This is a genomic window from Bifidobacterium stellenboschense, assembly GCF_000741785.1.
Lineage (GTDB): Bacteria > Actinomycetota > Actinomycetes > Actinomycetales > Bifidobacteriaceae > Bifidobacterium > Bifidobacterium stellenboschense.
This window is the reverse complement of sequence record NZ_JGZP01000009.1, coordinates 1-46,613: the sequence shown is the minus strand read 5'-3', so window position 1 is coordinate 46,613 and position 46,613 is coordinate 1. Positions and strand designations below refer to the sequence as shown.

Annotated in this window: 32 protein-coding genes, 4 tRNA genes, 1 rRNA gene and 1 pseudogene; 7 read left to right on the top strand and 31 right to left on the bottom strand. The window is 66.6% G+C overall.

The features are described from left to right. From BSTEL_RS03525 to BSTEL_RS03510, 4 genes are all read right to left on the bottom strand, one after another. Positions 1-866 (bottom strand): 16S ribosomal RNA (locus tag BSTEL_RS03525); the annotation flags it as partial. Positions 867-1,557: 691 nt separating this feature from the next. Then, positions 1,558-1,959 carry a VOC family protein gene (locus tag BSTEL_RS03520; RefSeq protein WP_034527195.1) on the bottom strand — a complete coding sequence of 134 codons (402 nt, stop codon included), beginning with the start codon at positions 1,957-1,959 and terminating at the stop codon, positions 1,558-1,560. Positions 1,960-2,086: 127 nt separating this feature from the next. After that, the gene (locus BSTEL_RS03515; RefSeq protein WP_034527192.1) at positions 2,087-3,394 is read right to left on the bottom strand and encodes an MFS transporter; all 1,308 of its coding nucleotides are present in this window, start codon (positions 3,392-3,394) and stop codon (positions 2,087-2,089) included. A gap of 182 nt (positions 3,395-3,576) precedes the next feature. Next, on the bottom strand, positions 3,577-4,581 hold the full coding sequence (locus tag BSTEL_RS03510; protein WP_034527189.1) for a zinc-dependent alcohol dehydrogenase family protein: 1,005 nt from the start codon (positions 4,579-4,581) through the stop codon (positions 3,577-3,579). Between the two features lie 338 nt (positions 4,582-4,919). Between BSTEL_RS03510 and glgX the strand changes: the two genes are divergently transcribed. Next, positions 4,920-7,637: a glycogen debranching protein GlgX gene (gene glgX / locus BSTEL_RS03505; RefSeq protein ID WP_051922820.1), complete on the top strand. Its 2,718-nt coding sequence runs from the start codon at positions 4,920-4,922 to the stop codon at positions 7,635-7,637. A 128-nt stretch (positions 7,638-7,765) separates the two neighbouring features. Here glgX and rpsI read toward each other — a convergent pair whose 3' ends face one another. The 7 genes from rpsI to BSTEL_RS03470 form a co-directional block, all read right to left on the bottom strand. Continuing rightward, on the bottom strand, positions 7,766-8,257 hold the full coding sequence (rpsI, locus tag BSTEL_RS03500) for a 30S ribosomal protein S9 (RefSeq protein ID WP_034527187.1): 492 nt from the start codon (positions 8,255-8,257) through the stop codon (positions 7,766-7,768). 20 nt (positions 8,258-8,277) lie between these two features. Further along, on the bottom strand, positions 8,278-8,727 hold the full coding sequence (gene rplM, locus BSTEL_RS03495; RefSeq protein ID WP_034527184.1) for a 50S ribosomal protein L13: 450 nt from the start codon (positions 8,725-8,727) through the stop codon (positions 8,278-8,280). A 280-nt stretch (positions 8,728-9,007) separates the two neighbouring features. After that, positions 9,008-11,173, bottom strand: coding sequence for a 4-alpha-glucanotransferase (gene malQ, locus BSTEL_RS03490; protein ID WP_034527181.1), 2,166 nt, complete (start codon positions 11,171-11,173; stop codon positions 9,008-9,010). 68 nt (positions 11,174-11,241) lie between these two features. After that, on the bottom strand, positions 11,242-11,856 hold the full coding sequence (locus BSTEL_RS03485; RefSeq protein ID WP_051922819.1) for an AbrB family transcriptional regulator: 615 nt from the start codon (positions 11,854-11,856) through the stop codon (positions 11,242-11,244). Positions 11,857-11,869: 13 nt separating this feature from the next. Beyond that, complete coding sequence (locus BSTEL_RS03480; RefSeq protein WP_034527177.1) at positions 11,870-12,511, bottom strand: IMPACT family protein; 642 nt, start codon at positions 12,509-12,511, stop codon at positions 11,870-11,872. Further along, complete coding sequence (locus BSTEL_RS03475; protein WP_051922822.1) at positions 12,511-13,488, bottom strand: NAD(P)-dependent oxidoreductase; 978 nt, start codon at positions 13,486-13,488, stop codon at positions 12,511-12,513. Before BSTEL_RS03475 ends, BSTEL_RS03480 begins: the two co-directional genes overlap by 1 nt. A 156-nt stretch (positions 13,489-13,644) precedes the next feature. Beyond that, a complete protein-coding gene (locus BSTEL_RS03470; RefSeq protein ID WP_034527175.1) occupies positions 13,645-15,033 on the bottom strand; it encodes a CapA family protein in 1,389 nt (462 codons plus the stop codon). Positions 15,034-15,445: 412 nt separating this feature from the next. On the opposite strand from BSTEL_RS03470, the gene BSTEL_RS03465 reads away from it, so the two are divergent. Both BSTEL_RS03465 and dinB read left to right on the top strand, forming a co-directional pair. Further along, a tRNA-Ser gene (locus BSTEL_RS03465) sits at positions 15,446-15,533 on the top strand. Positions 15,534-16,924: 1,391 nt separating this feature from the next. Next, positions 16,925-18,217 carry a DNA polymerase IV gene (gene dinB / locus BSTEL_RS03460; RefSeq protein WP_034527173.1) on the top strand — a complete coding sequence of 431 codons (1,293 nt, stop codon included), beginning with the start codon at positions 16,925-16,927 and terminating at the stop codon, positions 18,215-18,217. 23 nt (positions 18,218-18,240) lie between these two features. Here the strand turns inward: dinB and dapC are convergent, their stop codons facing one another. The 13 genes and pseudogenes from dapC to BSTEL_RS03395 form a co-directional block, all read right to left on the bottom strand. Next, entirely contained in the window at positions 18,241-19,413 is a 1,173-nt protein-coding gene (dapC, locus tag BSTEL_RS03455; protein WP_034527171.1) for a succinyldiaminopimelate transaminase, read from the bottom strand. Positions 19,414-19,421: 8 nt separating this feature from the next. Further along, positions 19,422-19,745 carry a ferredoxin gene (gene fdxA, locus BSTEL_RS03450; RefSeq protein WP_034527169.1) on the bottom strand — a complete coding sequence of 108 codons (324 nt, stop codon included), beginning with the start codon at positions 19,743-19,745 and terminating at the stop codon, positions 19,422-19,424. A gap of 158 nt (positions 19,746-19,903) precedes the next feature. After that, on the bottom strand, positions 19,904-21,433 hold the full coding sequence (locus tag BSTEL_RS03445; RefSeq protein WP_034527166.1) for an amino acid permease: 1,530 nt from the start codon (positions 21,431-21,433) through the stop codon (positions 19,904-19,906). Between the two features lie 105 nt (positions 21,434-21,538). After that, the gene (locus BSTEL_RS03440) at positions 21,539-22,828 is read right to left on the bottom strand and encodes an FAD-binding protein (protein WP_034527164.1); all 1,290 of its coding nucleotides are present in this window, start codon (positions 22,826-22,828) and stop codon (positions 21,539-21,541) included. Between the two features lie 125 nt (positions 22,829-22,953). Then, the gene (gene rpmG / locus BSTEL_RS03435) at positions 22,954-23,121 is read right to left on the bottom strand and encodes a 50S ribosomal protein L33 (protein WP_007053013.1); all 168 of its coding nucleotides are present in this window, start codon (positions 23,119-23,121) and stop codon (positions 22,954-22,956) included. A 62-nt stretch (positions 23,122-23,183) separates the two neighbouring features. After that, positions 23,184-23,257: transfer RNA gene (locus tag BSTEL_RS03430), tRNA-Met, on the bottom strand. A 4-nt stretch (positions 23,258-23,261) separates the two neighbouring features. Next, positions 23,262-23,333: transfer RNA gene (locus tag BSTEL_RS03425), tRNA-Thr, on the bottom strand. Between the two features lies 1 nt (position 23,334). Further along, positions 23,335-23,416, bottom strand: a tRNA-Tyr gene (locus BSTEL_RS03420). 255 nt (positions 23,417-23,671) lie between these two features. Continuing rightward, complete coding sequence (locus BSTEL_RS03415; RefSeq protein WP_034527160.1) at positions 23,672-28,303, bottom strand: transglutaminaseTgpA domain-containing protein; 4,632 nt, start codon at positions 28,301-28,303, stop codon at positions 23,672-23,674. A gap of 2 nt (positions 28,304-28,305) precedes the next feature. Continuing rightward, positions 28,306-29,265 (bottom strand): AAA family ATPase, encoded by a 960-nt coding sequence (locus tag BSTEL_RS03410; protein WP_051922818.1) that lies wholly within the window; start codon positions 29,263-29,265, stop codon positions 28,306-28,308. A gap of 292 nt (positions 29,266-29,557) precedes the next feature. Then, on the bottom strand, positions 29,558-29,851 hold the full coding sequence (gene groES / locus BSTEL_RS03405; protein WP_034527158.1) for a co-chaperone GroES: 294 nt from the start codon (positions 29,849-29,851) through the stop codon (positions 29,558-29,560). A 229-nt stretch (positions 29,852-30,080) separates the two neighbouring features. Next, positions 30,081-31,571 carry a hypothetical protein gene (locus BSTEL_RS03400; RefSeq protein WP_034527157.1) on the bottom strand — a complete coding sequence of 497 codons (1,491 nt, stop codon included), beginning with the start codon at positions 31,569-31,571 and terminating at the stop codon, positions 30,081-30,083. 131 nt (positions 31,572-31,702) lie between these two features. Beyond that, positions 31,703-32,365: pseudogene (locus tag BSTEL_RS03395) on the bottom strand (GNAT family N-acetyltransferase); the annotation flags it as partial. Positions 32,366-32,444: 79 nt separating this feature from the next. Here BSTEL_RS03395 and BSTEL_RS03390 point away from each other — a divergent pair. The 3 genes from BSTEL_RS03390 (at position 32,445) to BSTEL_RS03380 (ending at position 34,476) form a co-directional block, all read left to right on the top strand. Beyond that, the gene (locus tag BSTEL_RS03390) at positions 32,445-33,167 is read left to right on the top strand and encodes a 5-formyltetrahydrofolate cyclo-ligase (RefSeq protein WP_084686085.1); all 723 of its coding nucleotides are present in this window, start codon (positions 32,445-32,447) and stop codon (positions 33,165-33,167) included. A gap of 172 nt (positions 33,168-33,339) precedes the next feature. Continuing rightward, positions 33,340-33,525: an FmdB family zinc ribbon protein gene (locus BSTEL_RS03385; protein ID WP_034527156.1), complete on the top strand. Its 186-nt coding sequence runs from the start codon at positions 33,340-33,342 to the stop codon at positions 33,523-33,525. Positions 33,526-33,786: 261 nt separating this feature from the next. Then, positions 33,787-34,476, top strand: coding sequence for an SAF domain-containing protein (locus BSTEL_RS03380; protein ID WP_162178974.1), 690 nt, complete (start codon positions 33,787-33,789; stop codon positions 34,474-34,476). Between the two features lie 74 nt (positions 34,477-34,550). On the opposite strand, the gene BSTEL_RS03375 is transcribed toward BSTEL_RS03380, so the two are convergent. From BSTEL_RS03375 to BSTEL_RS03350, 6 genes are all read right to left on the bottom strand, one after another. Next, positions 34,551-34,751, bottom strand: coding sequence for a hypothetical protein (locus tag BSTEL_RS03375; RefSeq protein ID WP_034527155.1), 201 nt, complete (start codon positions 34,749-34,751; stop codon positions 34,551-34,553). Further along, positions 34,748-38,356: a helicase gene (locus tag BSTEL_RS03370; RefSeq protein WP_034527153.1), complete on the bottom strand. Its 3,609-nt coding sequence runs from the start codon at positions 38,354-38,356 to the stop codon at positions 34,748-34,750. The genes BSTEL_RS03375 and BSTEL_RS03370 overlap by 4 nt, the downstream gene beginning before the upstream one ends. A 14-nt stretch (positions 38,357-38,370) precedes the next feature. Further along, the gene (locus tag BSTEL_RS03365; protein WP_034527152.1) at positions 38,371-39,867 is read right to left on the bottom strand and encodes an FHA domain-containing protein; all 1,497 of its coding nucleotides are present in this window, start codon (positions 39,865-39,867) and stop codon (positions 38,371-38,373) included. A gap of 215 nt (positions 39,868-40,082) precedes the next feature. Continuing rightward, a complete protein-coding gene (rplL, locus tag BSTEL_RS03360) occupies positions 40,083-40,463 on the bottom strand; it encodes a 50S ribosomal protein L7/L12 (protein ID WP_034527151.1) in 381 nt (126 codons plus the stop codon). 130 nt (positions 40,464-40,593) lie between these two features. Continuing rightward, positions 40,594-41,115 (bottom strand): 50S ribosomal protein L10, encoded by a 522-nt coding sequence (gene rplJ / locus BSTEL_RS03355; protein WP_034527148.1) that lies wholly within the window; start codon positions 41,113-41,115, stop codon positions 40,594-40,596. 507 nt (positions 41,116-41,622) lie between these two features. Next, positions 41,623-42,435 carry a hypothetical protein gene (locus tag BSTEL_RS03350; RefSeq protein ID WP_034527145.1) on the bottom strand — a complete coding sequence of 271 codons (813 nt, stop codon included), beginning with the start codon at positions 42,433-42,435 and terminating at the stop codon, positions 41,623-41,625. Positions 42,436-42,696: 261 nt separating this feature from the next. Between BSTEL_RS03350 and BSTEL_RS03345 the strand changes: the two genes are divergently transcribed. Further along, positions 42,697-44,091: an NCS2 family permease gene (locus BSTEL_RS03345; RefSeq protein ID WP_034527143.1), complete on the top strand. Its 1,395-nt coding sequence runs from the start codon at positions 42,697-42,699 to the stop codon at positions 44,089-44,091. A 470-nt stretch (positions 44,092-44,561) separates the two neighbouring features. Here the strand turns inward: BSTEL_RS03345 and BSTEL_RS03340 are convergent, their stop codons facing one another. Then, positions 44,562-46,442 carry a SpaA isopeptide-forming pilin-related protein gene (locus BSTEL_RS03340; RefSeq protein WP_034527141.1) on the bottom strand — a complete coding sequence of 627 codons (1,881 nt, stop codon included), beginning with the start codon at positions 46,440-46,442 and terminating at the stop codon, positions 44,562-44,564. Positions 46,443-46,613 lie beyond the last annotated feature (171 nt).

Genomic DNA, 46,613 nt, shown 5'->3' with positions numbered 1-46,613 from the left:
ATGCTTAACGCGTTGGCTCCGACACGGGACCCGTGGAAAGGGCCCCACATCCAGCATCCACCGTTTACGGCGTGGACTACCAGGGTATCTAATCCTGTTCGCTCCCCACGCTTTCGCTCCTCAGCGTCAGTAACGGCCCAGAGACCTGCCTTCGCCATTGGTGTTCCTCCCGATATCTACACATTCCACCGTTACACCGGGAATTCCAGTCTCCCCTACCGCACTCCAGCCCGCCCGTACCCGGCGCAGACCCACCGTTAAGCGATGGGCTTTCACACCGGACGCGACGAACCGCCTACGAGCCCTTTACGCCCAATAATTCCGGATAACGCTTGCACCCTACGTATTACCGCGGCTGCTGGCACGTAGTTAGCCGGTGCTTATTCCACAGGTACACTCAACGCCAAAAAACGCCTTGCTCCCTGCCAAAAGCGGTTTACAACCCGAAGGCCGTCATCCCGCACGCGGCGTCGCTGCATCAGGCTTGCGCCCATTGTGCAATATTCCCCACTGCTGCCTCCCGTAGGAGTCTGGGCCGTATCTCAGTCCCAATGTGGCCGGTCGCCCTCTCAGGCCGGCTACCCGTCGAAGCCACGGTAGGCCATCACCCCACCGTCAAGCTGATAGGACGCGACCCCATCCCATACCAGTAAAACCCTTTCCCAGAAGACCATGCGATCAACTGGAGCATCCGGCATTACCACCCGTTTCCAGGAGCTATTCCGAAGTACGGGGCAGGTCGGTCACGCATTACTCACCCGTTCGCCACTCTCACCCACCAGCAAGCTGGCAGGATCCCGTTCGACTTGCATGTGTTAAGCACGCCGCCAGCGTTCATCCTGAGCCAGAATCGAACCCTCCACAAAAAAACCTTCATGAAGAGAACCAAACAAATGACTCTCAAAAAAAGAAAAAAGACGGAACCCCTTATAAGGAAAGAGGTTCGCACAAAAACCCCGACACCATTCAAACCCCCTCGGGCACTCCGGAAAAACCGGAGCCGGCATCGGACTGGCAATCATTGACTATAAAGAAGTAAGTAGTACAACACACTCTTGAGTTCTCAAACCACCACACACAACCGAACAACCCCGGAAAACCAACCAAGAGAAGGCAACCGGACCGCTCAGCGGCAGCGAAAGAACAACTTACACCACCAACCACCACAACGCAAACCAACACCAACACAACACCCCAAAAACCCCCAAAACAAGCCAAAACACCGGCGTGTCGAAAACACACAATAACAACCCAAACAGACCACCCACCGACGCTACGCGCCACCTCCCGCCAGCGGGAGGAAACAAACGGACACCACACACCAACCACAACACCACCCACCAAACCAGCAACCGACACCCACCTCGCACCACCGGACCACCCACCGACACCCACACACCACCACGCGACAGCGGGAGGAAACACCAGCCCACCCACCAACACCACCACAACACCACGCGATACAATCCGTTCCATAGGCACGAATGCGCATGGCCGACGCGGATGAACGCGTCGGCCATGCGCAGACTGTTGGTTGGATGGGAGAGGCGGAGCGGGTTACTTGACGATCTCGCAGAATTCGAGGGTCTCGCGGTTCGGGCCGAAGACGTTGAAGTAGCGGATGCCCTTGTCCCAGAAGCTCGGAATGGACTGAATCTCATCCTCCTTGATCTCCAGACCGAGTTCCTTCGCGTTCTCCCACGCGGCCTCGATATCCGGAACGTCGAACGCCCAGTGGTTGATCGCACCGGTGGTCAGCGGGGCCGGATCACCCTCCCAGGTCTCGATGGTCAGGTGGCCGTAGCGCAGGAAGGCGCAACGGTTCTCACCGTTGTGGAACAGGCCGGCGAGTTCGAAGCCGAGCGTCTCGGTGTAGAACTTGATGGTCTCGTCCAGGTCCTTGGCGATCATGCCGGAGTGCTGGAAGTCGGTGGTGAATTCGGTCATCTTCTTGGCCATGATGATTCTCCTTTGAATGGTGATGGTTGATTCGATTGTCTCGACAGGTTCAGGATAATCCGTCATTCGGGCGGCGCGGCCGACGCCATGCCGCCCGAATGATCGATCATTGGTATTTCGTTGCCGATCAGGCCGCGATCGCAGACTCCGCCGTCTCGGTCTTCGTTTCCTTGATGCGGTGGCCCTTCTCGTCGAAGCCGGGCTGCTTCGGGTGCAGGGTGCAGGTGAGCAGCAGCGCCACCACGTACAGGGCTGCGTACGTCCAGCAGATGCCTTCGATGCCGATCGACGGCAGCAGGACCGTGGCGATGCCGGGACCGACGAACGTGGTGAGTCCCGCAGCCAGGTTGTAGGCGGAGAGTGCGGCACCCTGCTTGCCGGGGGCTTCGAGCGTCATGATGGTCGGCAGGCAGGAGAACGCGCAGGTACCGATGCCGACGATGATGGAGGCGATGATCATCATCAGCGCGTTCGCGCCGAACCACTGCGGGATGTAGTAGAAGGCGACGGAGCCGACGGCGAGCACGCCGCAACCGAACCAGCGCATCGGCCACACCCAGCCGAAGCGGTCCATGAACCAACCCCAGAAGGTGTTGAAGATCAGGGTGACGACGAACACGAAGCCCCAGATGCGCATCCACTCCTCGGTCTTGAAGATGTTGATGCCGCCGTACTTCGTGGTGCACAGGTAGAGCGGCATGATGACCGGGAAGCCGTAGAGCAGCAGGTTGTTGATGATGCGGATGATGGCGCAGATGGCGATCTTGCGGTTGGTGAACAGGATGGTGGCGCCGTCGGTGAGCTCCTTCAGCTTCTCCTTGGTGCTCAGCCCCTCACCCTTGACGACCTTGTTCTTCGGCACGAACAGGAAGCACATGATGGTGCCGACGATCGAGAACGGCAGCGCGAACCAGAAGGTCCGGTACTCACCGAAGTGCGGCATGATGAAGCTCGGCAGATACGCGCCGAACACGCCGATGCCCAGCGAGAAGCAGGTCCAGAAGAAGCCGGTGGCGGAGGCGAGACGGGCGGGGGTGATGTACTGCGCCATCAGCACGACGAACGAGTAGATGAACAGCGGGTAGCCGATGCCGCGCACCGCGTAGACGGCGAGGATGAACGGATAGATGCCGCTGGGCAAAGCGAGTCCCAGGAAGACCAGGTGAACGGCGATCCACCAGCAGGCGCCGAACATCATAACGCGGCGAGCGCCGAACATCTCGGCGAGCACACCGGCCGTCCAACCGCCGAGTGCGGCGAACAGACCGTAGACGGTGACCAGGCCGGACGCCTGCGCCGCGGTAAAGCCCTGATCGACCATGTACTTGGACAGGAAGGTGAGCTCGAAGCCGTCGCCGGTCATGAAGATGGCCACGGCGAGGAAACCGAGGAGCAGCACGCGGGGAATGCCGAACTTTTCAAAGAAGCGAATCATGGATAGTCCCTACATAAACGTCGTTGTCGAATAGGAGCCGTCTTACGGCAACAGTGTAATGGCCGCCGGGAAAAAGGGGAAAACCGGCGGCCAAGTCTGTGTGATGCGGAGCAGCGGGGCGGCGAACCACCCCACCCGGCTCCGCCAGGAGCCCCCGCCAGCGGGGGCCGAGGCGTAAGGGATCAGTGGGCGAGCTTGACGACGGCCTTGGAGACACCCTTGATCTTGCCGTCGAGGAAGTCCTGGACCTCGTCGAGTTCGAGCTCGTGGCTGATGAGCGGGTCGACGTTCATCTTGCCGGATTCCAGCAGGCTGATCGCGTCCTTGAAGGTGAGCGGGTTGATGAAGGAGCCCTGGATGGTCAGCTGCTTCTTGTAGATGTCGTAGGTGTTCATCTCGAAGTGGGCCTCCTGCGGACCGACGCCGAACATGAGCACCTGGGCACCCTTGTTGGCGGCGGCGACGGCCTGGGCCTGGGTCTGAGGCAGGCCGACGGCCTCGATGATCACGTCGTAGGCGCCTTCGGGGATGGACTCGCGGGTGGTGTTGTAGATGTTCTTCACACCAAACAGCTCCTGGTTGCGCTGCAGCTTCTCGTCGAAGATGCCGGCGAGGTCGACCTGGTGCACGCCGTAGGCCTGCACGATCTGGGCGAACAGCTGGCCCATGAAGCCGTCGCCGATGACGAGGGCCTTCTGGTACGGCTTGAGCTTGAGCAGGTCGACGCCGTGCACGGCGCAGGAGATCGGCTCGATGGCGGCGGCGTCCTTAAGAGTGACGTTGTCCGGCAGCTTGTAGACGACGGTGGCCGGGGCGGTGAACTGCTCGGCGAGACCGCCGTTGCGGGTCACGCCGACGGCGGACAGGTGGTCGCACAGCTCCGGACGCTGGGTGAGGCAGAACTCGCACTGGCCGCAGTAGATGTTCGGGTCGACGGCGACGCGATCGCCGGGCTTGACGTTGGTGACCTCGGAGCCGATGGCCTCGACGATGCCGGAGTTCTCATGGCCGAGGACGATCGGCGGTACGGCGGCGGCGGAGCCCGGACGGCCCGCATACAGGTCATGGTCGGTGCCGCACACGCCGGCGTAGGCGGTGTTGATGAGCACCTCGTTCGGCGCGATCTCGGGGGTGGGCAGGTCCTGGATCTCGAACTGCTTGACGCCGGTGAGCACGAGTGCCTTCATGATGATTCCTTTCTACACGCCTTCGACTGCGAAGGCCTTGCTTGTTGTTGTTCTTCCGTCGTCACCGACGGTGTTGAAGTTTCGTTCATCCCCGCGTTCCCTGCGAGGTGTTGATACACACTATAACTTCTTTTCCCATGTTTTGCAAATTCATTTTCTAAAACCAATTGCAATCGGCGTGTCGCCTGGAATTCCGCCAATTCCACAGACCGCGCACACAGCCGCATACGTCGCCATTCTCATGACCAACCTCACCATCGACTCCGCTGCCGCACCTGCGGCCGCACAGGAAACCACCGGCGTTCCCGGTGAAAACCAGACACGCCTACAATGGGTGTATGAGAAACCCACCACTGCATCGCTACGCCACCCGCCCCGGCTTCTACTTCACCGAGGACGGCGGCGCGGACGTCGTCGTCCGGTCCGAGACCGCCGATCAGGTGTGGCTGAGCGTCATCGAATCATTGGACGATCCGTCCGCGTTCTACCAGGACGCCATCCGACTGTTCGACGTGCCGAACGTACCGTTCGTCGATCAGATCCGCGAATTCCCCGTCTGCATGCGCATCCTCGAGGATCTCTACGTGCGCGAGACGCTGTTCCGCATGCAGGGCCCCAACTACGGCCTGTGGTACGTACACATTCCGAAGGCGTGGAGCGGCATGCGCTACGGCTTCCGCGTCGACGGCGCATGGGATCCGCGCCACGGCGTGCGCTTCAACCCGTACAAACTGCTGCTCGACCCGTACGCGAAGGGCATCGACGGGAAGATGGAACTGACGCCCGCCGCCTTCTCCTACGAATGCGAGGTGGTGGACAACCGCGTCCACGGTTCCGCGTTCGGCAACATGAGCACCGTCGATTCGCTCGGTCACATGCCGCTGTCCGTCGCCATCGACGACCGCGACAAGACCAAGCACGACGACGATCCCGATCATCCGCACATCCCGTGGAGCAAGACCGTCATCTACGAGCTGCACGTCAAGGGATTCACCGCGCAGGCGCCGTGGCTGCCCGAGGAGATGCGCGGCACCTACGCCGGTCTCGCCCACCCGACCACGCTCGCCTACCTGCAGGGGCTCGGCGTCACGTCGATCGAGCTACTGCCGATCCAGGCGAAACAGCCGGAGGTGTTCCTCCAGGAACGCGACCGCGTGAACTACTGGGGATACAACACGCTCGGATTCTTCGCCCCCGAACCCTCCTACGCCACGAAGGCCGCACAGAAGGCCGGCGCGGAGGCGGTGCGCCAGGAAGTCATCGACATGGTGCGCGCCCTGCACGAAGCGGGCTTCGAAGTCATCATGGACGTGGTCTACAACCATTCATGCGAAGGCGGCGTGGAAGGACCGACGGTCTGCTGGCGCGGACTCGACGCGATCTCCACGTACCGGCGCCAGAAGAACAACATCGGCCGCCTGGAGGACACGACCGGCTGCGGCAATACGTTCGACTTCACGAACACGCACGTCGTCACGTTCGCCATCGACTCGTTGCGCTACTGGGCGAAACGCATCGGCATCGACGGATTCCGCTTCGACCTCGGCGTCTCGCTCGCCCGCCTCAACGGCGAGTTCACCCAGCATCACCCGTTCCTGTACGCGCTGCGCGCCGACCTGCTGCTCGGCAACCTCAAACTCATCATGGAGCCGTGGGATCTGGGCAATCTCGGATGGCGCACCGGACAGTTCGCCGTGCCGTTCGCCGAGTGGAACGACCGTTTCCGCGACACGTCGCGCCAGTTCTGGCTCACCGACGTGGAGAGCGGCGGACGCGTCGGCCGTATCGGCATGCAGGAGATGGCGACGCGCCTGTGCGGATCGGCCGACCTGTTCGCCACCGATCCGGGCCGCGGCGCCGCCTCGTCGATCAACTTCGTCACCTGCCATGACGGGTTCACCCTCACCGATCTCACCCGCTACGCGAACAAGCACAACGAGGCGAACGGCGAGAACAACAACGACGGCTCGAACGTCAACCATTCCGCGAACTTCGGTACGGAAGGCGAGACCGATGACGTGACGATCGTGGCGCGACGCGAACGCGCGGCGATGAACATGCTCGGCACGCTGCTGCTCAGCCTCGGCACGCCGATGATGCTCGCCGGCGACGAATTCGGCAACTCGCAGGACGGCAACAACAACGCCTACTGTCAGGACAGCCCGATCAGCTATCTCAAATGGGATTGGCTGTACCAGCCGGAGAAAAGCTGGCATATGCACCGGTTGGAGACCGTCTCGAAACTGGTGGCGCTGCGCAAGTCGCTCGACCTGTACCATCAGGAGGGCTTCTTCACCAGGCTCACGCAGCTGGGATTGCTCAAGCCGTCGAGCCGCATCCAATGGTTCCTCCCGAACGGGACCACGCCGATGGAACGCGACTGGTTCGACCTGGGGCAGCGCAGCTTCGCGATGCAGCTGCTCGATGCGAGCGAGACCGACATCCTCATCGTCATCAACGGCGTTCCGGAGGATCGTCAGTTCCGTCTGCCCGCCGACAACGCGTGGACACCGGCATGGTGTTCGGCGGAAAGCACCGGCCATATGCCCGGTCACGGCACCACCGTCGAGAACCTCAAGCTGGAGGGGCAACAGACCGTGTGGACGGTCAGTGTGCCCGAAAGCAGCCAGATTCATAATCTGGTCGAACGGATGCAGCAGGGTGAGACCGATGGCGCCACCGCACGTCAGCTCTCCGACGCGCTCGACGCGGATATGGCCGCGATTGCCCGTGCGGAGGCGCGCGCCGCAGCCGAGAGGGCGCTGCACCGTCATGCCCCGGCGCCCCAGCAGGCGGCGCACGCCGTGGCCGCCGCGACCGGTGCGAGAGGGGCGCACGCGCAATCCTCGCAATCCGCGCAATCCGCGTCCCACTCCGCTTCGACGGGCGCGTCGTCGCCGAACGCAGCGACGCCCGAACCTCAGCAACAGTCGGAACCGCAGCACTCCTCCCCCGTCGACACCGCGGCGGAACAGGCGACGACCGGCGCCGAAACCGATACGAACGTGTGGACGTTCCCGGCACTCAGCATCACGCTGATGAAACAGTTGAGCTGATCACGGCACAGGCGGGTGGGCCGCGCAAACGGCCGACCCGCCATGGCCGTCCACCATAAAACGACGGAACCCCGCCACCGGATGAACGGTGACGGGGTTCCTTCGTTGTTGGGCAGAGCCCAAACGAATCAACGCTTGGAGAACTGCGGGGCGCGACGGGCCTTGTGGAGACCAGCCTTCTTGCGCTCGACGACGCGGGCGTCGCGAGTCAGGAAGCCGGCCTTCTTCAGCTCGGCACGGTTGGCGTCGCGGTCGATCGCGTTCAGCGCACGGGCCACGCCGAGGCGGATGGCGCCGGCCTGGCCGGTGGTGCCGCCACCGTCGACGAGGACGACGACGTCGAACTTGCCCTCGAGCTTGAGGAGCACGATCGGGGAGTTGACCTCACGCTGCAGCAGCTTGGAGGGGAAGTACTCCTCCAGGGTGCGGCCGTTGATGGTCCACTTGCCGGAGCCCGGGATCAGGCGGACACGGGCGACGGCTTCCTTGCGGCGGCCGGTGCCGTAGCCCGGCTCGATCGCGGAAGTACCGGTGCCGGCGCCGGCGTTGGTCTCGGTGGTGTAGCTGGTGAGCTCCTCTTCGGTTTCCTGAACCGCGGAGTTGTTGGTGTTTTCAGCCATGTTCTCTATCTCCCTTCGGTTCACTTAGCCTGCTGAGAAACCTGCTGGATCTCGAAGACCTGCGGGTTCTGGCCGGCGTGCGGATGCTCGGAGCCGGCGAACACGCGCAGACGACCGAGCTGCACCTTGGCAAGACGGTTCTTCGGCAGCATGCCCTTGACGGCGGAGGTGATGATGCGCTCCGGCTTGTTCTTCAGCAGCTCGGAGTACTTGTCGCGACGCAGGCCGCCGGGACGACCGGAGTGCGAGTACAGTTCCTTGCCCAGCTTGTTACCGGTCAGCGCGATCTTGTCGGCGTTGATGACGATAACGTAGTTGCCGGAATCGGCGTGGGGCGCGTAGGTCGGCTTGTTCTTGCCGCGCAGCAGGGTCGCAACCTGGGAGGCGAGACGGCCAAGCACCACGTCGGTGGCATCGACGATGTACCAGTCATGAGTCAGATCAGCTGGCTTCGGAGTGAAAGTCTTCACTGTATCTACCTTTTCACTATTGTGTTCCGGGCTTCGGCTGATCGGCGTGCGCTTGGTTAGGGCGCGCCATCCGACAAGCTTCAGACCTCTTTATCCGTGGGCTCCCTGAAAGTCCTCGATGGCGAGTGGGAAAGCGCTTTGAAGGACCCCTTAGGGAAACACAACAATCCACTAGTATATCGCCGGGCTTGACATCGGCCCGGGCGTGTCGCCGGGTACGACGGAGCCCCGCAACCATGCAGGCGCGGGGCTCCGGTCATCGCATCGGCGTACGCCGTCGTCATCCATTCATAATCGAAGAGAGACGCTGCACCGACTCACGTTCGAACAGTCCTTCGAGCGGGACCACGTCGCACTTCGCATCGGCGAGCGGGATACGCCAGTTCGGGTATTCGTTGTTGGTGCCCGGCTGGTTCTGCGCACGCTTCTCCCCCACCGCATCGGTGATGGAGGCGGCGAGCAGCTTGCACGGCGAGCCCTTGAGCGCACGGTACTGCGACTCGATGATGTCCTGCTCATGGGCCTCGCGATGGTCGGCGAAGTCCGCGTCGAGATAGTTCTCGCGCACGAGCATCTCCAGCATGGCGTTCTGCTCGTTCATCGCGGCGCGCTCGAAGTCCTCCTTGGGACCGTCGAGCAGACCGAGGCGCTCGCGCAGCTCGACATGCTCCAGTTCGAGGTAGCCGGCCGCCGGCGGCAGATCATGCGTGTTGACCGAGGCGAGCGCGTACGGACGCCAGTCGGCGGGCGCGCGGAACCGGCCGTCACGCTGCTCGAACCATTCGACCGCGCATCCGAGCAGACCGTGCTTGGACAGCGAATCGGCCACATAGTCGGGCACCACGCCCAGATCCTCGCCGACGACCACGCCGCCGGCACGGGACGCCTCAAGCGCGAGGATGCCGAGCATGGTCTCGGAGTCGTAGTGCACGTAGGCGCCGTCCACCGGCTTGCGGCCGGCCGGTACCCACCACAGGCGGAACAGGCCGAGGATGTGGTCGATGCGCACCGCGCCAGCATGGGCGAACATGTTGTGCACGAGGTTGCGGTAGGGGGCGTAGCCGGTGTTCTCCAGGGCGATCGGGCTCAGCGGCGGCTGGCTCCAATCCTGACCCTGTTGGTTGAACATGTCCGGCGGGGCGCCGACGGTCGCGCCCTTCGCGAAGTTCTCCGGATGCCACCATACTTCGGAGCCGAGCGCGTGCACGCCCACGGCCATGTCGGCCATGAGGCCGATGCGCATGCCGGCCTCGCGGGCCTCGCGCTGTGCGCGGTCGAGCTGCTCGGTGGCGATCCATTCGAGCCAGCGGTAGAAGTTGAGCGTGTCCGGGAACTGCTGCTTGAGCGCCTGAATCTCAGGGGAATCCTTGGTGTACTTCTGCTCCCAGTTGCCCAGTTCGCGGGTCGGCGCACCCCACTTGTCGTAGCACAGGCACCAGGTGGCGTAGCCTTCGAGATCGTCGCCGGCCTCCTGGCAGAAGTCGGCGAACGCCTTCTGGCGCTCCGGGGAGCGGCCGAGCTTGAAGATGATCCACAGGGCGTGCATCTTCGCGCGCCACATCGAATCGCGGTCCACGACCTGCGCGTCGCCGTTGAGCGGTTCGACGGAGGCGTGCAGCTCCTCGACCTGCGCGAGGCTCTCCTTGCCGAGCAGCTGGTACTCCTCGATAGCCTCGGGGCGGATGTACGTGAAGTTGACGAGGCCGCGGGAGATCGGCAGATACGGCGACGGCGTCAGCGGGGAGACCGGCTCGGCGGCATGCACCGGGTTGATGAGCGTGAAGTCGGCGCCCGTGTGCTTCTTCGCGTCCTTGAGCAGGTCGGCGAGATCCTGGAAATCACCCACGCCCCACGAGTTGCCGGAGCGGATGGAGTACAGCTGCGCCATCCATCCCCACAGGTGGCCGCTCTTCATCTCGTCGAGCAGTTCGACACGCGCCGGCGCGCTGATCAGCGTGGCGTCCTGCGTACGATTGCCCACCGTGACATGCAGCGTGTGATAGCCGGCCGGCAGGTCGGCGGGAATGACGACCGACGACGTGGTGATGAACCGGTCGTTGAGCACGTAGGCCTTCGAGCCGTCGCCGGGGCCGTAGGCGAGCGGCTTGCCGTAGTCCTTGCCGCCTTCGAGCGTGATGGTCGCCTTCGGCAGGTCGAACACGCCGCCGTTGACGAGCACGCGCGACTCCTCGCCGACCGTGTGCAGCACGGTCGGCGGCACGAGACGGCTGCGACGCGCGTCGCGGATGTGCTTGATGGAGCCTCGGATCGCCTCGTCCCCGGAGGCGTCGATGCCCAGCGCGGCGAGCAGATCCACCAGAACATCGTCCTCGATCTCGTGGTAGTCGTCGCTCATCCCCACATAGCTGGTTCCGATGCCCACCAGCTTGGCCAGTCGAATCAGCGGACGGGCGAGCCGCTCTGCACTTTCCGTTCTCTCAGTCATGCCTCCCAGTGTAACGCCGGTGTGGAGAAAACGCCGACACGTGGGGTTTCCGTGGACGCTGTCGTACACTACTCGCGCGCGCGACGCTTCGCGACCGCGTGACGCACTTCGGCGGATGGGTCGTCGGCGAGCTTGGCCAGCGTCTCGGGCGTGGTGTTCGGGTTAAGCGCAACCGCACGGCGCACCATCGAGGAGAGCACGGCGGGGGCCTTCGGCTCGAGTTCGGTGCCGAGCGTCGCAAGGAACGCGAGTGTGGCCGCGTCCACCTCGGGGTTCTGCGCGCCTTCGAGTCGCATCTTCCACGAGGTCTTGCCGTTGCGCAGCGCCGTGTCGCGCACTTCAGGTACCTGATCCTTGGTGAGCCGGCCGACCAGCCAGTTCTTGTCGCTTTCGTTGCCGGCGACGGCCTTGCGCACGTCAGGTTCCGGGTCGGCGGCGAGCTTGACGAGCACGTTCGGGAACGGCATCGTCTCGGCGAGGAAGATGCGGTCCTCGACCGGCGTGTGCGCGTTGCCGCCGACCGCTTCGAGCAGTGCGGTGGCGCGCGAGAACGCGGCCTGGTCGGCGCGGTCGGGCAGTTCGCGCCGCGCGAATTCGGACAGCTCGGCGGAATCCTCGCTGTGGCGCAGATGCTCGTAGGTGACGGTCAACGGCTCGAAATCGGTGTCGCTCATGCGCCCCAGCCTACCGCGGGCGTCAGTCCTGCGCGACCGCGCGGTTCACCACGTCGATCGGCTCCGGCGTGACGGTCGCGTTGAACGTCTCGCGCACGAGGTCCTCGAATCGCGGCGCGTCGTCGACCGGCAGCGACGCGACGAGCGTCACGTCGGCCGCGTACGTCTCGTCGGACTGCGTGCCGTGCACGGAGGCGAGGATCTGCTGGAACCGTTTGAGCTGCGGGTACTGCAATGCGACGAGGTAGCGCCGGCACGGCACGATCGCCGCCTGCCGCGCCGCCTTCACGGCGATCGACGCGCCGGTCGAATACGCGCGGATGAGTCCGCCGGAACCGAGCAGGATGCCGCCGAAATACCGCGTCACGGCGACCACGCAGTCCGTGAGATCGTTCGCGCGGATCACGTCGAGGATCGGCTTGCCGGCGGTGCCGGACGGCTCGCCGTCGTCGCTCATGCGTTCCGCCACGCGGCCGTCGGCGCCGCCGCAGACGGCCGCGTAGGCGACGTGGCGGGATTTCGGATGTTGTTCGCGGATTCGCTCGACGAAGGCGAGCGCCTCGTCGAGCGTCGCGACGTGCGCGGCGTCGCCGATGAACTCGGATTTCTTCTCGACGAACGCGTCGTGCGCGGGCTGGTCGGTAGGGTCGAGGATCGTCCGCATCACGCCTCGCGATCGTGCTCGGAGACGATGACGTTCACGTCGCGGCCGTCGAGGTAGGCGAGCGTGGCATCCGCCATCTGCCGGGTGAGGTCGGCGAACGCGCCGTCGGTGCGCCACGCGACGTGCGGTGTGAGGATCACGTTGTCCATCGCGCGCAACGGGTCGTCGGCGGGCAGCGGCTCCTTGTCGAACACGTCGAGCGCCGCGTGGACGTCGCCGCGCGCGAGTCTCGCCGCGAGCGCGCCGGGCGCGATGACCTCGGCGCGCGCCGTGTTGACGAACAATGCGCCGGGCTTGAGGCGCGCGAGATGGTCGGCGGTGATGATGCCGCGCGTCACGCCGTCGATGAGCGGCAGGTGGACGGTGACGACATCCGAGGCGGCGATGAGCGCGCCGAGGTCGTCGACCGGCGTGACGCCGTAGCGCGTGAACCGGTCGACCGGCGTGTGACCGGTCCACCATGCGGACACGTCCATATCGAGCGCCCGCGCGATCCGCGCGACGGCGCCGCCGATGCCGCCGAGGCCGATGATGCCGAGACGGCGGCCGGCGAGCTGCATGCCGTCCGCGAACGGACCGGACCAGCCGCCCGCCTTGATGCCCGCGTCGAGCGCGCCGACGTGCCGCGTGAGCTCGAACAAGAGCGCGAACGTGTGCTCGGCCACGGCGGCGTCACCGTAGTGGACGGCGTTGCAGATGCGCATGCCGAGGTCGCGGGCGAGCGCCAGATCGATGTAGCTGGCGACGCCGGTGCCGGAGAACACGATGCACTTGAGCCCGTTCGCGCTGAGGCGCCGCAGCAGCGCGTCGGAGATGTGCGGGCCGCCGTTGAGCATGATGCTCGCGCCGGCCGTGCGCTCGGCGATCAGGTCCTCGTCCTCGGTGAAGTCGCCGTACATGCGCACGCGGGCGACGTCGTGCAGACGCTCCAATTGCGCGGAGAGCGGCGCGATCATCGAGGCGAGCACGGCGGGCATGACGACGAGCGGCAGGTCGGTGCGTTCCGGCTGCGTGTCGAGGATGATCGGCGATGGCGTATGCGGCGTGGACGGCGATGCGGTGGATGGCGTGGTGGATGACGTGTGCGGCATGGTCATGGAGCCTACCTTAGCGCGGGCGGCACGGTCGCGACGTCACTGGTTCGCCTGTTTCGCCTGTTGCTCGGCGGTGATGTTCCATTCGCGCACGACGTTCGGATCGGCGCCCATCTTGTAGATCACGTCGGAGATGCGCTGGCGCTGTTTCGCGTCCTCCGCGTCGTTCCAGCAGGTGCCGTCCGGATGGTCGGAGGAGATCGGACACCACACGTACTGGCCCTGGCGCATGTTCGCGGTGGGCAGCCAGTCGATGCGGTTCACGCGCCACGACCCTTTGACGCCCTTCTTGCCGGCGAACTGGATGCGCGCCGTCATGCCCTGGTTGTTCACCTCGTTGCCGGGGATGTACGAGGTGACGGTGACCGCGTTGCCGGTGCCGTAGATGATCCACGTGTTGTTGTAGTGCTCGATCGGCTGCACGCAATGGCATCCGGCGCCGTAGATCACGTCGAACGCGCCCGTGTCCGCCAGCTCATGCGCCTCGGACACCTGCCAGGAATCCGCGTCGTCGAGATACTCCTGCACCGAGTGCATGGAGATGGCGACCACGTCGGCCCCCTCCTCGCGCGCCTTGTTCGCCTTGTCGACCGCGCGCTGGATGTCGGAATCATGATGCGGGTCGCCGCTCTCGCGCAGACGGTCCACCTGCCAGTCCTGGTCGGCGGTCATGCCGTTGAGCGACACGGTGCCGGTGACGAGGCCCAGCTTGCCGCCGCCGGTCGGCGAATCGATGACGAGCGGTTTGACGGAATCCGCCTCGGTCTTGTACGAGCCGGTCTGCGCGATGCCCTCCGATTCGAGCGTGTCCCACAGGCGGGCGATGCCGTCCGCGCCCTGATCCCACGAATGGTTGGTCGCGTGCGTGCACGCGTTGTAGCCGACATGCTTGGCGGCGTCCGCCACCTCAGGCGGGATGTTGAAGATCGGGTAGGCGGAGTAGGGGCCGCCGCGCGGGGCGATCGGCGTCTCGAACTCGCAGACGGCGATGTCGGAGGCCTGGATGTACTTCTTCATCGGTGCGAACAACGGGTCGAAGTTGAACGCGGTGCCGTCGGTGGCGGCCGTGTTCGAGCCGGCGAAATGCTCCCACAGACCCTCATGGAACAGCAGGTCGCCGTTGACGAGCATCGAGATGCAGTCCGTGTCCGGGCAGTCCGGGGAGTTGCCGTGATGCTCGGCGACGGGTTTGGGGGCGGTCTTCGTCTTGTCGAGCGCGGAACCATCGGCGGTGGCCGCGGTGCCAGTGCCGTTCGCGCCCGCGCCGAAACCAAGCCTGCCCGTGGATGCCGCCCACGCGCCCACGCCGAGCGCGATCGCCAGCAATGCGACCAGTGCGACGATTCCCGCGATCAGCGTGCGCGACGGACCCCTCGACGCGGCCGTACTCGCCGATGCGTGACGGCCCTCCCCGTTGATGTGCTTCATGGCCTGTGGCCTCCCTGTCTTCCCTGTGCTTTGCTTTTGCGCCTGCTGTTGCGCCTGCACTTGCACTTGTTCTTGCCCTTGCCTTCGAGGATACCGCCGAGGTATGTTGTCGCGCCGTTTTGTTTCATGGGCCGGGTGTCGCGAAAACGCTTGGACTAAAATGACCCGCAGGAGACGGACGGACAACGGCGTACCTCCGGCTCCGTCTATGTGACATGCACTGCGATGTCTGGGCATGGCGACGGTGCCGGAGGAAGATTCCCCGGACCATCGAGGAGCTACTGCATCGGCCGCACACGACACGCGGCGTCGTATGCGGTATCACACGTATATTGGGGGATTTTGCGAATACGGCGGGTCATATCCGGGGAATGGTGTATAGTTTCATGCTGTTGTGTTCATGGCACAATGTGGAGTGATGCCTGAGTGGCCGAAAGGGGCACCCTGCTAAGGTGTTAGCTGCTTTGAGCGGCTCGGGGGTTCGAATCCCCCTCACTCCGCGATACAGGGATTCACGGGTTCACGTGAATCCCTTTTTTCATGCCGAAAACGGCGGCATTGCAACGGTTCCGGGCCGTTGGCGCGCTCGCCGGCCGTTCGCGCGATGGTGCGTAACGGCGCGTGGATATGGGGCGCGTTAGGTGGTAAATAGGGTGGTAATGGGGTACACAGTGGGGTAACGGAATCGGCCTATAGGAACCAAACGTGGTGTTGTCTTAGACCTGTTAGAATGATCGGCTTTCGTATGACGGGATCGTCATACGGGTACGGCTATCTCCACCACACCCCAACGGCACACCTCCTCTGCCTAAACGCGTACGGTATCGACGGTATTTTTCCCGGCTGTCGTCACGAACGTACGCTGAGTAATCGTCAGTGTACGTTCGTGACGGTGAAGACGATTAATACCGTCAGGAACGTACGCCCACGAAGGGTTTCGCGGGGATATGGGTACTTTTGTGGTGTTTTAGATTCCGTTTCACGGTGTCGCCGCGCTCGCCGACCATTCTCGTGCGTTGGTGCGTATCGGCGCGTGGATATGGGGGGTGGGGGCGTTGGGCGGTAATCAAGGTGGCAATGGGGTAGGGTACAAACCGGTAAGGAGACCGGTACGTTCCCGACCGGATTCATTGTTACCGGTTAACCGGCTCTTCATCCTTGACACGTAGGGCGCCTCATTGCCCATTACCCAGCTCCTGCCGGCGGGAGCTGCCGGACGAAAGTCCGGCTGAGGGTGGCCCCACCACGAAGTCGGGCACGGAGGCGGGCAAGAACGACGAAACCTCCGGATTCCAGTGGCTATTGGCCACCCATATGCGTCGTTTGCGTGCCATCATTGGCACAAAACCGATGCTGATGACAGCCCTAACGTCGGCTCCGCACCGAGGTTGGCGCAGAAACGACGCTGACAGCCGCCCCAACGTCAGCTCCACGCCACCGCTGGCACAGAAACGACGCTGACGGCCAACTTAGCGTCGGTTCCGTGCCATGGTTGGCACGCATACGATGCCAACACAGCCCTCCGAGTCGTTTCCACGCCGAATACGGCACGGAAACGACGCATTTGGCGCGGAACCGACGACGAAACCCATGCCGGGCGTCCCCGAAACCGTCACCCCCCCCCATGCGATGACCAGCGGAACTCGGTACGGTGCACATCAGAACAGGGCCGCCCCCGCAATCAATTGGAACGTCCGCGTTCGCGCCTGTCGGAGGTGCGCATCAACACAGAACCGGCCCCGCAAACAATATGCGCAATAACACCACACGCAACAACACCGCAAACGGTTTGCCCCTTCCTCCACGACACGCCGATAATCACGCTTCACCCGATGGCGACGCCCCGGGGCGTGGCAGCCCGGCCCGCCACGCACGACCGTAGAATGGCGGTATGAGCACCGCACCGAGACTGGCCGCCGCGAAACGCGATTGGGGGCATGACGAGACCGGATGCACGGTGCTGCACATCGACATGGACGCGTTCTACGCCTCGCTTGAGGTGGCGCGGCACCCGGAGCTCACAGGCAGGCCGGTGATCATCGGCACGGGGCCGCGTTCCGTGGTGTCCGCGGCCAGCTATGAGGCCCGCCGCTACGGCATCAATTCGGCGATGCCGTCCGCCCGTGCGCGGCAATTGTGCCCGGATGGCGTGTTCCTGCCCGTGGACATGCGCTACTACCGTGCGGTGTCGCGCCGGATCATGACCGAGGTGTTCCACGCCGTGACCGACCGGGTCGAGCAGGTGTCGGTGGACGAGGGCTACATGGATGTCTCCGGCGCGCTGCTCGCATGGAAACGCCCGACGGCGATCGGCGCATGGATCCGTGCCGAAGTGGAGCGCTGCTTCCACGTGACCTGTTCGGTGGGCGTCGCGGCGAACAAGCTCGTCGCGAAGATGGCGTCGACGAACGCGAAACCGAACGGCATGCTGCTCATCCCCGCCGCCCGGTCCGCCCAATTCGTGCAGATGATGCCGTTGCGCGGCATCCCCGGCATCGGCCCGTCGTTGGAAAAACGGCTCAACGCGTGGGGTGTGGGGTCGGTGGCCGATCTGGCGGCGATGAGTCCGCAGGCGCTGGAGCAGGCGACCGGATCGGCCGCAGCGGCACGCGGATTGTGGCGGGCGGCGCGCGGCATCGACGAGCGCCCGGTCACGCCGGTGCGTGAGGAGAAGTCGGTCGGCTCGGAGGAGACGCTGCTCAAGGACACCACCGATCAGCGTGTCGTGTGCCGTCTGTTGCGCGAGGCGTGCGACGAGGTGGCGGGCACGTTGCGACGCAAGGGGTTCGTGGCGCGCACGGTGACGGTGAAGCTGCGGTTCGCCGATTTGAGCTACCGGACGAAGTCGCGGACGCTGGAACGCCCGGTGGACACGGCGGGCGCATTGTATCCGACGTGCGTGCGACTGCTGCACGAAATGCTGGGGATGACCGGCGACGGCACGCGGAGCGACGGCGTCTCCCCCGACGTGCCGCTGCCGAAGCTCATCCGGTTGGCGGGGATGAGCGCGAGCGGGTTGGAGGCCGCCGCCACGACCGCCGTGCAGCCGTCATTGGACGACATGATCGAGGAGGCGACGAGCGCCGACGCGAGCACCGCCTCGGACCGGCGGCGCCGCGCCGAAAGCGCGTTGGATGAGGTGCGTCGGAAGTTCGGGAAAGGCGCGGCGCGGTTCGGCGCGTGAAAAACCGGAGGGGCCGAGCGATATCAGGCGGCGAGGCGGGCGCAGGCGGCTTCGATCGCCTCGTCGGTGGCGGTGGCGGAGATGCGCAGATAGGCGGGGGCTCCGTAGAATTCGCCGGGGCTGGCGATGATGCCGAGCTTCGCGAGATCGGCCATATCCGTCCAGCAGTCGCCGGACTTGGCCTTCACCCACACGTAGAGCGCGCCGTCGGGCATCGCCGCGTCGTACCCGTACGCGCGCAGCGCGGCGACGAGCTTCGACAGGCGCGTGCGGTAGCGCTGCCATTGCACGCGCACCGCTTCGACGTCGCGCAGGCCCGCGGCCATCGCGGCCTGGACGGGTCCGGGGATGATCTCGCCGATCTGCTTGCGGTACTCGGCCATCTCGGTGACGAGACGGTAGTCGCCGGCGATGAGCGCGGTGCGGTAGCCGGCCATATTGCTCTGCTTGGACAGCGAGTACAGCACGAGGATACCGTCGGCGCTGCCCTCGCACACCTGCGGGCTCAGCGCGCACGGCGTGGCGGAAAGGCTGAACGCGTCCGCCGAGGCGGGCTCGTTGGAGTCGGCGGCCCCACGGCTCGAACGCCAGTCCATCAGCGCATAACATTCGTCGGACAGGACGACCGCGCCGATCGCGCGCGCCGCCGCGACGATGCCGGCGAGCCAGTCGGCGCCGAGCACGTCGCCGGACGGATTGCACGGCGAGTTCACCCACACGGCCTTCACGCCCGGCACGTTTCTCCACGAGTCCACGTCGGCGACGTCGTCGACCTTGAGCACGGTCGCGCCGGCCAGCTGCGTGCCGATCTCGTACGTCGGATAGGAGACCTTCGGCTGGACGACCACGTCGCCCGGGCCGAGGTGCAGCAGCGACGCCATCAGCGCGACGCCCTCCTTCGATCCGACGGTGGGCACGACGGCCGCGTTGACGGCCTTCAGGTCCACGCCGCGCAGGTGCCGGAACCAGCCGTCGATCGCGTCGCGCAGGTCGCGCGTGCCGATGGTCGCCGGATAGCCGTGCGCGTTCGCCGCGTCCGATGCGGCGGCGAGCGCGTCGCGCACGCTGGCGGGCACCGGGTCGACCGGCGAGCCGACGGACAGGTCGATCATGCCGCCGTCGACCGACTTCGCGGTGGTCTTGTAGCCGGCGATGCGCGACCAGTCGTACGGCGAGGAGTAGGTGTGGAAGCCCATACCGCGGTTCAGTCCTGATTCTGCGGGGGCAGGGCGGCGACCTGCGCCGGGTCCTTGCCGATCGGGCCGTGTGCGGAGGCGCCGCCGAAATCGCCGACCTCGGCGAAGAAGTTGGCGGCGGCGTCCTTGTACCAGGCCCACTCCTCCGGCAGGTCATCCTCGTAGAAGATGGCCTCGGTGGGGCACACCGGCTCGCACGCGCCGCAGTCGACGCACTCGTTCGGGTTGATGTACAGGGAGCGATCGCCCTCGTAGATGCAGTCGACCGGGCACTCGTCCACGCAGGCCTTGTCCTTCACGTCCACGCAAGGCTGGGCAACAACGTACGGCATGGGATTCTCCTTAGAACACGTTCCTGACGAATCTAAGCGTCCAGTCTAGGAGCGTGCGGGGACGGTTGACACCCTGTCAGGACGCCGCGTATGGAAAAGCCGGCGGCTCCCCGCACGGGGAACCGCCGGCACGGCGTGACGCGACCGGGGCGTCTCCGTCAGTCGGTGTTGATGGCCTTGTCGGTCTCCTCGGACAGCGTCTCGGTGAGTGCGCCCTTGCCGAGGCGGGCGTGCCAGTAGCCGTAGCCGAAGTAGATCGCGAAGCCGATGACCAGCCACACGACGAAACGCAGCCAGGTGAGCACGGACAGGTTGAGCATCAGCCACAGGTTGGCGACGGCGATGAGGATCGGCACCCACGGGTTGCCTGGCATCTTGAACGCGCGCGGCAGTTCGGGGCGGCGGGCGCGCATGATCGGGATGGAGATCGCGACCAGCGTGAACGCGGACAGCGTGCCGATGTTCACCATGTCGGCGAGCACGCCGATGTCGAAGCAGGCGGCGACGAGCGCGACGACCACGCCGACGCCGATCTGCAGCGCGACCGGGGTGCCGTGTTTGCCGGTCTTGGACAGGCCGCGCGGCAGCAGGCCGTCGCGGCTCATCGCGAACACGATGCGCGTCAGTCCCAGCAGCAGCACCATGACCACGGTGGCGAGGCCCAACACGATGCCGAAGCTGATGATCTTCGCCGCCCAGTTCGCGCCGACCAGCTCGAACGCGGTGGCGAGCGACGGGCTGTCCTGCTTGGCGAGCTCCTTGTAGGAGACCATGCCGGTGGTGACGAACGCGACGAGCATGTACATCACGATGATGAGGCCCATGCCGACGCCGATGCCGAGCGGCACGTTCCTGTGCGGGTTCACGGTCTCCTCGGAGGCGGTGGCGACCACGTCGAAGCCGAGGAACGCGAAGAACACGAGCGCCGCGCCGGACAGGATGCCGGGCACGCCGTACACGCTCGGCACCATGCCGGTCGCCCACTGCCACAGCGGCTGGTTGAGCACGTCGGCGGCGACGGAGCTGCCGGGCAGGGAGTCGGCGGGCTGGCTCGGCGGGATGAACGGCGTGAAGTTCGACATCTTCACGTAGAAGAATCCGACGACCACGACGAACAGGACGATCGCGATCTTGAGGACGGTCATCGCGCCGTCGACGCGGGCGCCGATCTTCGTGCCGAACACGAGCAGCGTGGTGAAGAACGCGACGATGATGATCGGCGCGATGTCGATGTGGAACGAGCCGAACGTGAGGTTCGTGTCGACGCCCCAGCCCATGAGGTGGAAGAAGTCGTCGAGGTAGACGCCCCAGTATTTGGAGATCACCGAGCCGGCCATCATCATCTCGAGGATGAGGTCCCAGCCGATGATCCACGCGACGACCTCGCCGACGGTGGTGTACGTGAACGTGTACGCGGAGCCGGCCACCGGGATCATCGAGGCGAATTCGGCGTAGCACATGACGGCCGCGCCGCACACGACGCCGGCGATGAGGAAGCTGATGATGACGGCCGGACCGGCGTGGAAGGCGGCGGCCTGCGCGCCCACGGAGAAGATGCCGGCGCCGACGGCGACGGCGACGCCCATGATGGACAGATCCCACCATGTGAGGTTGCGTTTGAGCGTGCGACCCTCTTCGCCGGTCTCGGCGATGGTCTGCTCGACGGATTTCGTTCGGAATATCTGCATGGTGCTGGGACCTTCTTGTCTCTCCGGTTAGGTTCAACGGCATAGTATATGCCCACCGGATTGCGACGCGAAGGCCCTTTCCCCACATTCGGGACGGGACGCCGCTCAGGGGCGCAGGTCGATGCCGATGCACACCGGCTCGGGCACGAGCGCCACGCCGAACCGTTCCTTCACGCCCCGCTGGATGGTCTTGGCGAGGGCGACGACGTCCGCCGCGGTGGCGCCTCCGCGGTTCGTCAGGGCGAGCGTGTGCCGCGTGGACAGGCTCGCCGGAGCGGCCGGTTCCGCGGCCGCCGCGGTCTCCGGAGTCGCCGCGCCGTCCGTCTCCCCCACGGCGAATCCCTTGTGGAATCCGGCGTGGTCGATGAGCCACGCGGCGGAGGTCTTCACGCCGGGCGTGCCGTCGGGCAGCGTGGCGGCGAAGCGCGGCGCGTCCTCGGGCAGACGCGCGGCCTCGGCTTCGGGCAGGATCGGGTTCATGAAGAACGAGCCGCAGCTGTGGCGGTCCCAGTCGGGCGTGGGCAGGCCGGAACCGTCCGCGGCGACCGGCGCGACGGTGGCGGCCGGCGCGCCCGTGGCGGCGAGGCGCTTCAGATCGGCGACGACGTTGCCTTCGCGCTTCGTGTCGGCCATGTCCGGCAGGGCGTAGCGGGTCGGGTCCTCGAGCATGCCTTTGGCGGCGCGCACCTTGAGCACCGTGTCGCGGATGGCGGTGGTGGCCATCCGCGCGCCCACTTCGACGCCGAGCGCCTTCGCCAACTGGCCGAATCCGACCGTGCCCTCGGCGCTGTGACGCAGCGCGAACGTGACGGACAGCACCACGAAGCGCGGCGTCGGGAAGAACCGGTCGGCCGGCGTGGCGGGCGCCGCATACATGCTCGACTTCAGCGCGGAGGAACGGTAGCCGAACTTCAGATCCGCGGGCTTGAGGTCGCATGTGGTCTTCGTCTCGCGGTCCCACACCTCCACCGATTCGACGGACGTGGCGACCTCCTGGCCGTAGGCGCCGATGTTCTGCACGACGGACGCGCCCACCGTGCCGGGGATGCCGGACAGGCCCTCGACACCCTCCAAGCCGAGTTCGACGGTGAACGCGACGAAATCGTCCCAGTTGGCGCCCGCCTCCGCGTTCACGTGCACGGTGCGGTCGCTCCCCTCGACGGGGGCCGCCTCGTCGGGCACGGTGATGCGGCGACGCGCGTCACGCACGACGACGCCGGGGAACGGCTCGTCGGAGACGAGCATGTTGGAGCCGCCGCCGATGACGCACAGGGGCAGCCCGTACTCATCCGCCCCTTCGACGGCCTCGATGACGCCGACGCGCGTGGTCGGTTCGACGAAACGGGCGATCTCGCCGCCCACACCGATCGTGGTGATCTCTGCAAAGCTGGTCATAGTTGCCTATCCTATCCGCGGCTTGGCGGGCTCGCCCGAAAGCGGCATGAACAAAGCGGGAAAAACCTCCGGGAATACGAAAAGACCCGGCCATACGGCCGGGTCTTCGCAAAACTCGAATGTGCTCAGCGGGTCTCGCGGTGCACGGTCTGCTTGCCGCAGCGCGGGCAGAACTTCTTCAGCTCGAGACGGTCGGGCGTGTTGCGACGGTTCTTCGTCGTGATGTAGTTACGCTCCTTGCACTCGGTGCAGGCCAGCGTGATGCCCGGACGGATGTCGGCGCTCTTAGCCATTGTTATTCACCTCTGTGTTTACTAGGTATAATATGCGCCCGCCGGTTGGCGGGCGCGATTTGTAGCGAGGAAGAGGCTCGAACTCTTGACCTTACGATTATGAGTCGTACGCTCTAGCCAGCTGAGCTACCCCGCCAGAGAGCCCCGAGTGAGAATTGGACTCACGACCTCTTCCTTACCAAGGAAGTGCTCTACCACTGAGCTATCGGGGCGTGGCGGATAGTGGATTCGAACCACTGAAGCACGAAGCGGCTGATTTACAGTCAGCTCCCTTTGACCGCTTGGGAAATCCGCCAGTCTCTGTTTCCCGCCGAGGTCTTGACCTCGTCAGGCAACTCGAACATCATGCCACGGGTTTTCCGGTCGCGCAACCCGAAGGCGGCGAACACCCCGCGAAACCACCCTCCGCGCAACCTGAAAACGTTGAAATACCAACGAAAATCAAATGCGCAACTTTTCCGCCGCACCGGCGTGTCGCGAGGGTGTCCCCGGGCTTCCGACGCTGGATTCGAACGCCGGAAGCCTCTCCGAACTATCCTCGGGAACCCTCTCATCGGCGTGTCGCGGCGAACAGCGCATCGAGGCCATCGGCCAGATCGTCGACCTGGGGCGCGGCGCCGCCGAACGCGACCGAATCGGCGGCACGGGCGACCCGGAGGATCATGGCGCGACGCCCGTGATCGTCATCCGCGCCTGACGGCCAGACATCGGCGATGCGGTCGGCAATCATCAGGTCGGTGTCGGCGGCGTCCCACCGCGCACCCGCCGCACGTCCCTCGCGTCGTATCTCACGCCACGCCATGCGCCACGCGGCCGCACGCAGCGCGGCGGCATCGTCCCCGCCATCCCCGCCGGAACCGCCGCCACCGCCGCCGGAATCATCGTCACCGGAACCACCGGAACCACCGCCGGCGGACGCGGCGCGGCGTGCGGCGGCGACGCACCGACGCCGCCGCAACGTGCGCACGGCGCGAGGCGCGAGCACGCACGCGACGAGCGCCACCGCGGCCACGCCGACGGCGAGCGCGACACGCGCCCATACCGGCAACGCCGCGAACCATGCGGCGACGTGCGTGAACCAGACGGGCGGACCGGACGCCTCGGACGAACCGTCGCCGGCCTCCTTGCCCTCGGTGGCGTCGGCGGACTTCCCGGCGGTCTTGTCCTCCGCGCCGTTCCGTCGCGCGGACGAGCCGCCGTTCCCCGTCGTGTCGAATTCGGTGACGGCGGACCCGTCGTCGCCGGTCAACGTGCCCGAGGAGCCGGCAGACGAACCGTCGGACGCGGCGGTCGTGCCGTCGGCGGTCAGCGTGCCGTTCTCCTCGCTCGGCGGCGTCACATCGAACGACACCCAGCCGACGCCGTCCAGATACGCTTCGACCCACGCGTGCAGCTGACGCGACGCCACCGGGAAGTAGCCATCGGCATCGCGCGCGTTCGTGCCCGCGTTGTAGCCGAGCACGATGCGCGTCGGCACGCCCATCGCGCGTCCGAGCACGGCGAGCGCGGAGGCGTAGTGCTGGCAGTAGCCGGCATGGCCGGTGTCGGGGTCGAGGAAGTCGTCGATGACCTGCATGTTGGAGCGACCGTCGCCGTCCGGCGCGTCCAGCGAATACGTGAAACGGTTGGCCTTGTCGGTGAAATACCCGACGAGCCAGCGCATGGCGCGCACCTGCTCGCCGTAGGATCCGGCCTTCGCGGCGACGCCGTCCGCGCGCGACCGGCGCACGACGGCGCGCACGTTGGCCGGCAGCGTCTTCGGCAGGGACGTGTAGCGGCCCGCATGGGCCGCCTTGTCGGAGGCGGCGGCCATGGCGAGGATGCGGCGGGCCGTGGTCCGGTCGTTGTCGGCGGACCCCGCCTCCACGGCGATGGACGTGGTGGTGTCGGATTGGAAGAGGATGGTGATGGCGTTCTGCGCCCAGACGGTCGACGCGCCGGAGTCGGATCGGCCGTCGGAAGAGCCGTCGGAGCCGGTCATGTCCGTGAGGGGCATCACGAGGGTCACGGCGTCGCCGTTCTCGGAGAAGCCGTAGACGATGCCGGCGCCGTCGGCGCCGTATCGTGTCTCGAACGCATCGTCGAAGGCGATATGGGAGGGATGCTGGGAGTATCGGCCCGCGGAAGGCGTCGTCGTCCCGCCGCCCCACACGCGGTCGTTGTCCTGCTCGCCGGAGAACGCCATGCTGTAGGCGCTCACCTTGCCGATGCGCGTACCGTCGGGGGCGCTCACGACGCCGTCGACGTCGATGGAGGCGCGGACCACGGCGAACCCGTCGCGCGTCTCCCCCAATCCCGCATCGGCGATCGTGCGACGCGCCTCGAACCAGCCGGCGACCCGATCGGACGCATCGTCACGCTGCCGTTCCAATGCGGCGACGACCTCGCGCACCGGGTCGAGCGTCGAGAAGCCCGCGTCCGACGTGATGGGATCGACGTAGGTGCCCGTCACCGTGTACCGCATGCCGTCGGAGGTGGCGTCGGCGCGGTTGTACAGGCTGCCGTCGCGGTACCGCAGCCAGGAGGAGCCGATGTTGTTCGCCCCGCTGGCGATGCCGGGAACCGGCAGGAAACGGGATCGCAGCGTGTCGATGCGCACGTTCGCGGTCGCCTCGTAGCGTTCGAGCGTGCGTTCGTCGATCTGGGTGCCACCGCCGGATTCGAGGCCGGACGCGCCGTAGCCGGCGTAGCCGAGCATCCACGCGTAGACGCCGAGCGGGTCGCCGCCGCGGCGTTGCTCCATCGTCAGGTCGTCGGACGCGTCGCGGCCGAGGCGGATGCCCGAACCGTACAGGCCGGCGTCGATGGCGAGCTCGTTGTCGTACCCCCATGTGTCGCCGTCGAACGCGTCGAGCGTACTGAGCTTCAGATACAGGCGGCGGTCGGCGGAATAGCTGAACACGGTCGAGTCGGAGCCGGCGTCGATGTTGCGTTTCAGGTCGATGAGCGGGCTGACCGTGTTCGACGAGAACATGCCGCCGCCCTCGCCGATCGACAATGGCACCCGGTAGGCGAGGGTCTCCGCGGCGGGGGTGCCGGCCAATGTGACGGCCATGACCGTGAGCGCGGCGAGCACGGCGGGCACCGCTCGAGGGGACACTGCTCGCGGGGGCACTGCTCGCGGGGGCACGAGGGGACGGGGCGACGACGCCCACACGCTCATCGGGAAGGCGAACGCGAGCAGGGCGACCGCCCACCACGGGGCGACATGACCGAGCATCGCGGCGTCTGCGGCGAGCGCGACGACGGGGAGGACGGCGATCAGAGGGACGGCCGGACGCCAAAGGAGCAGGATTCGGATGAGGAGGACCGCTACGGCGATGACGAGAATGAGCAGCACGTCGGAGGCCGGCGACACCCTCAGCGGCGGCAGCTGGCGGTCGAGCTGGTCGAATCCTGTGGACAGCGCGGCGACGAAGCGGGTCCGGAGGCCAGCGAAGCCGCCGGGGCCACCGGTGGCAGATGCGACGGGGACATCACGCAATCGGAGGACGATCAGCGTGAGGGTCGCGGCGACGAGCACGACGGTGAAGCACAGCACGCGCATCAGCGCGGAGCGGACGGGGTGCCTCTTCTCCGTCGTTCCTGGGACTTCCACACGTTCCGGATGCACGAATCGCGCAGGACGTCCGTCCCGGAGCGGATACCCCGGCACTGCCGGGACAAGGGCGGCGACGGCGAACGTCCCCGCGGCGAACCATATCCACCATCCCGTGGGCTCCACGAGGCCGGCGAGCGCCTTGAGCATGATACCGAAGTACGTCAGCAGGGCGAGCGAGGCGACAATCCGGGGAATCCGAAGGGCCTTGTCGGCTCCTCCGAGGACTCCGCCGACGGCTCCTCCGCCTTCCCCGGAGGCCATACGCCGATCGGCATGGCGAACCTGCACGGTTTCGGGCCGCTTGTGCATGGTTCGGGAGGGAACCTGCATGATTTCGGAGCGTTCGTGCGAAGTTCCGGCCCGTTCGTGTGGAATTTCGACCCGTTCCTGTGGGGTGGGGTCGAGTACACGCACCGCAGACTCGATGGGCGAGCGCTGCAAGGAAGCAGTCAAACCGTTGGAATCACTGGCATCACAGACCAGCACCTCCACCGGGCCGGAACGGCGACGGACGATGTTTCCCACCGACGCCGTGCAGGTTGCGGCGGAAATGCCACACGTTGCCCGCGGAATCGTGCAGGTAGCGCCCCGAACCATGCACATACGCCTGAGAACCATGCACGTTCGGCCAAGAACCGTGCACATTCGTCTGCGGAGCCGATCACGGCCATGCGCGTCGTCCCGTCCGCCGGCCGGTCGCACCGAGGCCAGGAACCGCAGGACCTCACGCTCCCCTTCGGCCACATGCACGCCGTCGGTGGCCATCACATCCATGCCGCGACGCGCCTTCGCATACGGACGCAACGCGGCGGCCACCCCGTCGAGCCGCCTCGCGTCCACGCCGTCCGTCCCGTCCGCGTTCACGACCAGCAGCAGGGTGGCGCGTTCATTCCCCTCGCTCTCACGGGTCATCAACCTGCCTCGCCGGGCGCTGTGCCGCCATGCGATCCGTCGGATCGGATCGCCCGACTCATAGCCGCGCACGGTTCCCGAATCCTCCGTATCCACCAGTCCGGCGGACCGGCCGAGCGCGGATACGCCCGCCCCCTGCGCGGCCGTATCCGAGGCTTCGGGAAGCACAAGCGTCTCCCCTGTTGCGGCGATGTGGCGCCGCACCGCGAACAGGCCGAACGGCGACCTCCAGCGCAGCAGCGTGCCGACCTGCCGGTACAGGCCGCGTTCACGTGGCGGCGCTCCCGCCCATCGGTCGACGACGTTCCCGTATTGGTCGACTCGCTCGTACAGTGCCGTGGCCGTCACATAGGACGGCCGCAGCAGCCGCGTCATCCCCGATCGCAACCACGCCCGCTTCGAGGTCACGCCCTCCGCGGGCGTCCGCCGCGCCGACGCCCGCCCCAGCACGTTCCCGTCCCCTTCCACGTACGCCGCACCCCCGCGCCCGGCTTTCACCCACTGGGCGATGGCGACGGACAGCGACAGCACGGCCATCGCGGCGGCCACGATGACCGTGGCCATCAGCGTGCGCTCGTCCAACAGCAGTCCCGCATAGCAGGCGAGCGCGCCGAACACGGCCAGCAGCAGGCAGACGCCCGTGGGTCGGATCAGACCGTGACGGCGCATGGTCACGCCCTCGGGACGGCGATGCCGCGCACCACGTCGGCGACGATGGCGCGAGAGCGTTCCAATGCGCCGTCGCCGTACCCCACGCCGGCCATGCCGGTCTCGTCGAGCACGAGACGGTGGGCGAGCACGGGTATGGCGAGCGTGCGCACGTCGTCGGGCAACACGTAGGACCGGCCGTCGATGAACGCGCGGGCGCGCGCCATCGCGGCGAGCGCGAGACCTGCGCGCGGCGATGCGCCGTAGCGCACGTCGCCGCGGTCGCGCGTGGCCTGCACGATGGCGACGATGTAGTCGGCGACCGGGCGCGCGAGCGTCACTTTGCGTGCCTCGCGGCGGATGGATGCCGCCTCGGTCGCGGAGCAGACGCGGCGCACGCGGTCGAGCGGATGCGACCAGTCGTCGGCGGTGAGCATCAGCGCCTCGGCTTCGGCGGTCGGATAGCCGAAGGCGGTGCAGGTCATGAACCGGTCGAGCTGCGCTTCCGGCAACGGGTAGGTGCCTTCCAGTTCGATCGGGTTCTGCGTGGCGATGACGAAATACGGGTCGGGCAACGGATGGGTTTCGCCGTCGACGCTCACCTGGCGTTCGTTCATCGCCTCGAGCATGGCGGATTGTGTCTTCGGGTTCGCGCGGTTGATCTCGTCGGCGATGACGATGTTCGCGAACAGGGGTCCGGGGTGGAAGACGAAACGGTTCTCGCCCTGCGACCAGACGCTCACGCCGGTCAGGTCGCCGGGCAGCATGTCCGGGGTGAACTGGATGCGGCTGATCTCGCCGTCGATGGCGCGGGCGAACGCGCGGGCGAACGTGGTCTTGCCGACGCCGGGCACGTCCTCGAGCAGCAGGTGGCCTCCGGCGACGAACGTGATGACGGCGAGCTCGATGACGTCCGGCGGGCAGGCGAGCGCGTCGCGCAGCGTCGCGGCGATGCGTGAGGGGATGCCGGATGCGTCGGTCATGGCTGCGCTCCTTCGACGGGGCCTGAATCCGTGTCCAGTGTACGACCGGCGGCCGCAGGGCTTCAACCATGGTTACGCGCTGAGCGCACACGTCTCCCGGGACGGCGGAACATCCCGGCCGCTTACGGCGATCGCCGGACCACCCTCAGTCTCACTGCGTTCGACAGCTCCCGCCAGCGGGAGCGAGACGATAGGACGAATACGAAGAAAGCCCCGGCGTTGTGCCGGGGCTTCGCTGCGCGACTCGCACGATCGATGCGGCATGCGCATGCCGCTCTGTGCGCGGATGATCTCAGCCGAGGATGGCGAGCACGTCGCGGGCGCCGATGATGAGGTAGTCCTCACCCTCGTAGTGCACTTCGGTGCCGCCGTACTTGGAGTACAGGACCTTGTCGCCGACCTTGACGTCGACCGGGATGCGCTCGCCCTTGTCGTCGCGACGGCCCGGGCCGACGGCGAGGACTTCGCCCTGCTGCGGCTTCTCCTTGGCGTTGTCCGGGATGTACAGACCGGACGCGGTCTGGGTCTCGGCCTCGGCCTGCTTGACGATGATCTTGTCTTCCAGCGGTGTGAGCTTGATCGACACTGTGGGTCACCTCGTATTTCTTGTAGGTTCGATGTCTTCGCGCCGGAAACGCCCAAGAGGCTGACGATCACTTGACCGGTCCCAAGCACTGCCTCACATGGTAGCGCGGTTTTTAGCACTCTGCCAACTTGAGTGCTAACGCTGTGAGAGAAACGGACACCGGACCGGCGGGAGCGCATACGCGAATGCCCTCTGCGAACACGGCAGAGGGCATCAGAACGACGGACGGTCAGGAGCTGCGGCGGTCGAGGATCGCCTGCAGGTTGTTGCCCAGCGAATCGGAGGTCGCGGCGGGGACGGCGACCCGCGCCTGCTCCTCGGACTCATGGAACGCGGCGACGTCGGAGACGCCCGCGTTCTGCGGCATGGCGGCGATCACGCTGCCGTCGTTGCCGGACGTGTCGGCGGTCGCGGTGTCGGCGGTCGTCGTGACGTCGGCCGACGGCTCCGCGCCGGCGGAAGCGGCCGACGGTTCCGTCTGCGTCTCGGCCGGCTTGGTCTCCATCCGGGCTTCCCCGGCGAGACGACGTTCCTCGTCGGCGTCGACCGGGTCGGCCTTGGCGACCTGCTTCGTCGACTTGATCTCGCGGCTTTCGGGCGCGTCCGGCTGGTCCTGATGCACGTTGCGCGGCTCTCCGAGCGAGAACGAGATGAGATCCTGCGAGGCGATGGCCATGTCGAACGCGTCGAGCGCCTTCGCGGGGCGGACCTCGGCGAGCTCGGTCGTGGCGTCGGCGGGGATGACGGCGGCGCTGCGGGCGCTCGCGTCATCGGCGGGCTTCGCCGCGGCCGAGGGAGCGGCGGTCTGCGGCCCTTCGGCGCGGGAGACGACCTGCACGGCCTCGGAACCGGGCGACGAGGCCGACTGGGACTGCATGGTGGCGGACACGCCGGCAGACACACCGGGCTGCGCGCCGGTCTGCGCGGCGGCGGCCTGAGCCGCGGCCACATCGACCACCTGCACGTCGGGCGCGTCGAGCTTGCCGTGCGCGGCGAGCGCCTGACGCTGTTCGATCTCCGCCTGACGCAGCACGCGGCGAATCTCGCGACGTTCCATCTCGGCGGTGGGTACCTCCTCGCCCTTCGCCGAGGGGGCCGCGTCCGCGGGTTCCTCGGCCAGCGCGGAGGCCATCGCCTTGGCCGAGCGGGCCATGCCCTCGACCTCGGCCTTCACCGCGGCGGTCTGGGCGTCGACGGTCCTCGCCTGCGCGCGGGTCTTCGCCATGCGCGAGCGGCGTTCGCGGGCGCGGGCCTTGGCGACCTTGCGCTCCCATTCGCGGGCCTGTCCGGCGGCGCGCGCGCCCAGCACCAGGACGACGATGTCGAGGGCGACGGGAATCAGCGCGAACCACGGGTTGAAGTGCAGCGGGAAGGCGATCGCGGCGACGACGATGGCGACCAGCAGCAACGACACGACGAGAATCTGGCGACGTCGCACCGCCCGCCGGCGCAATCGCCGTACTTCGGCGATGCGCTCGGGGGTGAGCTTGTTCGTGCGCCTCTCGTTCGGCTGCATCAAAACCCCTTTCGCGTAGGTGCCTTCATCGCTGAACCGCGTGCCGCTGTGCTCGTCGACCAGGTGCAGCGACGAGGAGAAGCGATCCTCGCGATGTTCCTCCACGTGCCGCATGCTCTTGGCCGTGCGCACCGGCAGCCATGCCACGATTCCGATGAGTACGATGACGAGCACGATGACCGTGCTCAACTGCTCGTAACCCATAATGCTCAAGAATAGGAGACGGTGGTCACATTGTCCGCATTGCGTCGCGGCGTGTCGATTGCCCGCGTAGGCGCGGACGGCGTGGCGGACGCGCCCGCGACGCCCGCCACGGCCATCGCGGACACGTCGCCGCCCGCCGCGACCAGCCGTGCGGCGAACCCCGCGCCCATGTCTTCGGCGAGCAGGCTGAACGTCTCGTGCGACCGCCACGTGCCCGCCACGTACATGTAGTTCGCGCGGAGGCCCTCATGCCGCGCGCCCACCTTGCGCACCACGGCGAGGGAGCGCGTGTTCTCCGGCAGGATCGCGATCTCCAGCCGGTGCAGCCGAGGGCCGGTCGGGTCGCCGATCGCCCAGTCGGCGAGCATGGCGAGCGCGGTGGGCGCGATGCCGTGCCCGGCGGCATTCTGCGCCACCCAGTAGCCGACGACGCCGGTGCGCATCGCGCCGTAGGTGATCGCGCCGATCGAGATCTGCCCGACTATGCGCATGCGGTGTTCGATGAGGAACACGATGCCGGCGCCGCGCTCCTCGTTGCGCCGCTGGATGGCCATCCACTGGTTGAACGTGATGCCTGGGCCGTGCATCGGGTCGCCGGACTCCCACGGTTTGAGCCACGCCTCGTTGCCCCACCGCACCGCGCTCCACGCGTCCTCGTCGTCCATGGTCATCGTGCGCAGCGTGATCGGCACGGCCCCGGCCGGCGCATGGAGGACGACGGGCGTGCGGATCGCGTTCGGGTCGGCCGGTGCGAACGCGTGGCGGAGGGTCTGGAATACTGACACGCCCACCATTGTGCCACGCGCGCGAAAAACCGGCGGGGTATGGTGACGCTCGACGAATGACGGATGGGATACGGGAAAGGACGCTCGGATGACGGACGACCATGACGACCATATGGGCGAGGATGCGGCGACGCCGGACGCCGATCGCGTGGAGAGGAAGCGCCGGCTGCGCCATGCGGCGATTGCGCGACGCAAGGCGGTGCCGGCCGGCGAGCGCGCCGAGGCGGGCGCGCGTCTGGCGGCCCGCATGCGCGACCTGCCGTGGCCGGCGGACGTGCGCGAGACGCTGACCGGCGACGCTGACGACGAAGACGACACGACCGCACCCGCGCTCGACGGCGTGACGGTGGCGGCCTACGTGTCGATGGGGTCGGAGGTCGAGCTGCGACCGCTGCTGGCGGCGATGCTCGACGCGGGCGCGCGCGTGCTGGTGCCGCTGCTGGGGTCGGGTTTGGAGGTCGGCTGGGGCGTGCTGCGTGGTCTGGACGATCTGCATGCGATGGATGCGCCCGGTCCGGGCCGGCTCCGTCCGGACGAGCCGCAGGTCGCGACGTTGCCGCCCGAGGCGTTGGGCGAGGCGGCTCTGGTGGTGGTGCCCACGTTGGCGGTGGACCGGTCGGGCACGCGGTTGGGCCGTGGCGGCGGATGGTACGACCGCGCGCTGGAGCATCGTGCGCCGGATGCGCCGGTCGTCGCCGTGTGCTGGCCGTGGGAGCTGCTGGACGGGGATGCGGAGCCGCTACCGCGCGAGCCGCACGATCTGCCGGTGGACGGCGCGCTCACGCCGGGCGGCGTGACGATGTTCGCGTGAGAGCCGCCTGTTCCGCATGATGGAAGACGGCGTTCGCTTCCTGCCGGACGTGTCGCGCGGACGATTAGGATATGAACGGTTGCATAAGCCGGGACATGCGCGGCCGAGGGTCGCCAACCGGGCGGTCACGCCGCGGCGTTCCGGGTCGGATTCGTTTCGTTGGAGGATTACGTTGCCTACCTATCATTACCGTTGCAAGAGCTGTGGCTACGATTTCACCGAGCGCCAGTCGTTCGATGACGCGCCGATCACCGTCTGCCCCCAGTGCCATGAGGAGCAGGTGCGCAAGATCTTCTCCGCCGTGCCGATCGAGTTCAAGGGCAGCGGCTTCTACCGCACCGATTCCGGCAAGAAGTGAGTCTTGCCGCCCGCCGGAATCCTCCGCGCGGGGCGGGATGATGCATGACCGCGGTCGCGGGGGCATCGTGGGAAGGCGGCGTGTCGGATGATTCCATCCGGCGCGCCGCCTTCGTCGTATGCGGGATAGGTGGTCGTGGAGGCGGCCGTGATGCCGTCACGCTCCGACAGCGTTCGAACAGGATGTGAAGATTTATGAGAGCGCTGTCCACATCGTCCGTACGGCTTGCGCGCGCCGCCGCCGATGCCCGACGCTGAACGTATGAGAATGTCCGATGCGCCTTGGGCGAGGCTCACACGCCCCACGCTCGCCGCCCGTCGCGCCCGTGCGCGGCTGGCGCGCCTCGCCGCGGTCGTCTGCGTCATCGCCATTGCGGTGGCGTCCGTGCTGCTGGTGGACGCGCTGGTCGCCACGACGGATGTGGTCGTCGCCGCGCATGCGCTGCGGCGCGGCGACGTGATCGGCGCGGATGATGTGGTCGTGGTGGAGACGCCCCGCTCCCCCGTCGTCGCGGGCGCGTTCGGGCATGTGGACGACGTGGTCGGCCGTGTCGCGCAGACCGATCTGGAGGAACGGCAGCCGTTGTTCCCGACGAACGCGCGGGACGCTCCGGTCGTGCCGTCCGGCAGGACGGTGCTGGAGGTGGCGGTGGCGAACGACGCGTCGACGCTGGTCGCCGGCGACTCGGTGCGGCTGGTGTCGGCAGCGGGTTGCGCGTCCTCCATTGCGGAGGGCACCGGGACCGGTGGCGGCGAAACCGGGAATGTCGGAGCCGGGGGCGCGGACGAGCCGGCATGTACGCTCGCAGGGGATGCGCTGGTGATGTCGCGCGCCCGACGGGACGAGAACGGCGGCGGCACGTCGGTCATCGCGATGGCGATGACGCCCGAGGCGGCGGCACGGGTGATGGCGTCGGCCGAACTCGGCGCCATCGTCGCCGTGACGCGGTGACGCCACGCCCGCCGGCCGTCGGGGCGACGCCCCCGATGCGGGCGACGCCCCATGTTCGATCCGGTGCGCCGCGTTCAGCCCTTCTCGCTGAAGATGCCCCAGTGCGGCGGCAGCTCGTTCAGGATGCGTTTGTCGTCGTCGGCCTCGCGCTGGCGTTCGGTCATCATGTCCGAAGGCTCCAGCTTGACGCCGTCGGCGTCGAACCGTTCGGTGCCCTCGCGCACGACGCGCTTGTGCTTGCGTGGCGTGCGGCGGGTGGACGAGTACTCGCTCATTGCACCTCCCGGTAGATTTCGCCGACCTTGGCGACGATGCGGTCGACTTCCTTCTCCGGGTTGACGAACGAGCCGACGCTCCACACGGTCACGACCGACCAGCCGAGCATCATCAGGTCGGAGGCGAGCATGCGGTGGCGTTCGCGCGTCGACTGGATGGACATGTAGCCGGCGTCGTCGGTGAGCACGGCGAGCGCGAACGGCTTGCCTTTGAGTCCGACGGCCATCGGGATGGTCAGGCCGTTGTCGTAGCCGTAGTCGATGGCGACGTCGAGTCCGCGGGCGCGGATGCGGTCCGCGAGATCGTTGAACAGCGTGTTCTTGCCGGATTCGCGGCAGGACGGCAGCGCCGGCTCCTCCGGCAGATGCTCCGCCCATGCCAGCAGCGTCTTGAGGAGTTTCACGCCGGGCGTATGGATGCGCTCATCCTCCATCTCGTCGGAGGTGAACGCGGCGACGATGTCGACGTGATGGTCGGCGAGCGCGAGCGCGTCGAGCAGCATGCCGCGTCCGCCCTGGTCCTCCAACGCGCCGAACTGCTGGAGCAGACGGCCGTGCGACGTCTTCGCGTAGCACATCGAGAGGATCACGTCGGTGGCGCGGGCGCCGGCCACCTCGCGGATGCCGACGAGGCGCACGTGCCGCAGGAAGCTGTTCATCGACTTGTCCTTGGAGGCGAGCGCCTTGAGTTCGGCGCCGAGACGCACGCGGAACACGTCGGTGAGCGAGACCACGGTGAGCAGGTAGCTGGCGGGCACGATCGTGAACGAGCGGGCGCGCTCGGTGATGAGCCGCACCACCTCGTCGATCTCCTGCTGGCTGGATTCGACCAGTCCGGTGGCGAACACGGGCGTGCCGGTCGCCTCGACCTTGTGGTAGGCGATGTGGCCGCGCGCGCCGTCGGTGCACACGTCGTAGCGGACGGCGCCGTATCCTTCGGATTCGAGGAAGGCGCCGAGCCTTGGCGCGCGGCGCACCGGATGCGACTTCACCTCGACGACGGGCAGCGCGTCGATGAGACGTTTGAGGCCCGGGCAGGTGACGGTGCCGCGGTGCGCGATGACGACGATCTGCTTGACGCGCACGACGATGCTGAGCAGTTGGATGGCGGGGATGTGCGCGCACGCGTCGATGATGGCGACGTCGGCGAGCGGCTTCGGCTCGGTGAGCGAGGCGAGCGTGTCCGGCGTGGCCATGAGGATCGGCTTGGCGGCGGCGAGAATCTCCGCGTGGTCGCGGCGGATCCGGTCGAGCGGCATGTGGCCGCGGCCGGCGAGCTTCGTGTGCAGCAGGTTCGCCTCCTGCGTGCGGGCGAACAGCAGGTCGCACAGGCGGCGCATCGACTCCTGGGCGACCATCGGTCCGATGGAGCGCACGTGTTCGACGTCGACCTGTTCGAAGCGTTCGGTCGCGTTGGCGAGCACGGAGCCGTCCTGGTTGGAGATGATCGGCGAGGAGCGGACGATGTCCTCGAACACGGTGGTCCACCAGGCGAGCTGGAGTTCGGCTCCCACCGCGGCGGACATTACGTGGCGGTTGGAGAAGTCGGCGACGAGGTCGTTGAGGCCGGCGGCCTGGAACTCCTGTTCGAGACGGCAGCGTTCGGGCAGGTCGTCGAGCGACTTGTGGTCGTCGTAGAGGGCCTTGAGCCGGCTTTCCACCTCGTTGAAGTCGCGGGATTCGAGTTCACCACCCTTGGGCGTCGTGTTGAGCACCGTGTCGAGCGCGGTCATGTCGCGCGACATGGTCTCCTGCGCGGTGATCATCTGGTCGAGTTTGGGCGGCAGCACCGGCCATCCGCCGTGCGGGACGAGCGAACGCCACTGATCGGACTGCTTCCTGACGATGACGAGCGCGGCGTGCAGGTCCTCGACCTGCGCGCCGACGCGCAGCAGGGACTTCGCCTCGCGCGTATGGCGGCGGCGCTCCCAGAATCCCATCGTCGTGCCTTCCGCCTTGCGGTCGGCCTTCGACTTGGTCGCTTCGATCATCGCGTCGATGTCGCGTTCGAAGATCTCCGGCTGGAACACGTCGAGCACGCGCCTCAGGTTCTTGAGGACGATGATCTGGCGCGACCATTCGCGCGCGGTGGTGGGCACGGGGAAGCCGCACGCCTGCACGGTGGCGGCGACGTGCTCGCGCACGGCGGGCAGCACCTTCTGCAGCAGGTCGACGACGCGCTGGTAGGCGTCCACCGCGTCCTGCTCGCTGGTGAGCGACGCCTTGTACCAGGCGGTGTCGTCGGGGCCGATCGTGTATTCGCCGACCTCGGCGGCGCGTTCGAGCTTCGCCGTCCACTCGTCGATGTGCCCGGCGATGCGGCGCGCCGTGTTCTCGGACAGGCGCACGTGGGTCGCGGGGTGCGTGGGCGCCACGGAGATCGCGGCCAGGTTCTGGATGGTCTGATAGGCGGACACGCCCCACTTCTCGCTCACCCCGTGCAGGTCGCCCAGATAGCGGGTGAGACGGGAGCGCACGCCAACGAGCTCGTCGGCCAGCTGGTCGAAGTGCTGCGTGGCCACGCCGGACTGGAATCCGACGGCGGTGATGAGCTGACGGTCGATGTCGGCGTTCGCATGCTCGTCGGCGATGTCGAGCACCATGCCGGACGTCTCGTTGGCGCGCATGACCTGCAGGAAACGGCGCTTCTGCTCGGCCACGCCGGGCGCGTACAGCACGGTGCGGCCGTTCATCACGCATCGGGTGGCGATGGCGGCGGCCTGTTCGACCGTGTCCTTGCCGACGGCGCCGTCGACGGCGACGCTGTGGCCGGAGGCGGCGAGCTGGGCGGCGTAGCGCACCGTGTTGTCGACGTCGCCGATCTCGTATTCGCTGTGCGGGTCGGCGTCGAACGGACTGTAGTCGGGAATCGGCGCGCCGCGCAGGGTCGCGGCCGCGTCCTTGTCGCCGGCGAGCGCGTCGAGCAGCGTGTTGCCGCTGGGACCTTCGCCCAGCTGGTCGATGATGCGCTGCGTCTCGCTGAGGATCTGCGCCGCCGGTTCGACGAAGCAGCCGAGGATGATGTGCCGTTCGATGTTGAAGTCGCCGACCATCTGCTTCGCGCGCTTCGTGATCTCGGCGAACACGGCGGAGGTCTCCGGCGTGCCGGACGCGTAATGGGAGCCGTCGAACAGGTAGTCCTCGTCGAGTTCGACGCCGGCCTCGTGCATCGCGTCGACGAACGAGGCGTTGAGCGCGACGGTGCCGGTGAACGTGATCGTCGACTGTCCGGGCGTCTCGGAGGAGACCGCCTGCACCGGGTAGAGCAGGACGGGCCGCGCGTTGCCGTGCCAGGTGGCGACGCCGACGACGAGCGACAGTTCGGCGACGCCGCTCACGCGCTTCTTGGCGGAACGGTCGTCGAGCACGCGGCCGAGACGGCGTTCGGCGGCGCGCAGCATGCCGTTGTCGCGGAACAGCGATTCGAGCGTGACATGCCCGGAGGCGAACAGCTGGGCGATGCCCGACGGGTGCGCGTGCGTCAGGTCGAGCTGGGCGGCGAGCTGGTTGATGTCTTCCAGAGGGGACGGCACCAGCGACGCCTTGTACTGGTCATGCCACTGTCGGAGCCAGTCGAGCGTGGGCTTCGTGGATTGTGCGCTCATCGATCCGCTCTCCTTCACTTTCCTGTCGCTTCACGATAGTCCTGATAGCCCACGTTGTGCGCGAGCGCCTCGTCGATGTCGGCGTCGCCCTGCGCGGCGAGCCAGGCGTAGAGGTCGTCGTACAGGGCCGGGTTCATCGCGAGGAAGGGCAGCAGTTCCGGATGGCGGGCCATCTCGAACTGGAGGGTCATGTCGGTGGTGTGGCGCGCGTCCTCGGAGGTGAGGCCGTCGACTTCGACCATCGGGGCCTGCGGCTTGTCGAATTCGCCTTTGGAGACCTTGTCGAACACGGATCCGGGTTCGAAGGCGGGCGTGTAGACGCCGGTCGCGTCATCCTCGAATCCATCCGCGGCGACCGCGGTCGGGTCGGCGGCGCCGGACGCATCGTCCATCGGCGTGAACGTGACGGTCGCCGCATCGGAGACGGCCTCGTCGGATGGCTGCGCGGCGGGCGTCACGTCGCCGGCGGGCGTCGCGGCGGGCAGTTCGACCTTCGGTTTCGCCGCGGGCAGGGCGACACGCGGGATCGTGCCGCGGGCCGCCGCGACCGGTGCGACGGCCGTCGCGGCGTGCGTCGTGCCGACGACGATCGGCGTGGTCGTGTCGGCGGAGGCGGCTCCGTCCGTCGAGGCGGGCGCCGCGGCCGGCGTTTCGGCGGGCTTGTTCATCGCGTCGACGAACAGGTTGCGCGGCAAGCCCGGATCGATCGCCTTGACGACGTGCAACGGCACCGAATCCGCGGGAGGTTCCTGCGCGGAGGGCGCGACGGCGGCGGTCGTCGCGGAGGCCGTGTCGACCGTCGCGCCGGGTGCGGCGACGGGCGACACGGATGCGGCCGGCGTGACCGGCAGGTCGGTGCGGGAGTCCGCTTCGGAGAACACGATCGGCGGCTTGTCGTCCTCGTCGTGCGCGTCGACCGCCGACGTGACCTGCGCGTACGTGAGCGGCTCAATGTCGGCGATGCGTTCGAGCGGCGAACCGGCGGCCGCGTGACGCGCATGCTGCGCGTTGAACACCGCCGTCGGCTCGCCCGCACGCAGGTCGAGAATCTCGTCGACGGACATGTCGGCGGCATCCGGCTCCTGCCGGACCGTCGTGGACGCGGAATAGTCGAACAGGTTCGGCACTTTCGGCTCGGGAGTCGTGTCCGGCTCGATGCGCACGAAGTCGACCGGCACGTCGCCGAACTGGATGCGCATCGGCGACGACGGCAGCGGCACGTCGCGGCCGGCGGGCAGGCGCATGAGCTCCGCCTTCTCGGTGACCACGTAGGAGCCGTTCGTCGAATTCAGGTCGCGCAGCACCGCGCTTCCATCCGCCGCCACGGAGAAGCGGGCGTGACGCTTCGACATGGATTTGGTCGCATCGTCGATCTCCAGACGGGCGACGCCCTCGTCCGGCAGAGGACGCAGCGGCTTGCGGCCGATTTCCAAGCTTTCGCCCGGACGCACGTTCACCTGGTCTCCGCCCGCGACCTTCAATCGCCACTGGCTCGCCGTCTGCTCACTCACCGCGCGGCCTTCCTTTCTGATGATTTCACGCACTATTTCCTATTGTGTCATGCCCCGGTGCATTTGTTCGCATTATCGTCCGACGAATCGACAGAATCTCTGCGAAAACACCCGCCCGGAATACGGGAAACCCCGCATCCGAAACGACGGATGCGGGGTTCCTGCACGAAGACTCGTGCGAAGCTGGTAACGAGCGGCCTTCCCGACCGCGTGCATTACTTGAGCTCGACGGTGGCGCCAGCGGCCTCGAGCTGCTCCTTGGCCTTCTCGGCGTCTTCCTTCTTGGCCTTCTCGAGGACGGCCTTCGGGGCGGAGTCGACGAGGCCCTTGGCATCGGCGAGGCCCAGGTTGGTGATGGCGCGGACGGCCTTGATGACCTGGATCTTCTTGTCGCCAACGGCGGAGAGGATGACGTCGAACTCGTCCTTCTCCTCCTCGGCCGGAGCGGCGGCACCGGCAACGGCGGCAACGGCGGCGACCGGGGCGGCGGCCTCGACGTCGAACTTCTCCTCGAAGGCCTTGACGAACTCGGAGAGCTCGACCAGGGTCATCTCGCCGAAGGCTTCCAGCAGCTCATCGTTGGTGTACTTAGCCATTATGGCTTCCTTTCGATCTTTGGCGACGGACGGGATGTGAAGAGGTGTGCCCGTCACCTAAAAACTTGGTTTCTTTTCAGTTATGACCGTTCGGCTCATGCGGCGGGGACGAACCCCGGCCAGACATGAATCAGGCGGCCTTCTCCTGCTTCTCGCGCAGCGCATCGATCGTACGCACGGCCTTGGTCGGCAGAGCGTTGAACAGGTACGCGGCCTTGGACATCGTAGCCTTGATGTCGCCGGCGAACTCGGCGAGCAGCTGCGGGCGGGACTTGAGATCCGCCAGCTTGGTGGCGCCTTCAGCGTCGTAGACGGTGCCATCGGCATAGCCGCCCTTGATGATGAGGGCTTTGTTCTCCTTGGCGAAGTCACGGATGGTCTTCGCAGCCTCGATGAAGTCGCCCTTCACGAAGGTGATGGCGGTCGGGCCGGCGAGAATCTCGTCGAGACCCTCGATGCCCGCTTCCTTGGCGGCGATGCGTGCCAGCGTGTTCTTTGCCACAGTGTAGGAAGTATCGCGGCCTAGCTTTTCACGCAGATCGGAAATCTGCGGAACGGTAAGCCCGCGGTACTCGGTCAGGTAGACCGCGTCAGCATCACGGAACTGAGCCGTAAGCTGAGCGACCACCGCTTCCTTTTCGGGCCTCTTCATGGCGTTCCTTCCTAAGTCGGCCGTTGACCTGAGGTTCGGAACGCCCCACCGGGCAATAGAAAAAGCCCTGCGCGCAGGCAGAGCAACATAAGGCCGTTTCCGGCTCACCCGTAAATGGGCTTATATCTCTCAACCTGCGTTGGCTCGGCATGCCGAACTTCGAAGATGCACTCGCGCGCACCTCAACCAACGGTCTGTGGTTTACGAAGGGATAAGTTACGTGGGATGGCGGACAATAAAGGACACGGCGTGTCGCCGTGCCAATTCCCCGCCTCACGGCTGCCGCCGCTCGGCCGGACCTATGGACGGTCCACCGGACCGTCCACCCACGGCCCGGCAGCGTGTCGCCGTGACGATTCCCTGCCTCACGGCTGCCGCCGCTCGGCCGTTTCGCTCCCGCTGGCGGGAGCTGGCCGCCGAAGGCGGACTGAGGGTGATATCGCGACATCCACGACCACCCCCAGTCGGCTCCGCCGACAGCCCCCGCCAACGGGGCGGGTAACGGCGTCAGATCGTGGCGGCGTATTGGGATACGGAAGCGGCGACCTCCTTGAGATAGTCGAGGGAGCGGCGCCAGTGGCCGGGCACCTCGATCGAATGGTTCGCATCCGGGTATTCGTGCACGTGCGGGGTCAACGCGTCCGCGCGCGCACGGTCATAGAACGGATCGGCGGTGCCGGCGCACACGAGCGGCGCCGGACCGGGATAGCGCGACGTGCGCCACCGTTCCAGCTCCGCCTCGCCGCCCGCGAGCGAGGCGGCGTCGCCGTCGACGACCGCGCGCGCGACGCCGACCGCCGGCGCGTCCGGTTCCGCCATGATGTCGTCGCCGACGCGCGGCACCGGAATGACGCGCGCGGACGGGTCGAAGTCCGCGTGATGCAGGACCGGCGTCAGCAGCACGAACGGCAGACCGTAGCTCGTGGCGACGTGCGGATAGGTCATCGTCGTCAACGATTTGCCGATGAGCAGCAGCCGCGGCGACGGGCCGGACGCCGCCGGACCGGCGTCAACGGCGTCGACGGAGGTTGCCGCGGCGCGCGTCTTCGCCGCGTCGGCGCGCGCGGACGCCACCCATCCGTCGATCGCCTTATTGAGCACCGGAATCACCGTCGACAGGTCGTCGGAGGCGTTACGCACATTCATACGGTCCACGCGCCAGCCGTTCTCGACGAGCGCCTGCGCCGACCAGTACAGCAGCGGACGGTCGCAGTTGTAGCCGGTGCCCGGCATGAGCAGCACGCGGCCACGCTCCGTCCCCGGCCTCACCGCGTTCTTCTTCCAGCTGCGGATCGACACCTCGACGGCCGTCTTCCCCATGATGCTCTCCTCTCCCCTGCCGTATCGTCCTCATGCCGGCGAACGTGCGCCGGCCGCGGCCCCATCCATCATGCGGGACCGTGCGTTCCGCGCCCCAGTCTAATCCCGCCGCCGCCGATGCCCGGCAATACGCCCGCGCTATAATCGGCACGGTCCGGCCCGGGCATGGCCCGCGATGGACAAGGCGAGTCGCGATTCTCGCCGGAGGCATGGTCTCCACACAACCCATGGTCTCCACACAACCCAAGGAAAGAAGAGAATATGGAGAAGTTCTTCCATCTGAAGGAGAACGGCACGACGGTCTCGACCGAGATTCTGGCCGGTCTGACCACGTTCTTCGCGATGGCGTACATCATCGTCGTCAACCCGCAGATCCTGTCGTCCACGGGCATGCCGTGGGGCGGCGTCTTCCTTGCCACGATCATCGCGGCGATCATCGGCACGCTCGTCATGGGCCTGTTCGCCAACGTGCCGTACGCGCAGGCGGCCGGCATGGGCCTCAACGCGTTCTTCACCTACACCGTCTGCTTCGGCCTCGGCTTCACCTGGCAGGAGACGATGTGCATGGTGTTCCTGTGCGGCCTGATCAACATCCTCATCACCGTCACGAAGATCCGCAAGATGATCATCATGGCGATCCCCGAGCAGCTGCAGCAGGCGATCGGCGGCGGCATCGGCCTGTTCGTCGCCTACGTGGGCATGCTCAACGTCGGCCTGATCACCTTCACCCCGAAGGACACGAAGGCCGCCGGCAAGGGTCTCGCCACCGCCGCGACGCCGGGTCTCGCCACGTTCAACACCCCGGTGCTGTGGGTGTTCCTCATCGGCCTGCTGCTCGCCGTCGTGTTCACCGTGATGAAGGTCAAGGGCGGCATGCTGCTCGCCATCATCATCACCACGATCGTCGGCATCCCGTTCGGCGTGACCAACTTCGGCTCCTCGCAGTCCCTGTCGCAGACGTTCTCCGAACTGCCGACCACGTTCGGCGCGATCTTCACGCCGCAGGGCTTCCCGGCGCTGTTCTCCGACCCGGCGAAGCTGCCGCTCGTGATCGTCACGATCTTCGCATTCTCCATGTCCGACACGTTCGACACGCTCGGCACGTTCCTCGGCACCGGCCGCCGCACCGGCATCTTCTCCCTTGAGGACGAGAAGGCGCTGGAGAACGGCTCCGGCTTCTCCTCCAAGATGGACAAGGCCCTGTTCGCCGATTCGATCGCCACCTCCATCGGCGCGATCTTCGGCACCTCGAACACCACCACCTACGTGGAGTCCTCCGCGGGCATCGCGGCGGGCGGCCGCACCGGCCTGACCTCCGTGGTCGTCTCCATCTGCTTCGCGCTGTCGATCTTCTTCGCACCGGTCATCTCCGCCGTGCCGTCCGCCGCGACCGCCGGCGTGCTCGTGATCGTCGGCTGCATGATGGCCGCCTCCCTCAAGGAAGTGGATTGGACGAACATCGAGGACGCGATCCCGGCGTTCTTCGCCACCGCGTTCATGGCGTTCTCCTACTCGATCTCCTATGGCATCGCCGGCGGCTTCATCATGTACTGCATCGTGAAGACCTGCAAGGGCAAGGCCAAGGACGTCCACCCGATCATCTGGGTCGTGGCCGCGCTGTTCGTCATCGACTTCGTGTGCATGGCGATTCTGTGATCGCGTGATCGTGTGATGACGGTCGGCTGGTCACGTGGCGGCCGCCGGCTGGTTCATCATGATGCCTGGTGGCTGGACCCCGCTTCGGCGGGGTCTTTCCGTCTCCGGAGGCCGAATCAGGGACGGATCAGGGAGCTTAGGCCAGAGGGACCGGGCGATACCAGACCGAGACTGCGCCAAGGCCAGGCCGCTGTCCTTTCCCGGCTGAAACACCCGTTATCAGGTATCTACAGCGCCAAATGGACGGTTCGACCCCCTCGAAACGGGTGTTTCGCACTGTAAAGAGCGAATAACGGGTGTTTGGCACGGGGGCGTGCATATAGCATGATGCCGGCACGTGGGAATCCCACGTGCCGGCATCATGCGTATCGTCGGCTGGCCGACCGTCAGTGAGTCAAGCCCGCCGATAGGACGGCGACCGGTTGATCGACGGTCGGGACGCCGGCCGGTCGCCGATCAGTCGGCGTCCGTCACGCGTTCAGGGCGCGCTTGGTGGAACGGGACTTGAAGGAGACGACCGCGCCCGCACCCGCGAGGAGCAGGGCGAGCACCGCGAACAGCGCGACGCCAGCCGCACCGGTCAGCGGCAGCTGCGTGATGTTGGTCACGTTGAGCACGTCCATCGACGTGACGATCTTGGTCGTCTCGTCGGCGGGAGTGACGGCGTTCTCGACGGTTCCGCCGTTGACGTACTTGCCGGACACCCACGCGCCTCCGGTCACGTCCTCCACCTTGTAGGTCACCTTGGAGACGGAGACCTTGCGCTGGTAGGGGTCGCCATTGATCTTGGTGGCGTTCTCCGTGTTGTATTCGGGCGTGATGGTGAGGTAGTACTTGAGGCCGGCATTGATGTGGCCGGAGGGCACCTCGGTCTCCTCGACCAGATACTTGCCTTCGGCGAGGCCGGTGAACTTGGCCACGCCCTGAGCGTCGGAGGTCGCCTCCGTGGTGAAGCCCGCGTTGTCGCCCTGACCGGTGAGCTTGAACTTGGCGTTCTGCAGCGGGGCCTTGCTCTCCTTGTCCTTCTTCACGATCTGGTAGTCGAAGTTGAACACCTTCTCGTGGTCCTCGCGCTCGGTGTAGTCCGGAGCTGCGGCGGACGAGTTGACGGACGGGTTGTTCGAGTACTGCACCTTGATGTCGTTGTCCGCGCCCTTCTGGTAGGCGGCGTCCAGCACCTTGGCCTTGTAGGTGATGGCCACGGTCGCGCCGGACCAGTCGGTGTCGTTGACCGAGTACACGTTGACGGGGGTACCGCTCTGGTCCTTCGTCTGGACGGTGCCGGCGTGCACGTCGATGAACTTCTTGAGCTTCACGGTGAAGGCGGTGGTGTTCGCATCGGTGAATTCATACCAATCGGCGTGGGCGTCGGCGTCGTTAGCCGGGTCGATGGTGACGGACTGGCCCTGCGTCGGGGTGATGACGATCTTCAGACCGATGGACTTGGCCGTCACGGTATCCGTGCCGTTGACTTTTTCGGTGGGGAAGGCGAGCTTGTTGGCTTCGAGCGTATCCACGAAGTTGTAGGTGTAGGTGTCCGTCTTGTAGCCGACGTAGTTCGGCACCTTGCTGTCCACCGTGTATTTCGCGAACTGGCCGTTCGGGACGCTGACCTTCTCCACGGTCTTGATCAGCGGGATCTCGTTGTTCTTGACCATGGCGGTGCCGTCCGAACCGGTCGTCAGCAGCGGCTTGGTCATCGCGGCGTCCTTGAAGACGCCGGTGCCCACGAGAATCGGGATGGAACGCGTCCACGTCTTGCCCGCGCCATCACCCATCGGATAGGTGGTGGAGTCGGTGATGAGGTAGAGGCCCTTATCGAGGCCGCTCACGGTAAGGGTCTTCTTGCCGGTGGTATCGTCATCGCCCAGCGAGGTGCCCCACTGGCCGGCGGCCGTGGCGTTCTGGTATGCGGAGGAGGAGGCCACGTTCTGCACGAACTTGCGCAGCTGGCCCGACCATGGGGCGCTGCCTGAATCGTTGAGGTGCTGCGCGACCCATGCCATCGCGTCGCCATCGTCGGCCTTCGTGTACTTCGAGTCGCCGGTGGCGCCGCTCGTGGCGTCGGTCAGCGCGGTCTCGATTGCGGACTGCAGGCTGTTGTCGGTCGTGGTCGTCACCGCGATGCCGGCCGGGTCAAGCGACGCCTCGCCGTAGTCGGCGAGCTTGACGGCTTTGAACGTGCGGCCTTGCAGTGCGGCCTCCTCGCCCTTCAGCGTGATGGTGGTGCCGAAGGTGACTTGATCGGCGGCGGCCGGCTCGTCGGCGTTGGCGGTGGCGGCGCCGAGGGCGAGGCCGCCGAGCATCGTCGCGGCGGCGGCGAGGCCGGCGAACAGTTTCCTCATCTTCATGGGATTCTTCTTTCTTGATTCCTTGGTTTCCTAGCTGCGGACCGCGGGGCCGGAGACATTACCGGACGTGGTTCGCAAACAGTTTGGTTGTTGTGTGTGGGGTGTTGTTGTGACCGCTGACCACCCCCAGTCGGCTTCGCCGACAGCCCCCGCCAGCGGGGGCGGGAGGGG

Bases quoted from the DNA above. Each gene is read 5' to 3' on its own strand.
- BSTEL_RS03520 (WP_034527195.1), bottom strand. From the start codon at position 1,959: ATGGCCAAGAAGATGACCGAATTCACCACCGACTTCCAGCACTCCGGC.
- BSTEL_RS03515 (WP_034527192.1), bottom strand. From the start codon at position 3,394: ATGATTCGCTTCTTTGAAAAGTTCGGCATTCCCCGCGTGCTGCTCCTC.
- BSTEL_RS03510 (WP_034527189.1), bottom strand. From the start codon at position 4,581: ATGAAGGCACTCGTGCTCACCGGCGTCAAGCAGTTCGAGATCCAGGAC.
- glgX (WP_051922820.1), top strand. From the start codon at position 4,920: ATGAGAAACCCACCACTGCATCGCTACGCCACCCGCCCCGGCTTCTAC.
- rpsI (WP_034527187.1), bottom strand. From the start codon at position 8,257: ATGGCTGAAAACACCAACAACTCCGCGGTTCAGGAAACCGAAGAGGAG.
- malQ (WP_034527181.1), bottom strand. From the start codon at position 11,173: ATGACTGAGAGAACGGAAAGTGCAGAGCGGCTCGCCCGTCCGCTGATT.
- BSTEL_RS03480 (WP_034527177.1), bottom strand. From the start codon at position 12,511: ATGCGGACGATCCTCGACCCTACCGACCAGCCCGCGCACGACGCGTTC.
- BSTEL_RS03475 (WP_051922822.1), bottom strand. From the start codon at position 13,488: ATGCCCGCCGTGCTCGCCTCGATGATCGCGCCGCTCTCCGCGCAATTG.
- BSTEL_RS03470 (WP_034527175.1), bottom strand. From the start codon at position 15,033: ATGAAGCACATCAACGGGGAGGGCCGTCACGCATCGGCGAGTACGGCC.
- dinB (WP_034527173.1), top strand. From the start codon at position 16,925: ATGAGCACCGCACCGAGACTGGCCGCCGCGAAACGCGATTGGGGGCAT.
- dapC (WP_034527171.1), bottom strand. From the start codon at position 19,413: ATGGGCTTCCACACCTACTCCTCGCCGTACGACTGGTCGCGCATCGCC.
- fdxA (WP_034527169.1), bottom strand. From the start codon at position 19,745: ATGCCGTACGTTGTTGCCCAGCCTTGCGTGGACGTGAAGGACAAGGCC.
- BSTEL_RS03445 (WP_034527166.1), bottom strand. From the start codon at position 21,433: ATGCAGATATTCCGAACGAAATCCGTCGAGCAGACCATCGCCGAGACC.
- BSTEL_RS03440 (WP_034527164.1), bottom strand. From the start codon at position 22,828: ATGACCAGCTTTGCAGAGATCACCACGATCGGTGTGGGCGGCGAGATC.
- rpmG (WP_007053013.1), bottom strand. From the start codon at position 23,121: ATGGCTAAGAGCGCCGACATCCGTCCGGGCATCACGCTGGCCTGCACC.
- BSTEL_RS03415 (WP_034527160.1), bottom strand. From the start codon at position 28,303: ATGCGCCGTCACGGTCTGATCCGACCCACGGGCGTCTGCCTGCTGCTG.
- BSTEL_RS03410 (WP_051922818.1), bottom strand. From the start codon at position 29,265: ATGACCGACGCATCCGGCATCCCCTCACGCATCGCCGCGACGCTGCGC.
- BSTEL_RS03400 (WP_034527157.1), bottom strand. From the start codon at position 31,571: ATGGGTTACGAGCAGTTGAGCACGGTCATCGTGCTCGTCATCGTACTC.
- BSTEL_RS03390 (WP_084686085.1), top strand. From the start codon at position 32,445: ATGACGGACGACCATGACGACCATATGGGCGAGGATGCGGCGACGCCG.
- BSTEL_RS03380 (WP_162178974.1), top strand. From the start codon at position 33,787: ATGAGAATGTCCGATGCGCCTTGGGCGAGGCTCACACGCCCCACGCTC.
- BSTEL_RS03375 (WP_034527155.1), bottom strand. From the start codon at position 34,751: ATGAGCGAGTACTCGTCCACCCGCCGCACGCCACGCAAGCACAAGCGC.
- BSTEL_RS03370 (WP_034527153.1), bottom strand. From the start codon at position 38,356: ATGAGCGCACAATCCACGAAGCCCACGCTCGACTGGCTCCGACAGTGG.
- rplL (WP_034527151.1), bottom strand. From the start codon at position 40,463: ATGGCTAAGTACACCAACGATGAGCTGCTGGAAGCCTTCGGCGAGATG.
- rplJ (WP_034527148.1), bottom strand. From the start codon at position 41,115: ATGAAGAGGCCCGAAAAGGAAGCGGTGGTCGCTCAGCTTACGGCTCAG.
- BSTEL_RS03350 (WP_034527145.1), bottom strand. From the start codon at position 42,435: ATGGGGAAGACGGCCGTCGAGGTGTCGATCCGCAGCTGGAAGAAGAAC.
- BSTEL_RS03345 (WP_034527143.1), top strand. From the start codon at position 42,697: ATGGAGAAGTTCTTCCATCTGAAGGAGAACGGCACGACGGTCTCGACC.
- BSTEL_RS03340 (WP_034527141.1), bottom strand. From the start codon at position 46,442: ATGAAGATGAGGAAACTGTTCGCCGGCCTCGCCGCCGCCGCGACGATG.